This window comes from Streptomyces sp. NPDC012827 (genome assembly GCF_042900905.1).
Lineage (GTDB): Bacteria > Actinomycetota > Actinomycetes > Streptomycetales > Streptomycetaceae > Streptomyces > Streptomyces gulbargensis.
The window spans coordinates 465,448-519,751 of the sequence record NZ_JBIBBY010000004.1 but is presented as its reverse complement, the minus strand read 5'-3'; the positions used below and the strand labels follow the sequence as shown (position 1 = coordinate 519,751).

The following is a 54,304-nucleotide window of genomic DNA, read 5'->3' as shown; positions in this document are numbered from 1 at the left end:
GGGTACGCGCCGGTGCCGGGCCCCGCCCGGACCCGGCCCCCGCCCCGTACCGCTCGCGCGCACGCAGAAGGGGCGCCCCCTCCCGGGGGCGCCCCTTCGCACGTACCGCTGCTCGTCCGGCTCAGTGGCCGGACGCGTGGCTCGCCTCGCCCGACGGGGAGGCCTCGCCGCCGTGCTCCGCGCCGTGCTCGCCGCCCGCCGTCGCCGAGGCGGTCGGGGTGGCCGACGGCGGGGCCGGGACCTCGCTCGGGCCGAAGCCCTTGTAGTAGCCGGTGCCCCGGACGACGAAGGCCTCCAGGGCCACGTCACCGGTCCTGCTGAGCTTGAAGACGACCTTCTGGGCGTCGCCGTCCCTGGCGGCCTCGGTGCCGTTCTCGATCACGGCGGTGGCGTTGCCCTCGCCACCGATCACGACGGAGCCGCCGGCCGGGACGGTGACCGGGCCGGTGCCCTCGGCGGGCTTCAGCTTCACGGTCGCGGTGGTACCGGGCAGCGTGATCGCGTCCAGGGTCTGGGCCTGGCGGCCGTTGTTGAAGACCGTGGCCGAGACGACGGCCGGGCCCTTCACACCGGGCGTCGGCTGGGTGATGACGACCGCGTTCTGGATCTTGACGTCGTCCACCGAGACGGCGGCGTTGTCCGGCCGGACGCCGAGCGTCTGTGCGTCGTTGCCCGCACCACAGGCGGACAGCGCGGCGATCGAGAACACGATGGCGGTGGCGGCGAGGGCGCCGCGTCGAAGGCTGCGGCTCACGGCGGCGGCAACTCCTAGGACGTACGGACGGGCTTAGGACTGTGGAGCTATGGACCGGCTCAGGGTGTGTCAGCGCGCTTAGGTTACCGACCCCTACTCTCCGTCCCGCACCCGACCCGCCCCTTGACGGGACGGGCCCTCCCGCTCCCGGCACCGGGCCACCCGTACGCGCCACCCGTGCCGCCCCGCGGAGCCGTGGCCGACGGTCCGCCGGCCGGTGGCCGGATCACGTCCCATTGACCCGCTGTTCACATAACCGCCTTGATCAATTCGGCGGCGGTCACGGCATTCTCATCGCCGTCCCACGGGAAAAACACCGGCTGGTAGCCGTTGATCAATTCGGGAATCACCGCCAGATGCACCCGTACGGGTGACCGATCCTCGAACGGAGTACGTGAAGAAGGCCACTCCGAAGCGGACAAAACGGGTCATCGTCGCGCCTCCGGCGGCCTCCGCGCCCCTGTAACGTGCGCGTTTCTCTCTGTCCACGCAGCCGCTCCGACCTGCGAATACCCCCTTCCGGAAGCCCGCCGCAGCACGTCCGCCTCGCTGTTGTCAAGCCCCGAGATATGCCCTGACCTGCGAAAACGCCATTCAGAAGAAGCTGTATCCGTGTTACCCTGGATAGCCACGGAAGGGGTACCTGTCACATGACGTTCAAGGTTGGCGACACCGTGGTCTATCCCCATCACGGGGCCGCGCTGATCGAGGCCATCGAAACTCGCCAGATCAAAGGCGTGGACAAGACCTACTTGGTGCTCAAGGTCGCGCAGGGCGACCTGACGGTTCGCGTGCCGGCGGACAACGCGGAGTTCGTCGGAGTGCGCGACGTGGTCGGGCAGGACGGGCTGGACCGGGTCTTCGAGGTGCTGCGCGCACCGTACGCAGAGGAGCCGACGAACTGGTCCCGTCGCTACAAGGCAAATCTCGAGAAGCTCGCCTCCGGCGACGTCATCAAGGTGGCCGAGGTCGTACGAGACCTGTGGCGGCGAGAGCGCGAGCGCGGTCTCTCCGCCGGTGAGAAGCGCATGCTGGCGAAGGCGCGCCAGATCCTGGTGAGCGAGCTGGCCCTCGCGGAGAACACCAACGAGGACAAGGCCGAGGCGCTCCTCGACGAGGTCCTCGCGTCCTGAGACGCGCCGCGGGCGCGTCCCGGTACGTGCTCCGAGCGCGTCCCGGAAGCGTCCCCGTACGCGTTTCGCGAACAAGCGATGCCGCGGTGCCCGTCGGGCGTACTGTGATCCACACAGTGCGCCCGCCGGGCGCTGCGGCATGTTCGCGTCCGCACGGGGGGCGTACGCGAACCGTGAGCGCGACGGTACCCACGCCGGCGCGGTCGCGCCCCGCCGGAGAAACCCGCACCCCCTGAACTGCTTCACGTACGAACCCCTGTGCCCACGCGGCATCGCCTCGACCGTCGTCACGGAAAGGGCCCGGTCAAGGCGGCGCGTCCGGCACGGTGAGGCCATACCCATGTCGGCCGCGGAAACAAACCTGCCGGAGTGCAACCGATGTCAGACGAAGCGCGTCCCCGTCGTACCGCCGTGGTGATCCCGGCCGCCGGGCGGGGCGTACGCCTCGGCCCCGGCGCCCCCAAGGCGCTGCGCGCCCTGAACGGCACCCCCATGCTCATCCACGCCGTCCGCGCGATGGCCGCCTCGCGGGCGGTCTCCCTGGTCGTCGTGGTCGCGCCCCCCGAGGGCGCCGCCGAGGTCAAGAACCTCCTCGACGCCCACGCCCTCCCCGAGAGGACCGACTACCTGGTCGTCCCCGGTGGCGAGACCCGCCAGGAGTCCGTGCGCCTCGGTCTCGACGCGCTGCCCGAGGGCATCTCCACCGTCCTCGTCCACGACGCCGCCCGCCCCCTCGTCCCCGTCGACACCGTGGACGCCGTGATCGAGGCCGTACGGGACGGGGCCGTCGCGGTCGTCCCCGCGCTGCCCGTGGCCGACACCGTCAAGGAGGTCGAGCCGGCCGGGCGGCCCGGCGACCCCGAGCAGGTCGTCGCCACCCCGCCGCGCGCCCGCCTCCGCGCCGTCCAGACCCCGCAGGGCTTCGACCGCGACACGCTGGTGAACGCCCACGCCACCGTCGCCCTCACGGGGGAGGGCGCCACGGACGACGCCGGCATGGTCGAGAAGCTCGGCGCGCCCGTCGTCGTCGTGCCCGGCCACGAGGAGGCGTTCAAGGTGACCCGCCCGCTCGACCTCGTGCTCGCCGAGGCCGTACTCGCCCGCAGGAGGGCCAACGATGGCTTCTGACCAGCTCCCCCTCGTCCCCCGCACCGGCATCGGCACCGATGTCCACGCCTTCGAGGAAGGCCGCGAACTCTGGTGCGCCGGCCTGCTCTGGGAGGACGAGCGGTACGGGCTCGCCGGGCACTCCGACGGCGACGTGGCCGCCCACGCCGCCTGCGACGCCCTCTTCTCCGCCGCCGGCGTCGGCGACCTCGGCGCCCACTTCGGCACCTCCCGCCCCGAGTGGTCCGGTGCCTCCGGCGTCACCCTCCTCGCCGAGGCCGCCCGCATCGTCCGCGCCGAGGGGTACGAGATCGGCAACATCGCCGTCCAGGTCGTCGGCGTCCGTCCGAAGATCGGCAAGCGCCGCGAGGAGGCCCAGAAGGCACTGAGCGACGCCGCCGGCGCACCCGTCTCCGTCTCCGGCACGACCACCGACGGACTCGGCCTGACCGGCCGCGCCGAGGGCCTCGCCGCCCTCGCGACCGCACTGGTGTACCGCGTACGGCCGGACGGGCGGTGAAAAACGTGTCCCGCGACCGGGAATCGGTCGCGGGGCACTGTCGGCCGCCCACTACCCTGGACCCCGTGACTATTCGCCTGTACGACACCAGCGCCCGGCAGATCCGTGACTTCACCCCGCTCACGCCGGGCTGCGTCTCGATCTACCTGTGTGGCGCGACCGTGCAGGCCGCCCCGCACATCGGGCACATCCGCTCCGGCCTGAACTTCGACATCATGCGCCGCTGGTTCGAGTACCGCGGCTACGACGTCACCTTCGTCCGGAACGTCACCGACATCGACGACAAGATCATCGTCAAGGGCGCCGACCAGGGCCGCCCCTGGTGGGCCATCGGCTACGAGAACGAGCGGGCCTTCAACGCGGGCTACGACGCCCTCGGCTGCCTGCCGCCCACCTACGAGCCGCGCGCCACCGGGCACGTCCCCGAGATGATCGAGATGATGCGCGGCCTCATCGAGCGCGGCCACGCCTACGAGGCCGACGGCAGCGTCTACTTCGACGTGCGCTCCTTCCCCGGCTACCTCCAGCTGTCCAACCAGGACCTCGACGACCTGCGGCAGCCCGCCGAGGAGGGCATCACCGGCAAGCGCGACCCCCGCGACTTCGCCATGTGGAAGGCGACCAAGCCCGGCGAGCCCGACTGGGAGACGCCGTGGGGCCGCGGTCGCCCCGGCTGGCACCTGGAGTGCTCGGCCATGGCCCACAAGTACCTGGGCTCCGCCTTCGACATCCACGGCGGCGGCCTCGACCTGATCTTCCCCCACCACGAGAACGAGATCGCCCAGGCCAAGGCCTTCGGCGACGACTTCGCCCGGTACTGGGTGCACAACGCCTGGGTCACCATGAGCGGCGAGAAGATGTCGAAGTCGCTCGGCAACAGCGTGCTCGTCTCCGAGATGGTCAAGAACTGGCGCCCGATCGTCCTGCGCTACTACCTCGGCACCCCGCACTACCGGTCCATGATCGAGTACAGCGAGGACTCCCTGCGCGAGGCCGAGGCCGCCTTCGCCCGCATCGAGGGCTTCGTCCAGCGCGCCACCGAGAAGGCCGGGCGCACCGTCGCCCCCGCCACCGAGGTGCCGCCGGCCTTCGCCGAGGCCATGGACGACGACCTCGGCGTCCCGCACGCCCTCGCGATCATCCACACCACCGTCCGCCAGGGGAACAGCGCCCTGGCCGCCGACGACAAGGACGAGGCCACCGCCCGCCTCGCCGAGGTCCGCGCCATGCTCGGCGTCCTCGGCCTGGACCCGCTCGACCCGCACTGGGCCGACGAGTCCGGCGGCGGCGAGGAACTCCACGGCGTCGTCGACACCCTCGTACGGGTCGTGCTCGAGCAGCGCGAGTCGGCCCGCGAGCGCAAGGACTGGGCCACCGCGGACGCGATCCGTGACCAGCTCAACCGGTCCGGCCTCGCCGTCGAGGACGGACCCGACGGCCCCCGCTGGACGCTGGGCAACCGCTAGACCGCTGATGAATGTGCCGTCCGGGGCCCCGGACGGCACACTTCACTTACAGGCTTCACTTACGCAGTAGAGGAAACAGGTAGTCATGGCCGGGAACAGCCAGCGCAGGAACCGCCGTACGTCCAACAAGAAGGGTGCGACGGTCGGCAGCGGTGGCAAGCGGCGCCGCTCCCTCGAAGGCAAGGGCCCGACGCCCAAGGCCGAGAACCGCAAGGGCCACAAGGCCTACCGCGTCTCCAACGCGATGGCCCGCAACGCGGCCAAGCGCAAGCCCATCGCCCGCCGCGGCGGCAAGGGCCAGTCCGAGATGGTCGTCGGCCGCAACCCGGTCTTCGAGGCGCTGCGCGACGGCGTGCCCGCCACCACGCTCTACGTCCAGCAGTTCATCGACAACGACGAGCGCGTGCGCGAGGCCCTGGCCCTCGCCACCGGCCGCGGCAACATCAACATCATGGAGGCGCCGCGCCCCGAGCTGGACCGGATGACGAACGGCCTGAACCACCAGGGCCTCGTCCTCCAGGTCCCGCCGTACGAGTACGCGCACCCGGAGGACCTGGCCGCGGGCGCCTTCGACGACCACGAGGACCCGCTGATCGTGGCCCTCGACGGCGTCACCGACCCGCGCAACCTCGGCGCCGTCGTCCGCTCCGTCTCCGCCTTCGGCGGCCACGGCGTGGTCGTCCCCGAGCGGCGCGCCGCCGGCATGACCGCCGGCGCCTGGAAGACCTCGGCCGGCACCGCCGCCCGCACCCCGGTCGCCCGCGCCACCAACCTGACCCGCTGCCTGGAGCAGTACCAGAAGGCGGGCCTGACCGTGGTCGGCCTCTCCGCCGACGGCGACACCGAGGTCCACGAGCTGGAGGCGCTCGAAGGCCCCGTCGTCATCGTCGTCGGGTCCGAGGGCAAGGGCCTCTCCCGCCTCGTCGGCGAGACCTGCGACTTCCTCGTTCGCATCCCGATGCCGGGTGGCGCCGAGTCGCTGAACGCCGGTGTCGCCGCCGGTGTCGTGCTCTACGAGGCGGCCCGCCGCCGCATGGGCTGACACCGGCCACGCCGTACCCACCCGGCCCCGGCCATGGCGTGATCTTGACGGGTCTCGGACATTTCCGAGCTGTCAAGGCAGTGTCCTAAACCCAGATCACTCGGTTAGATGAGTGTGGACACCAGAACGCCCCGGCCGGGGTTCGACGATCAGCCCGCGCTGAGCATGGTCAAGGTGGATTCCGATCCCGCCCAGGTGATCGTGAACCACGCCAGCTTCCGTGTGCGGCTCGCGCCGGCCCAGCAGCCGAAGTTCGCCGCGAACCCGCGCGTCGCCGCGCTCGCCCGAGCGGGAGGGGCCCCCGGCGCGGGAGCGCCGCGCCGCCGCCCCGTCGTGTGGACCGGGAAGTCCGCCCCCGGGACGACCGGACTCCTCCAGGCCGTCCGCGAGTCCTCGGCCGCCGCGGGCGCCGTCTCCACCCTGGAGCCGGCCACCACCCAGGCCATCCCGCGCATCGACGACACCATGCCCACCCCCGTGGTGCCCGGCGAGCGCCCGCCCCTGCTGCCCCCGATGCGCCGGGCCGAGGGCGCCTACGACGACATGTACGAGCTGCGGCCCGAGACGCCGGAGCCGTACGGGGACGAGGACGGGCCCGGCGCCCGGCCCCCGCAGCGGCACGGCGCCGACGCCGTCCGGCACGCCTACTACCCGGGCCGCCGGATGAACCTGGGCGTCGTCCTGCTCCCGCTGCGCGTCTTCCTCGGCTTCATCTCCATCTACGCCGGCATGGGCAAGCTCTCCGACCCCGTCTACTTCGACGGCGGCGAGCGCGGCTCCATGGTCAAGTGGCTGAATTCGCTCCACCCGTGGCCCATGGCCGAGCCGCTGCGGGACTTCGCCCTCCAGCACCCCGTCGGCGCCGGCCTCACCGTCGCCTTCCTCCAGGTCGTCGTCGGCGTCCTCACCGTCCTCGGCCTCTGGCAGCGGGTGGCGGCGGTCGGCGGTGCGCTGCTCTCCGCGGCGCTGATCCTCACCGTCAGCTGGAAGACCCTCCCCGTCTACGAGGCGCCCGACTTCATCTTCCTGGCCGCCTGGTCGCCGCTGATCATCGCGGGTGCCCCCGTCTACTCCGTCGACGGCCGCCTCGCCGGTGAGGCCTGGCGCACCCTCGGCCCCCGGGCGGAGATCTGGGACCTGCGCCGCCGCGTCCTGCGCCGCGGCCTCCTCGCCGCCTCCGTCGTCGTGGGCCTGACGCTCCTCGTCGGCTCCGTCCTCGGCGGCGCCGTCCGCTCCACCGAGACGGTCACCGTCCCCGGCCCCAACGACGACCCGATCAACCACCTGCCCGGCCGCCCGCTCCCCACGGAGACCCCGCGCGACACCCCCTCCAGCACGCCTCCGACCCGGCCCACCCCGTCCGCGAGCACCGAGCCGCCCCGGGAGGAGCGCCGCGCGACGGAGGCGGCGGAGGAGGAGACGGCCCGGCCGGCCGAGACCAGCCGCGAGTCCGCCCGGACGGAGGAACGCCGGCCGTCCGCCACCACCGACTCCACCAGCGGCGGCGGCACCGCGAGCCGTACCCCCACCGAGTCCCGCCCGGCGCCCCCGCCGTCCACCAGCGACGCCCCGTCCACGACGGGCGGCACGACCGGTGGCGGCGACGGCGGATCGACCGGCTCGACGGGCGAGGAGACCCCGCCCGAGGACACGAGCACGGGCGGCGGCGCCCGCAACCCGATCGGCGGCCTGCTGGGCTGACGGCCGGGGACCGACACGGAGAAGGGCGGCACCGCGCGGAGACGCGGTGCCGCCCTCTGTGGTGCCTTACGGGGCTCGCGCACGGGCCTCGGGTACGACTCCGGAGGCCCGGTGCGGGCGAGAGGCCTCGGGTACGGGCCGGGGGCCGGGCTCAGGAGCTCTGGGTGGCGAGTTCCCTGGCGGCCTCGGTGAGGTCCTTCGCGGTGTCGATGGCCCTCCAGTACGCCCCCTGGGGCAGCGGGAAGCCGGCGAGGCGCCGCTCGCGCGCCAGACGGGGGAAGGTGGTCCGCTCGTGGTCACCGAGGTCGGGCAGCAGGTCCGTGAAGGCCGCGGAGAAGACGTACACGCCGGCGTTGATGAGGAACGGCGACGGCGGCGCCTCGATGAAGTCGGTGATGTGCCCGAAGGTGTCGGTCTCGACGGCGCCCCACGGGATGCGGGGGCGGGCGAGGGCCAGAGTGGCGGTGGCGTCCCGCTCGGCGTGGAAGGCGGCCATCTCGCGCAGGGAGAAGCGGGTCCAGATGTCGCCGTTGGTGGCGTACCAGGGCTCGTCGGGCGCGGGCAGGTGGCGGGCGGCGTACTTGAGGCCGCCACCGCGGCCCAGGGGCTCGGTCTCGACGACCGTCGTCACCTTCAGGGGCAGTTCGGCGTCCCGGAGCCACTCCTGGAGCACCTCGGCGAGATGACCGCAGGAGACGACCACATCGGTCACGCCTTCGGCGGCCAGCCAGGAAAGCTGATGGCCGATGATCGGGGTCCCGGTACCCGGGATCTCGACCATCGGCTTGGGGCGGTCGTCGGTGTAGGGGCGCAGTCGCGAGCCCTGGCCGCCCGCCAGGACCACGGCCTGCGTCGGAGTGGTGTGCATACGGGGAACGATAGGGCTCCCGTACGCGCGCAGGCGCTCAGTTCGCCGACTCAGCCGGCGCGCATCACGCCGGACGCGTACGAGGTGTCGCAGACCGGGCGGGAGAAGGACTGGGCGCGGGTCGGGCCGTAGTGCTCGACGGCGGCACGGCCGAGGGCGCGGGCGATCGACATGCAGTGCTTGGCGAGCGAGGGCCGGTTCTCCACCGCGCGCTGGAGGTGGGTCAGGGCGACGCCCGGGTCCTTCTCCTGAAGCTCCGCGAGGAGCTGGTCCCGCAAGACGTCCTGCGGGGCACGGGACTTCGCGCGCGAGGAGACCTCGGAGGAGGAGGCCGTCAGCATCTGGGTCGTGGGGTCCTGGCCGGCCCACGGAACGGCGGACACCGCGAGCGTTCCCGAGAGCACCAGGACGACGGGCAGGACGAGGGCGAGAGAGCGGCCGATTCGGCGGGCAGTGTGCGTCACGGAGGCGAGCGTAGCGTTCGGTAGTGACATGGAGACATTTAGTCACTCTCGCGGGGGATCGTTCGACGTGGTTTTTCGAATTCCGTGTTGACGCCGAGAAGCCCTGCGGGCCCCGAATGCCGGGGTTTTCCGGGGTACGCCCGTTTAAACGGACGGCCCCGCATCCGTGTCGGATGCGGGGCCGTCCGGCCGCCCGGTGGGGCGGTCAGTCGCTGAGGCGCTCGCCCGTGGAGGTCGAGAACACGTGCAGCTCGCCGGCGCGCGGCACGACGTGCAGCGTGGAGCCCTTGGCGGGGACGTCACGGCCGCCGACGCGGACCACCAGGTCCTTGTCCTCGCCGTCGACGCGGGTGGAGCCGTAGACGAAGCCGTCGGAGCCGAGCTCCTCGACGACGTTCACGATCACCGCGAGACCGTCCTTGCTGGTCGGGCCCGAGACGTCGAAGTGCTCGGGGCGGACGCCGACCGTCACCGTGGTGTCGCCCTTGGCGGAGGCGGCGGCGATGGCGTCGCGCGAGACGGGGACGACGCTGTTGCCGAACTTCACGCCGCCGTCGGTGATCGGGACCTCGATCAGGTTCATGGCGGGGGAGCCGATGAAGCCGGCGACGAACAGGTTGGCGGGCTTGTCGTACATGTTGCGCGGGGAGTCGACCTGCTGGAGCAGACCGTCCTTCAGCACGGCGACGCGGTCGCCCATGGTGAGGGCCTCGGTCTGGTCGTGGGTGACGTAGACCGTGGTGATGCCGAGGCGGCGCTGCAGGCTCGCGATCTGCGTACGGGTCGAGACGCGGAGCTTGGCGTCGAGGTTCGACAGCGGCTCGTCCATGAGGAAGACCTGCGGCTCCCGCACGATCGCCCGCCCCATCGCCACACGCTGCCGCTGACCACCGGAGAGCGCCTTGGGCTTGCGGTCCAGGTACTGGGTGAGGTCGAGGATCTTCGCGGCCTCCTCCACCTTGGCGCGGATCTCGGCCTTGTTGACGCCGGCGATCTTGAGCGCGAAGCCCATGTTGTCGGCGACGGTCATGTGCGGGTACAGCGCGTAGTTCTGGAACACCATGGCGATGTCCCGGTCCTTCGGCGGCAGGTGGGTGACGTCCCGGTCACCGATGCGGATGGCGCCCGAGTTGACGTCCTCGAGACCGGCGAGCATGCGCAGCGAGGTCGACTTGCCACACCCGGAGGGCCCGACGAGGACGAGGAACTCGCCGTCGGCGATCTCGATGTCGAGCTGGTCGACGGAGGGCTTGTCGGCGCCCGGGTAGACGCGGGTCGCCTTGTCGAAGGTGACAGAAGCCATGGTGATGTATCCCTTCACCGGCAGGAACGTGCCGGACGATCCGAGTAAAGGAAGGATTGAGGTCTAGTCCACCAGGGTGAACTCCAGGCGACGCTACCTGCCCGGACCCGTTCTGTCAGTAGGCGCGAGGTGGTGAGATTTCCGACCGGCGGAGGGACGGGGTTGGTTACACTTCACTCGCTGCCTCCTTAGCTCAGCTGGCCAGAGCACCGCTCTTGTAAAGCGGGGGTCGTCGGTTCGAACCCGACAGGGGGCTCACGGCGAAGGGCCAGCGCAGGGGCATGATTCCCCGGCGCTGGCCCTTCTGCATGATCGCGGCCGTGCCACCTACGTGCCAGAAGGCCCCGTATCGCTGCCCCTGCGGGCCTGGCGGATCATCTCCCCGAGCTTCCCCGCGATGTGCCGGTCACGGTCGCTCGTCATGTGCTGGTAGATCAGCGCGGCCCTGGTCGTGCTGTGCCCCATCCGCGTCATCAGCTCCCGGGTGCTGGCCCCGGCGCTGGAGGCCAGGGTGTTCCCGGTGTGCCGGAGGTCGTGGAAGTGCACGTCCTTGGAGACGCCGGCCTTCGCACGGGCGGCCGTCCAGTCGTCGCGGAAGTTGCTCCGCCGCAGCAGGCCTCCGCGGGGACCCTGGAAGACGTGACCGTCCTGCCCGGCCCCGGCGAAGTGCTCCAGGTGGTGAACGAGCTCCGGGACGAGCTCGGAGGGGAACGCGACCGGCCGGACACCGGCGGCGGACTTCGGCGCCTTGTCGGCCAGCGTGCCGTCCTGCAACTCCAACTGGGCCCGGCGGACCAGGACCACGCACCGTGTCAGGTCGAGGTCCCGCCGGCGCAGCGAGGCCAGCTCGCCGAACCGGAGCGTGGTGAAGGCGGCGAGGAGCACGAGGGCCCGGAAGCGCGGCTGGATGGCGTCGGCCACGGCGTACACCTCGGGCACCGTGAGGACGGGCCGCTCCGGTACGTCGTAGCGGTCGGCGCCCTTGATGCGGCACGGATTGCGGCGGATCAGCTCGTCGTCCACCGCCGTGTTCAGGATCGCCCGCAGCAGCTGGTAGGCCTTGACCACGGTCGGCTCGCCCACACCGGCTTCGAGCAGGGCGGTACGCCAGGCCCGGACGCGGGGCGTGGTGATCGCGGCGAGCGTCCCGGCGCCGAAGGCCGGCTTGATGTGCAGCCGCAGCACGCTCTCGCTGCGCTCACGGGTACGGTCCTCCAGCTTGCGGTGCTTCAGCCAGTCGTCCGCGTACGGCCCGAAGGCGACCTTCCCGGCATCGGGGGCCATGTAGGTGCCCCGCACGATCTCCGCCTCGATGGTGGTCAGCCACACGTCGGCGTCCGTCTTCGTATCGAAGGTGTGCGGCGCGGACTTCATCTCGCCCGACAGCGGATCGCGGTAGCGGGCCTGCCAGCGGCCCGAGGCGAGTTGGCGCACATTGCCGAAGCGGCGCCGGCGGCCGGAGCGGTTCGCCATCAGACGACCGCCCGGAATCGGCGCTCGACGGGCCGCACGGTGTGCGACTCGATGAACGCTTCGACGGCGGGCTCCGGGATACGGACGTGGCGGCCGACCTTCACGAAGGTGATACGCCGCTCCTCGATCAGCCGCCGGGGGAACCGGACCGAGGTGCCGAGCAGTTCGGCGACCTGGTCGACGGTGAGCAGACGTACGGGCATGGTCACCACTCCTCTTCGGCGGACGCTTCGAGCTGAGCGCGGATCTCACGGGCTGTTTCACGGTTGTGCTGGATGTCGCGGCGGATGGTGGCGGCGAGCCAGGACTCACCCGGGGTATGGCCGTGTCCCGCGTAGGCCCAGTGGGCGACGACCAGGACGGTGGATTCCGGGTGTTCGTCGGGGTCGGGCAGGCCGAGGGCGGTGCGCTGCTGGGCGGCGCGGTAGTCGGCGCGGACCTGGCGCAGTGCGCCGAGGGTGGTGGAGTAGCTGCGGGATTTGGTGGAGAAGTGGCCGCGGAAGCCGAGCATGTGGGCCCAGTCCCGTAACCGCCGGCCGGGGTAGGCGGCGTGCAGGTTCATGCAGGTCTCCATCAGGCGCCGGGGATGGTCCGGGATGTCGAGGAGGACGAGCGCTTCCTTGTTGCCCACCGGATGGTCGACGGTGCCCGTCGTTTCGGCGGCCTTGGTGGCGTACTTGGCGACGTAGGCGGCGACGGCCTGTTCGGTGATGTCCTCGCCCTGGCCGAAGGCACCGATGGGCTGAACGTCGAGCTGCGTGCCCCAGGTGAGGACGACGTCCTGGTCGACGCCGTGGGCCGGTGCGGCGGGGACGACGACCCGGACGCGGGCGGCGGCGGCGCGGATGGCGTCGGTGAGGAGGCCGAGGGTGGCCCAGGCCGGGGGCGGGGAGTCGGGCCCTTCGGGGCCGTCGAAGCGGATGACGGCGTGGAAGTGCACGGCCCCGCGCTTCTGGAACTCGGCCACCTTGCCGAAGGAGACGCGGGACTGTTCGCGGGCGGCCTTCTGCGTGAGGCCGGCGCGGGCGGCGATCTCCCGGCGGAGGTAGATCGTGAAGTACCGCCACAGCTCGGAGGCGTGGTTGTTCCACAGCACCGCGCCCGCGTAGTCGTACGTCTCCGGGTCGAGCGGGGCGCCGAGTTCGGGCGCGTCCTCCTGGTGCCGCTTCCCGCAGCGGCAGGGCCGGGCGCCCGGCCGGTTGTGGACCGGGCCGAAGGAGGGAGCGGTGAGGGTGGCGAAGACGCGGGGGTGGTCCCGGATGGTGTCGGGCGTGCCCTTGTCCGGGGCGCCGACGAGTCCGGCGCGGATCAGGTGGTACGTGTCACCGGCGTAGGTCCAGGCGCAGGCCGGACAGCGGGAGGCCCGCCGGTTGCCGCAGGCGACTCGCAGGACTCCGCCGGGTTCGGTGTCGGTCGTGTAGGCGTGCAGCACGGTCTTCGTGGCGGGGTCGAGGAGCTTGGTGCCGCCGGTCAGACGGATGGGAGCGGTGCAGCCCCCCGTGCGGCGGATCTGTTCGGTGAGCCGGTCGAAGCCGGGGGACCCGGCCACCCGGAGCAGATCGCTCAGGGTGGCCGGGTCCAGGCCCGCCGCGGTGGCGGTGTCGGTCAAGACGGTCACTTCCCCGTACGGACGAGGGCGACCGTCACGGTGCGGGTGCCGGTGCCCTTGCAGGCCGGGCAGGTCGCGGCCAGGGTGCGGCGCCGGCCGTCCGGGGTGAGGCTCCCGGTGGTGACGTGGACGACGGGGAAGCCGTCGCAGTCGCGGCACACGCGCTGGGTGAGGGTGTTCTCGGGCATGATGAGTGCTCCCTTTCGGGTCCGTTGGATCTGGAGGGGGTCAGGCGCCCGGGGCGGCGGAAGTTTGGCGACCGAGGCCGCTCCGGGGGCCGCTCAGCGTGTGTTGCGCCTGCCGTGGCCCTTGGCCGCGTACATCGCCGCGTCGGCGGCCGACAGGGCGTCGGTGAGTGTGGGGACCGGCAGTTGTCCGGGGTAGGAGCAGCCGACCGAGGCGGAGACCGGCAGGACATGCCCGTCGTGGGTGACCGGGCTGTCCAGGGCGGACCAGAGGTCGAAGAGGCCGGCGGTCCGCTCGGGGTGCGTGACGATGGCGGCGAACTCGTCCCCGCCGAGGCGGGCGGCGATGCCATGGCGTCCGCACCAGTCGTTCAGCCGCTGGGCGGTTGCGGTCAGGACGACGTCTCCGGCGGCGTGGCCGTGGGTGTCGTTGACGGCCTTGAAGTCGTCCAGGTCGACCAGGAGCACGAGCGCGCCGGGGTGCCTGGCGATGAGGCGTTCGGCCCGGGCGGTCCACCCGGCGCGGGTGTGCAGGCCGGTCAGCGGGTCGCGGCGGGCGGTGGCCAGACGGCGCGAGAGCAGCCCTCCGTGCAGGGCCCACCCGAGGACCGGTAAGCCCGCGGCCGCCATCGTGTACGTGTCCACGTCCCTCACCGGCCCTTCTGCATGTCTCGGACCAGTAGCCGCAGGACGACCGCGATGACCGCGACGGAGACGCCCGTGAGGGCGACCGCGAGGAGCATCGAGACCAGGACGGCGCCGACGACCAGGACCACCGCACCGCCGCCGGCCGCGAGGGCGAGCGCACTGCCGGGGGTGAGCTGGACCGTGGCCCGGGTCGGGACGACCGGGGCGGGGGCGGGAACGGGGGCGGCCGGTTCGACACCGGCGGCGGGCGCGAGCCGGGTGAGGGGAACGGGGTTTCCGGCCGGGAGCGGGTTGACCGGGATCCGGGGCTGAAGCATGGCGGTTCTCCCTACTTGATCGTGTTGTCGATGAGCGGGGCGAGCAGGCTGTCGGCCAGGAGGTAGCCGCCGAGCAGCAGGACGGCGACGAGCCACCAGGGCGGGCGAATGAGCTTGATGCCGAGGCCGCCGACGATGAGCAGGGCGAGCCAGAGCGGAACGTTCATGGCGCGGAACTCCTTCGGGTCAGCGGGGGTTGCAGCGGTGGGTGCGGGCGGCGAGTTCGGCGGCGGCGCGGGTGTTGTAGTCGGCGGAGAAGTCGCAGCGCGGGGCCGTGCACACGGCGGTGTGCTTGGTGCGGCCCCTGCCGTCGCGGTGGGTGCCGACCTGGACCGGGCCGATGCGGGTCACGTCGTAGAAGCGGTTCGGACGCACGGGATGAACCTCCTTTCCATTCAGGCGAGTTGGAGGGTGATGGAGTCTGCGAGAGCGGCCGGGATGCCATGGCGGGTGCGGAGGGTTTCCGCGTCGATCGGCCGACCGGTCCGGGCCCGGTGGGTGTCCGCGAGCTTTTGGGCGTGCGCCAGCAGAGCGGGCGGCACCGGCACCGTCGGCGGGTCGGGGACGGGCTGCGGCGGCGCTTCGGCGGGAGTGGAGTCGGCCGGCGGGAGTTCGGGCGCGGGTTGGGGAGCACGCTCCACGGCGACTTCGGCCGCCGGTTCCGGGCCGGGCTCTTCGCGGGCGACCGGTGTGGTGGACTCCGGCACGGGAGCGGGCGCGGGTTCCGGGGCGGGGCGGGGCGCGTGGGCGAGCAGGGTCCCGCCGAGGAAGGCCAGGGCGGGCCATCCGGCGACGAGGATGCGCAGCCAGTCCGGGACATCGCTCATGTCGAGGAGTCCGGCGGTGGCGACGTTGGCACCCAGTGATGCGATCAGGGCGATGGCGAACCAGAGCCAGGCGTCGCGGTTGCCGCCGTCCTTGCGCATGCGGCGCCAGGCAGCGACCAGGAGCAGGTCGACGGAGACCGGGTAGGCCCAGGCCTTCCAGCCGTCCTGTCCGGCTGCGGCCGCGAGGTCGTGCAGGTGGGCGAAGGACAAGGCCCCTGCGATGACGGCCTGGACCAGGACGGCATCAAGGCGGAGGGTACGGAACACGAGGGTCACCTCCTTTCGGGCATGGGTCGGGTAGGGACCTGGCGTGAGAGGGTCACGCCGCCGAGGTGGGACGGGGGTGTTATGCGGTGGCCGGGCTTGGCTTCGTCAGCGGAACGGGCCCGGTGTCGGCGCCGGCCGAGTCCGCGGCGGCGGGGCGCCAGGCGGCGAGCGCGGTCAGATCCGGAGTGAGATGAGCGTGCGCGGCGCAGATCGCGGCGGCTTCGGTGGCGCTGAGCTGAGGGGTGCGGATGCGGGACCAGCCGCCGGAGGTGTCACCGGCGACCGCGATGCCGGGCCGGTCCGGCGGGATGGCCAGCACCGTGACCACCGCGTCCGGTGCGATGTCCCCGACCCCCATTTCGGCGGTCTGCTTGTCGTTGACCCGGTGCACGGCCCGGCCGGTGAGCTGGGCACGCAGGGCGGTCGCGCCCTTGCCGAGGTCGGAGCCGAAGCGCTGCCCGCAGACCTCCAGGAAGACGCCAGCCGCACGGGCCAACTGCCCGAGACGGATGAGCTGGGTGACCATCCGGTCCCGCCGTTCCTCATCCTTCTTCGTCGCGACCAGGAACAGCTCGGCGACCTCGTCCACCAGGACCACGACAGGCACCGGGCGGACATCCTCCGGCAGGGCCCAGATGTCGGCGACACCGTGCGCGCTGAGGAGATCGAAACGGCCTTCCATCTCCCCGACCAGAGCGTCCAGCAGACCGTCCGCTTCCTCAGGTGTGGTGGCGAGGGCGGAGAGACGGGGCGCGTAGCCGCGATGCTCGACTCCCCGCTTGCAGTCGATGCCGACCAGAGCCACGGGAAGGCGGGCGAGTCCGGCGATCAGGTTCCGCTGGTACATGGACTTGCCGGACTGGTTCGCACCGAGCGTCAGGGCATGGGGCACCTTCAGGTAGTCCCGTACGAACGCCGTACCGTCCTCCCGCAGCGCGACCGGAACCGACAGCGGACCCGACACGACACGGCGCGGCATCCGTACCCGATGCAGGACGTCGTAGCCGGTCATCCGGAGCTCCACGTACCCTGGCTTCGTCTCCACGACGGTGACGGAGTGGACGCCCCAGGCGTGCCGCAGCCTCTCGGAGGCCGCCTTCACGTCAGCGGGCTCCAGACCGGCCGGGAGCCGGAGGGTCACCCGCAGGCCGGTCGCGGTGCCCCGCACTCGGCGAATCTTCGGCGGGACGGGCTGGACATCGGGGCGGCGGGCGATGTTGCGGACCATGAACGCCCTCAGCCGAGAGGGCTGCACCGTCAGCCCGCACACGTCCATCGTCGCGTGGTACGACACCGCGAACCGCACCGCCGTCACCGGCAGACCCACCACCGACCAGAACACCCGAGGCGCACGGGCCCTCGCGTATCCCAGACCGCCGGCGGTTCCGGCGAGCGGGAGACCGACCTCCCATAACGTCGAGATGTCAGCCATGGTCAGGCCCCTACCGGGGTGACCGCGACAGCGCGGAACGAGATGCCGTGACGCGTCTGCCCGTTGAACGTGTTCTCCCAGTCCCGCGCCTTCAGCCCGATGACCGTCACGGGCATACCCGGCGTGAGACCGTCCGGCAGCCCCGTCTCCGGAACCGTCACCTGGTACAGGTTGCCCTCCCCTTCATCCGAGATCAGCAGCCCCACCGTGGACAGCCCGGCACCGGTCTCCCGGTCCATCGCCCGCTCACCGGTCTGCTTGCTCACGAGCTTCGGCACGGGCACGGTCGCCACGAACACCACAGCGGTCGACGTGTCCACCTTGAACGACGGCATGGTCACTCCTTGAGTCAGGCCCGGTGATGCGCACCGGGTCGCAGCTTCACTACGAAAGTAGGCGCAGTAAAACTGTGAGTCAAGAAGTTCTGCGAGTAGTAGTGGCGCTGAATCTCTGCGACGCTGGCTCTACCTGTTGCGCAACGCAATGGGTAAGCGCCAGCCAAGACCTAGGGAGGACCACATGACCAGCGGCTTCGGCCTTGTCGTCCGGTTCCACCTGCGCGACGCAGAAGCGGCGACGGCTTTCGACGCCCTCGTCGAGGAGACGCTGAAGGGCATCCAGGCCCACGAGCCCGGCACCCTCGCGTACGTCGTGCACGCCGTGGAGGACGAACCCAACACCCGCCTGTTCTACGAGCTGTACGCCGACCGTGAGGCGTTCGAGCAGCACGAGCAGCAGCCGCACACCCGACACTTCCTGGCGGAACGGCAGAAGTACGTCACGGACTTCGATGTCACCTTCGTGCAGAGCCAGGGCGCAGCCGGGGCGTGGAAGTGACCCCAGAGGAACGCCGCGTGTTCGGCGCGCGGGTCGCGGACCTTCGCGAGCAGCGCGGCCTCACGCAGAAGCAGTTGGCAGCCGAGATCGGCCGTACCGCGAGTTGGCTGTCCCAGGTGGAACGGGGCATCCAGCCGGTCAACCGTCTCGACGTACTGCGGCTACTGGCGGACGGCCTGGGGGTCTCCGTGCAGGAGCTACGGGCGGACGCCCCGGTGCAGGCCCCGGTGGAAGAACCCGCCGCCGAGCTGCCGAACGATCTCGACCAGGCGCGCCTGGTCATCTCGGGCCACCCTGTTCCGGAAGTTGTCCTCGGCTCGGCCGGCCCCAGCCCCGTCAACGTGGAAGAACTCCAACGCGCGGTCGACCGGGTGTGGGAGCTGACCCACGCCAACGAGTTCGCGGAGCTGAGTTCCATGCTGGGGCCTCTGGTGCCCCGGATCGAGCGTGCCGCCAGAACGGCTCCTCCAGAGGAGCGCGGAAGGCTGTGGGGCCTTCTCAGCCGTACGTACCAGGCCCTTGCCGCAGCGTTCGTCCGGCAGGACGAGGCGGACGCGGCATGGGTGGCGGCGGACCGCGCCATCCGCGCGGCGGAGGACTCGGGCAACCCCTTGGACGTCTTCGCCAGCGTCTTCCGTCTCTCCCAGGCCTTCGTACGGCTCAAGCACCTGGACCAGGCCGAGCACGCCGCGACCACTGCCCTGAACGCGTTGGAACGGCACTACCGCGAAACCGCGGGCGAACCCGAGGCGCTGTCGGTCATCGGAGCCCTGCACCTGGCGCTGGCCCTCATCCACGCGCGAGCGGGAGACCGCACCCGCGCACGACAGGAGATGCACCGAGCCCGAGAAGTAGCGGCACGACTGGGAGAGGACCGCAACGACTTCAACCTGGAGTTCGGCCCGACCAACGTGGAGATCCAGGCCGTCTCGATCGCGGTCGAACTGGGAGACGCCGGCGAGGCCATCGAAGTCGGCACCGAGCTGGACACGTCCTCACTGTCACTGGAGCGCCGGGCCCGCCTAAAGATGGACCTCGGTCGCGCCTACGCGCAGCGACGCCAGGTCGGAGAAGCACTTGGAGCACTGCTGGAGGCGGAGGCACTGTCCCCCGACTTGATCCACACCCATGTCGCCGCCAGGGACACGATCCGGGACCTCCTCCTCTTCGCGGGACGTACGACGCCGCCGGAGTTGAAGGAGCTTGCCGACCGAGCAGACGCACGGCCCTGAGGTGTTACAAGTTTCTCTACCTCATCAAGGCACCCGCCGCGCACAGCGCGGCGCGCGCGGCCCGTCGCCCGGGCCTGCGCTCCTGTCTCCGCCCCGCTCCAGCCCGGCCGCCGGCCGCACGCCTGACAGCTTGGGTTGATGGGTGGCGAACCCCTCTGTGGCTGGGGCGGTCGGTTCCACGGCTTTAGGCAGCCACTTTGGGGCGAGCCTCTAAGATCATGGCCCCAACGTCGTGCCTTACCGGGCAGGTCCACAGACTGCCCGACGCGCCGGAAGCTTACGGGGCCATGATCACTCGCCCCAAAGCAGCTCCAGCCCAAAGCCGCTCCACCGACCTCGTCACAAGATCCTCTGACTGTGCGCCGAGATTTCGATGGTCTGAGGTTGCCCCGCGATGGCACCACGACGTCTGATCTGCTGTGAGGAGACCCACGCAATGTCTGGATGTCCAGCGTTAGCAAGTTGGCGAAAAGCGTCCTCTTGTTCCTGATTCGGCACAAGCTCGTAAACGTCTGCTACAAGAATCTCCAGCGATGCAGCCCACTCGCTGTAGCGAATTGGATCGACCTCTCGCTTGAGATAGTTATGCATGATATGTGGAAACTTTTCTTGCGGCAGAACGCCAGTCGCGAGCAATTCTTCCTGAAATTCTCGCCAAGGGGAATCTTCCCGGCCTTGTCGAGAGTCGAACCACTTGAAAAACTGATATATATTCTTCCCTGGAACCCGCACGCGCAGATCACCATATCTCACGGCGTCAAGGGGTATCAGGTCGTCGTCCGTTACTCCCATGGCGGCAAGCGTGGCGTTACCTTGAGGTGAAACTTTATGAACCCCGCCCACTGGTTGGAACTGAGTGCGATATCGCGATCCCCGGATCAATAGATACTTTCCATCAAGGTAGATTTTGAACAGGTACGACGTCGAGACGCGAATGGAACGCTTGCGGTAACGCAGCGAATACCAGAGGTGCCTGATGTTGCCCCAGTTCTGTGCCACCTCATCAACCACCGGTACGAACAGTCCAACGCTGAGGCCAGCCGTCATGTTGACGATAGTGGAATTGGGGATGAAAAAACTGGCTACCCCCGCCGAAATGGCCAGGAATGCGTAGATAGCAAGCCGCAGCAAAACCTCTCCTAGCGAGGTAGGGGTACGACGGGGTTGCCGAGCAAGTAGCGACTAACCCACATTAGTCTGGAGTTTGATTGCGCCAGTCCTTCAAGGAGCGGGCGTGAAATTGAACGAGCCTCGTACATCGCGACGAGTAGCGCACGTCGAACGTTAACGTCGGATTCGTGCTCATACTCCCGACGCAGGAGTTGCCCATCAGCGATCGTACTTACCTTTCCAAGGTATCGGGCAGCGAACTCGCGAGGAAGACTGGACTTATTCTTATTCGCCAGTATCGCCCAGGCTGCGTCTCGGATTTCGGGCGAGCGGATTCTCTGGCGTGTGGCGGCTTGCAGTATCCGCTGCTCGAGGCTGTCGTACTTATGGCCGGCGGCCTGATGCATCGTGGAGACGTAGGCCCTGGTGACGGCGGGCAGGCGTTCAGGGAAGCACTCAAGGTATTTGATCAGCTCAACCGCCAAGTGGTGACTTTCCTTGAGGTGTCGCAATGCCCATGGAAGAGCGCGATCGTCTCTTAGATTCCCCATTCGGAAGAGTGCGAACTTGACGTCTCGATCGACTTGCTTCCCCTCGGCTGCTTCCAAGAACAGTTTGTATAGCCTTTCGTCTGCACCAACCTCTCCGATCTTTATTCCGTAGTTGATGGCGTCTTTTTCTAGGTCTTCAAGCTGTGAAAGTGCCTGCACCTCGTCATAGATGTTGGTTTTAGTCGTAGACATCGAAAGGCGACGCGATCGAAGGATAGCGTTTATTTCGAGCAGGCTATTCCGAAGGGCCTCTCTCTCGGTATCGAAAATCATCATGTCATCCGAATATCGCAGATACTTGAAATGCGATCTGTGGACGAACTCATCTACGGGGAGAAGGTAGAGATTGGCCAAAATGGCTGAAGAGTCAGGTCCCTGCGGTATCCCCCAAGCGTGGCTCGATGACTGGAACATTCGGAGATAAGTAATCAGGCTTTCCGTTACCCAGGTTGAAGCTCCAGTGGCTTGAATATCGACTGCCAATGTTTCGATGTCAATGTGTTCGTAGAACGAAACGACGTCGGTTCGGGCCAGCTGGAAAGGTGTTTCGTCTAGCATTCGCGCGCCGCGTTTTTGCATCGAAACCCACGAGTTAACTGGTGACCAAAACGACTTGCCGTTGTCACCCCATCGGGCGCTGTAGACGCTATCGTGCAGCTGTGCCTCAACGAGCTCAGCAATGGAGAACGCGAGCGTGTCGTAAACAAGACGATCGTGCACCGTTAGGCGCGCAATTGGACGCACGGCGACGGCGTTTTTAGGGAGATCTAACACCTCGACATAATCAGGTCCGACCTGGCCGCTCCGGAGTGCAGTTACAACGTTTTTGCGAACATCGGGCCAGGAGGCATTAATATCTGCCCAATTGATGATGTCTGGTATTTCTGACCGTCCTCGCCCGTGAAACAGGCGATTCCAAGCTTGATCGAGATACGTCAGGAACGGGCGGCGGTTCATGTTCCTCTTGCGGCTCCCTCCCCCAGGCGGCGTCATCGACGCGCAATCGCATAGCGTATAGAACACAAACGCTGAGTGACAGTCCCAGCCTGTGATGCGACTACCCCGTCAGACGTGCCGGTGCTGAGGGCAGGCGAACGGAGCCTACGAAGAGGGCGCCTGCGATGCGCTGCTGGGCTGTCCAACGCCCCAGAGGCCACCTCTAGTACGCCCGGCCTCCGGAGCTGTTGCCAGCGGGGACGACTAGAAGGTTCGCGCGCGGCGGGCACTGGCCCCCGGACAGAGCCAGGGATGCAGCTGCACTGCAGAGCTGGACATCTCGGGAGCCGACCGCGCGCAGGTGGACGCCATCCCGAGGCACTGGCAGGCACCGGCCAGGACCATGCCACATCCGTGCCAGATCATGCGGGGAACCACGGGGAACGAGGGGCATTGTCGGGCTCTACGGTGTCGATCAGCTCCCGCGGCGTCTGTGCAGGTCAGCCGCAGGGCCGCCATCCCACTCTTGTAAAGCGGGGGTCGTCGGTTCGAACCCGACAGGGGGCTCCAGGTAGGAAACGCGAAGACCCCCGACCGATCTTGGTCGGGGGTCTTTGACATCTACAGGTGACATCAACGGGGGCGGTCGGGCCGTTTCCGTGTGAGGAGTCGGTCCATGTGGCTGATGGCCTCGCGCTGGGTGTCCTGGACGACGTGGGTGTACACGTCCATGGTCAGGCTGATCTGGCTGTGCCCCAGGATCTCCATCACGACTCGGGGCGCGACCCCGGCTGCGGTGAGGAGCGTCGCGCACCCGTGCCGGGCGTCGTGGAGCCGGATGAGTCGGAGGCCGGCGGCCTCGCTGACGCGGACGAAGGAGCGGTGGACGTTGCGGGGCTCGACGGGGCGACCGGTGCGGGTGGCGAAGACGTAGCCCGTGGCCGTCCACTCGGTGCCGGTTGCTTCGTACGTCGCCTTCTGACGTATCCGGTGCCAGCGCAGGGGAGCCAGGCACATGGCGGGGAGCGGGATCGCGCGGGAGCGACGTCCCTTGGTCTCGTCGTTGTAGAGCACTCCGCGGCGGCGCTGCACCTGTTGGCGGACCAGGAGGACGCGGTTCTCCAGGTCGATGTCGTTCCAGCGCAGTCCGACGATCTCGCCCCGGCGGAGCCCCATCGCGATGGCGAGCACGAAGGCGGCGTACAGGGGGTCCCGGCGGGCGGCGGCGAGGAAGTTGAGCGTCTCGTCGAGGGACCACGGGCTGAGGTCGCGTACGGCGGCCCTGGGCGGTTCCACGAGCTTGGCGACGTTCCGGACGATCAGCTCCTCCCGGCAGGCGGCGGAGAGGGCCGTACGCAGCACGCGGTGGGACTCCTTGGCGGTGGCAGCGGTGGTCTTCTTCTCCAGCTGGAGCAGGAAGCGCCGGACGTCCGCGACGCTGAGGGACTCCAGCCGCTTCGTGCCGAGCATGGGGGAAAGGTAGAGCCGCACGTGCGCCTCGTACTTGTCGTACGTGCTGAGCTTGCGGCGCGGCCGGACGACGCTCTCCAGCCAGTACGTCAGCCACTCGGAGAGCTTCGCCGAGCGGGTGGGCACGGGGGTGCCGCTCGCGACTTTGTCGAGGAGCGCCCGGCGCTTGGTGTCGCACTCGGCCCAGGTCTTGCCGTAGGCGAACTTGCGGGCGCGGGTGCCATCCGGCTGGAGGACGTAGACGGCGGCCTGGAAGCGTCCGTCCTTCCGCTGGGTGATGGTGCCGGCGCCATTGGGGTTGCGCTTGCGCTGCGTGGCCATCAGGCGGCCTCCTCAATCTGGCCAGCGATGAAGTCCCGGACGGCGTCGGCGGGGATACGCCGAGACCGGCCGATGGTGATGGAGACCAGGCGGCGGGAGCGGATGAGGTCGTAGACCATGGAACGTCCGAGCTTGAGCCGCTCCATGACCTCGGGCACGGTCAGCAATTCAGCGTTGGTGGTGGTCATGCTGCGGCTCCTTCCGGGGTGAGTTGATCGCGCAGGGCTTCGCGTGCGGTTTCGCGGTTGAGCTGGATGTCCCGTGCGATGGCAGCGGCGAGGACGGCCTCTCCGGGGCTGTGGCCCTGACCGGCGTACTGCCAGGAGGCCAGGACGAGGACGGTGTCCGGCTCCATGTCGTCCAGGCCCCGGGCGGCGCGTTCCTGGGCGGCGCGGTACTCGGCGCGGGTCCGGCGGAGTTCGCCCAGGGTGGTGGAGTACTGCCGGGACTTGGTGGAGAAGTGGCCCCGGAAGCCGAGCATGTGGGCCCAGGCGAGGAGGCGCCGGTCCGGGTAGAGCGGGTCGAGGTCGAAGCAGGCTTCCACCAGGCGCCGGGTGTGGTCGGGGACGCCGAGGAGGACCAGGGCCTCACGGTTCCCGATACGGCGGTCGAGGCTGCCGGTGGTCTCGGCGGCCTTGGTGGAGTACTTGGCGATGTAGGAGGCGACGGCCTGTTCGGTGATGTCGGAGCCGTCCCCGAAGGCTTTGACGGGCCGGATGTCGAGCTGGGTGCCCCAGCGGAGGCGCCGGGCGGGCTGCTCGCCGGCGGCGGGGACGGTGACGGTCGTGTACGCGTGCGCGGCAGCCGCCCGGACCGAGCGGGTCAGCAGGTCGGTGGTGGCCCAGGACGGCGGAGGACTGTCCGGACCATCCGGGCCGTCGAGACGGACGACGGCGTGGAAGTGGACGGCGCCGCGCTTCTGGAACTCGGCCACCTTCCCGTACGAGATTCGGGCGACCTCCTTCAACTCCCGTTGCGAGAGGCCTGCGCACGCGGCGATGTCGCGACGGAGGCGGTTCGTGAACCTCTGCCAGAGCTGCCCCGCGTAGTTGTTGAACAGGACGGCGGCGGCGTAATCGTATGTGTCGGGGTCGAGCGGGGTGCCGAGCGCGGGATCGCCCTCGGCGTGGTGGGTGCCGCAGCGGCAGGGGCGGTTTCCGGGTCGGTTGTGGACGGGGCCGAAGGACGGAGCGGTGAGGGTGAGGAACACGCGGGGGTGGTCACGGACGGCGGTGGGGATGTCGCGGCGGTCGTCTCCGGCGAGACCGGCGCGGATGAGGTGGAAGGTGTCCCCGGCGTAGGTCCAGGCGCAGGCGGGGCAGCGGGAGGCCCGCCGGTTGCCGCAGGCGACCCGGAGCCGTCCGCCGGGTTCGGTGTCGGTGGAGTACCGGTGCAGGGTTTCACCGGTGGTCTTGTCCTGGCTGAGGGTCCAGCCCTGAAGGTGGACGGGGTTGGAGCAGCCGCCGGTGCGCTGGATCTGCTGCTTCCAGCGGTCGAAGCCGGAGGACCCGGCCACCCGGAGCATGTCGCCCAGGGTGGCCGAGTCCAGGCCCGCCGCGATGAGGGCGGAGTCGTTCAAGAGGGTCACTTCCCGGCGCGCACGAGGGTGGTACGGACCGTGTGGCCGAGTCCCCGGCAGGCGGGGCAGGTGGCGGTGAGCGTGCGGCGCCGGCCGTCCGGGGCAGTGGTGCCGGTGGTGACGTGGACGACGGGGAAGCCGTCGCAGTGGGAGCAGACGCGCGTGGTGGGGGAGTGGGGCATCATGAGCTTTCCCTTTCGGGTCCGGTGGATCTGGGAGGGGTTCAGGCGCCCGGGGCGGCGGATGTTTGGCGACAGAGGCCGTCCCGGGGCCGCTCAGCGTGTGTTGCGCCTGCCGTGGCCCTTGGCGGTGTACATCGCCGCGTCGGCGGCCGAGAGGGCGTCGGTGAGGGTCGGGACCGGCAGGTGCACGCGGTGCGCGTGGCCGACCGAGGCCGAGACCGGCAACGTGTGGCCGTGGTGGACGACCGGCTGATCCAGAGCGATCCGCAGGGCGCGAAGGCCGGCGGTGCGGTCCGGGTCGGTGACGATGGCGGCGAACTCGTCTCCCCCGAGGCGGGCGGCGATGCCGTGGCGTCCGCACCAGTCGTTCAGCCGGTGGCCGGTCTCGGCGAGGACCGTGTCTCCGGCGGCGTGTCCGTGGGTGTCGTTGATGGCTTTGAAGTCGTCCAGGTCGACCAGGAGGACGAGGGCCTTCGGGTTCTTGGTGAGCAGGTGTTCGGCGCGGGCGGTCCATCCTGCGCGGGTGTGCAGGCCGGTCAGAGGGTCGCGGCGGGCGGTGGCCAGGCGGCGGAGGAGCACGCCGCCGTGCAGGGCCCAGCCCAGGGCCGGTAAGCCCGCGGCCGCCATCGTGTAGGTGTCCACGGCGGTCACCGGCCCTTCTGCATGTCGCGGACGAGCAGCCGCAGCACGACCGCCACGACGGCGACGGACGCACCGGTGATGGCGACCGCGAGCAGCAGGGAGACGAGAACCGTGCCCACCAGGAGCACGAGCCCGGCGCCACCGGCGACGACGGTGACGAGGCCGGTCGGGGTGAGGCGGACGGCCGGGGCCTGGACGCGGGGCGCGGCCGGGACGGGCCCCGAGCCCTGGTGGTGGCGGAGCATCGGTTCGGCGTCGGTCACGGTGGCCGGCTGGACGAGCGGGGTGACGATGCCGGTCGGCAGTGGGTTGACCGGGATGCGCGGTCGGAACATGACGGGTCTCCCTAGTTGATGGCGGAGTCGATGAGCGGGGCGAGGATGCTGTCGGCGAGGAGGTAGCCGCCGAGGAGGATCACGGCGACCAGCCACCAGGGCGGGCGGATGAGCTTGATGCCGAGGCCGCCGACGACGATCAGGGCGAGCCAGAGCGGGACGTCCATGACGCGGTTCTCCTTCGGGTCAGCGGGCGGTGCAGCGGTGGGTGCGGGCGGCGAGCTGGGCGGCGGAGGAGCTGGAGTAGTCGGCGGACCAGCCGCAGCGGTCGGCGGTGCAGGCGGCGGCGTACTTGGTACGGCCGTTGCGGTCGCGGTAGGTGCCGATCTGCACGGGGCCTATCCGCATCAGGGAGTGGAAGTGGTCACGGGCGGGCATGGTGGTCTCCTTTCAGGCGAGCTGGGCGGCGATGGCGTCGGCCAGCAGGGGCGGGACGCCGAGGCGGGCGCGCAGGGTGTCGGCGTCGATCGGGTGGCCGGTGCGGGTGCGGTGGTCGTCGGCGACCTTCCGGGCGTGCGCGACGAGTGCCGGCGGTGCGGCCACGGGGGCGGGATCCGGCACAGGTGTGGGTTCCGGGCCCGGCTCCGGCTCTGGCCCCGGGGAGGGGAGGGCAGGGGTGGGGTCGGCGTTCTCCGGTTCAGGCTCGGCCGTGTTCTCGCGCTCGATGACCGCTTCCACGGCCGGGGAGTGCTCGGTATGCCTGTCCGGCTCGGCGGCGGACTGGTCGGGCGCCGCATGGCCCGGGGCGTGGACGAGGAGCGTGCCGCCGAGGAAGGCGAGGGCGGGCCATCCGGCGACGAGGATGCGCAGCCAGTCCGGTACGTCGGTGAGGTCGAGGAGCCCGGCGGTGGCGACGTTCGCGCCGAGGGACGCGGCCAGGGCCACGGCGAACCAGGTCCAGGCCGAGCGGGCCGAGGTCCCGGCGGCCCGGAGGCTCCGGAGTCGGTGCCAGGCGGCGACGAGGAGGAGGTCGACGGAGACGGGGTAGGCCCACGCCTTCCATCCCGTCTGTCCGGCGGCCTGAGCGAGGTCGTGCAGATGGGCGAAGGACAGGGCACCGGCGATCACGGCTTGCACGAGGACGGCGTCCGGCCGGAGCGTGGGGCGCATCGCGGTTCCTCCTTTCCGGTTTCAGGCATGGGAGGGGTAGGGACGTGGCGTGAGGAGGTCACGCCGGCCGTGGGGAGGGAGTGGTCAGGCGGTGGCGGGGGCCGTGTCGAGTGCGGGTGTCGCGGGCTTCGCCAGGGGCGGCAGGACGGGCCGGAAGGCGTCCAGCGCGGGAATCTCCGGGGTGCGGTGGGCGTGGGCGTTGCAGAGGTTCACGGCCCGGCGCAGGGTGAGGTGCGGGGCCCGGATGCGGACCCAGCCGCCGGAGGAGTCGCCGACGACGGCGGTGCCGGGTCGGTCGGTGGGGATCTGGATGGCGGCGAGTACGGCGTCCGGTGAGATGTCGCCGAAGGCCATGTTGGCGGACGTTTCGTCGTTGACGCGGTGGGCGGTACGGCCCGTGAGCTGGGCGCGGAGCATGGTGATGCCCTTGCCGAGTTCAGAGCCGAACCGCTGTCCGCAGATCTCCAGGTAGACGCCGGCGGCACGGCCGAGTTGGGCGAGCCGGACGAGGGACGTGATGATCCGGTCCCGACGCTTCTCCTCATCCTTCGAGGCGAAGAAAGCGAGTTCGGCGACCTCATCGACCAGCAGGACGATCGGAGTCGGACGGAGGTCGGTGGGGAGGTCCCAGATGTCGGAGGTGATCTCCGCGTCGGGGATGTCCGCGCTCAGCCTCTGCTCACGGCGGATGAGTTGGTAGACGTCCTCCATGTGCCCGACGAGGGCATCGAGAAGGTCGGCGGCGGTGTCGGGGTTGTCAGCGAGAGCCGTGAACCTCCGGGCCAGTGGGGCGAGTTCGACACCCTGCTTGCAGTCGATGCCGACGAGCGCCACGTCGAGAGCCGCGAGGGCGGCGACGAGGTTGCGTTGGTAGACGGACTTGCCGGACTGGGTGGCGCCGACGTTCAGCGCGTGCGGGGTCTGGCGGTAGTCGCGGTAGTAGACCTCTCCGTCCTCCCGCAGGGCCACCGATACTCGCATCGTCCCGCCACCGGGCAATGCGGGCATCTGCACCCGCTTGAGCACGTCGTAGCCGGTCATCCGCAGTTCGACCACACCCGAGCGAATTTCCCGGGTGGTGACGTTCCGCATGACGAGTGAGTGCCGCAGCCGGTCGGAGGCGGTCGAGAAGTCGAACGCATCCTGCCCCGGGCGGAGTTTCAGCCGAAGCGTCAGACCCGTACGCGTCGGCCGCAGCCGCAGAATTCGCGGGGGCCGAGATTCGGGGAGCGGCTGGCGGGTGAGCCGGGCCAGGGCGAGCCGCCAGCGCGACGGCGGGACGGTCAACCCGCACGCGTCCATGACGGACGAGTACCGGACCAAGACCCGCACGATGGCGAAGCCGATGCCGAAGGTCATCCAGTACCAGGCCGGACGCTGCCACCGCAGCAGCAGCGCGGTCCCAGCGACCAGGACGAGGGTGACCGTTAAGGCGGTCATCGTCAGGCCGCCTTCGCTGCGGTGAGGGATGTGACGGCCACCGCGCGGAAGCTGATCCCGTGGCGCTTCTGGCCGTTGAACTCGTTCTCCCACGGCCGGGCGACGACGCCGGTCAGGGCGACCGGAGTGCCCATGGTCAGCTCACCGGAGATGCCCGTCTCGGGAACGGTCAGGTTCAAGATCTCCGCGTTCCCGTCCATGACAAACATGACGTCGATCGTCATCAGGGTCGCACCGGTTTCGCGGTCGGTGGCGAGCTCTCCGGTCTGCCGGTTCGCGATCTTCGGGGCCGGGGGCTGGGCCACCATCACCATGGCCGTGGAGGTGTCGACGGGGATCTGACGCACAGCGAATCACTCCTCTATAGAGGCTGGTCTCGTTCACTCCTGTATAGGAGTGACATGAAGAAGAGTGCAGCACTCCTGTATATGAGTCAACCCGCCGCGAAGAAGATTTCGCGACGGGCTGCGGGGAGTGGAGCGGACGTCAGTCCGTGGCGGGGATGCGGTACTGGAATACGAACTGGTCAGCGGCCATGAGGGTGTCGCAGACCTCGACCACGAGTCCCTCCTCGGTGACAGCGTTCCGGAGGAGGTGGATCACGGGAGCGCCAGGACTCAGCGCGAGTTCCGATGCCTCCGCCTTCGTGGCCGGCCGGGCCTGGAGCGTCTCGACGAACTCGGCGAAGACGTGGCCGTGGTCTTCGAGTCGGGCGTAGATCCCGCCGGGGCCCGGGTTCTCCTCGAACAGCTCGGGGATGTCCTTGACCACGTCCCACGGCAGGTAGGAGGAGGCGGTCTCGACCGGGGTGCCGTTCCGGAAGTACAGGCGGCGACGAGCGAGAACCTTCGTGCCAGCGTTGAGGTCCAAGCGCTCGGCGACCTCGGCCGGCGCTTCCATGGGGCCGATGTAGAGGACGCTCACCTTCGCCGTGGCGCCGGACTGCTCGGACTCGGCGAGGTAGGCGGCCTTGCCCCCGCGGCGGTGCGAGGCACGGAACCGGTCCGACGAGCGGAGTCGTACGGGTGGCCGGTCCTTCACGATCGAACCCTTGCCGTGCCGGGTCTCGACCAGGCCGCTTGCCCTGACCTCCACCATGGCCTTCCGGATCGTCCCGCCGGCGACGCCGTAACGGTCGACCAGCTCGGACTCGCTCGGCACCATGTCGCCCGGCTTCAGGACGCCCGCGCGGATCTGCTGGACGATCTCATCGGCGATCTGAACGTACCGAGGTACTGCTCGACCACCTCCTACTGGAGTTCCCACGGTCCTCTTCACTCTCCTATGCTCCTATACATGAGTAACAGCGCCCGCGAAGGCCAGTCAACGCCACTGCACTCCGTATCGGTGGCGGGGGCGGTCGTCCGGGAGGACGGGCGCCTCCTCGCGATCCGCCGAGCGGACAACGGGACGTGGGAGCTGCCGGGGGGAGTCCTCGAACTCACGGAGGCCCCGGAGGAGGGCGTCGTCCGCGAGGTCTGGGAAGAGACCGGCATCCGCGTCCAGGTGGACGAGCTGACCGGGGTCTACAAGAACACGACGCGGGGCGTTGTCGCTCTGGTCTTCCGGTGCACACCGGCGGGTGGCGCCGAGCGGACGTCCGACGAGTCGACGGCGGTTGAGTGGCTGACGCAGACGGAGGTTCAGGAGCGCATGGCCGAGGTCTTCGCGATCCGGCTGCTGGACGCCCTGGACGGGGCGGGGCCCCACGTGCGGAGCCATGACGGCAAGCACCTGATCACAGCGCGGTAAGACTTTCTCTACTTCATCAAGGCACCCGCCGCGCACAGCGCGGCGCGCGCGGCCCGTCGCCCGGGCCTGCGCTCCTGTCTCCGCCCCGCTCCAGCCCGGCCGCCGGCCGCACGCCTGACGGCTCGGGTTGATGGGCGACGAACCACGAGGTGGCCAAGGCGGTACGCGAGTGCGGCTCACGACGATGCCTCCGGCGGGGGCGCTCCGGCTCCGGGATGGCGGGGGCGCCGTACGCGGGTGCCGGCCGGTGGGGTGCTGAGGCGGGGAACTCCCATCCCGTCCGCCGTCGACCCAGGACAAGCCGAGCAGACACGGCACCGGGCGTCCAGGTCGTTCGTCCAGTTGGGCGCTCCACCTGGACGCCCGGCACCGCGCCTGCTCCACGGTGTGTGGGTCGACGGCAGACGGGATGGGAGTTGGGGGTAGTGGTGGGTCTAGTCGCGTAGGTCGTGCGTAAGCCTTCCGTGGCGTGATTACTCGCGCCAGAGCAGCTTCAACCCACGACTACCCCTACGACATCCTCAAATTCGCCTACGCGCCTGCCTTTGATGCTCTAGCATTCATCGTCACTACCAACTCTTACACATTGGAGATGGGGATCATGTCGGATGAAGCAAAAAATGAAAAGGCAACGCCTTTCGAGTCGGAAGATATCTCCAGGATTGCGCAGTGTCTCGGTCTGGCACATGTGGGCACAGATGGCGAATTTCTCATCTTTGACACTCTGGAAAAAAATGGAGCCCGGCAGCGAGACGCCGCTGTCCATTTTGATTCCGCCAAGAAGATCCTTGAGTCGATTGATCGAGGAGGGAGGAGAATGGAGGAGGCGGAAGGATGGCTTGATCCGGATAGGGGTTTCGCCGAGTTTGAGGTAAGAATGCAAGGACTTGGAGCGATGCGACCCTCCAGCATCGAAAAATTTGAATTCGACACTCGCCCCTGCCCCCACGAACACACCGCCGAGCCGCCACTCGCTTACGAGGAGAGTCGCCAATACGTTTCTGCCGTAATCCGCGTCACGTCGAGCGATGGCTCGACGTGCATCGAGATTTCTCCGAATACACTCCTTTGCCCCCCCTTGATACCTCTCGGCGCAGAATCAAAAGGGCGGACCCGCACACATGCAACCTTGAAGGTTTTTCTGGCGGGAGCTACGGAGCAGGTGGAACTCGAGCGCAGGTCCCGTGAGCTGGCCAACTCTTTCTTGTTCGAACTCAACGCCCGCCATAGGACTGTCTACTCGTTGCGCCCCAAGGTCGAAGTCCCTTCATACCGACGACGCGGCGTATCTATTAGCCATTCAGTTCGCTTCCCTCGCACACCCGTGCCGGATAACGTTGCCGCGCTCTTCTCCATCCCTAGCGATTTTGCGATGCGCGGCAATTTCACCCTGTTCTACCTGTCCTACTATCAGATCCTTGAGCACTACTTTCCCGCTGTCCACAGGAGGGACTCGGTTAAGAAAGTGCGCCGAATCCTGCGTTCCCTAGATTTCGACGAAGAAAAGGATGCTTCTGTACTGAAGATCCTCAACTCCGTGGAGCGGTCACACGGAGCTAGCGAGGCGGATCAGTTGCGCACCCTTATCGAAGAATGCGTACCCGAAGGAAAGCTCCAGGAATTCTTCGCACTCGACCATGGTGGCCACTTCGACAGGAACGGTCCTATATCTGGAGTCTCGGCAGTCAATCCCAAGAGTGGAGAGCCGTTGGCCTCGCAGGTGGCCAAGCGAATCTACAAACTCCGGAACAGGATCGTCCATGCGAAGGATGACGTCCGCTATGCCGAGTCCAAGGTTCTCCTGCCACTCAGTCACGAGGCGATGAAGCTCTACCCCGACATTGAACTCGTGCGGCTTTTGGCTATCGAGGCAATCGTGGATAATCGGTAATTGCGCCTGTTGCCCAGGGGGTCATATCGGCAGGAAGCTTGGCGATTCCTGGGTTCGCGAAGTATCGGCGTCAACCGCTAACTTCAGGCCTGCAGCAACCGAGGGATTCATGGATGGTCAGCGGCCTATTCGTGGACGACGGATGCGTACCGAGGGACTTACGCGTTCCTGACCAGCGGTAATGCATGGGAGGCACGCGGCCTCCGGAGCCGTTGCCGCGTGCTAGGTGGGTTCGCGCGCGGCCGCGCTGGCAGGGCGCTCTTGGCCGTCGGCGGAGCCTCGCCGTCGGTTGGGTCCCGGGCTTGCACCGGGCCGCCCCCGGGTAGAGCCAGGGATGCAGCTGCACTACCGAGCTGGGCACCTCGGAAGCCGCCCGCGCGCAGGCGGACCCTGTCCCGAGGCACTGACAGGCGCCGGCGAGGACCGTGCCACATCCGTGCCAGATCGTGCGGGGAACCACGGGGAACGAGGGGCGTGTTCGGGCTTTGGAGTGTCGATCAGCTCCCGCAGCTTCTGCGCAGGTCAGGTGCAAGACCGCCCTCCCGCTCTTGCAAAGAGGTTGTGAGCCCACGGCCGGGGGCGCCTACGGCGGGGGTCAGCAGCTCCCGGCTGACACAGTCTGGGCCTGCCGGTCGGCAACTCGACCGACGGACCCGGAACCATGTGCCCCACCGCGCCTCCGTGTGCGCCTCCCCAGCCAGCGAGTTTGGAGAGACGCTGCGAGCGTCCGTGCGGGCTCTTGGGAGGGAGAAGGACGTGACCCAGCCGAGGTGTGGGGCTCCGAAGAAAGGCGGGGGTCGGTGTACGCGACTGGCTGTCGTGGGCAGCGGTCAGTGCCACCAGCATCAGGGAGAGTGGACAGCCCGCGCACAGGCGGACCGGAAGAAGAAGGAAGCCGAAGCGAAGAAGCAGGAGCTTCGGAAGAAGAAGCGGTCCTGGTGGTGACCGACGGCTGACATCCACGGCTGACATCAACAGCGGTGGATGTGGGAGGTCGCCGACGGGCAGTAACGGCAGGTGAGCCCTCGGCCGTTGGCTGCGTCTGGTCGATCCGATCGAACTTGTAAAGCGGGGGTCGTCGGTTCGAACCCGACAGGGGGCTCCAGGGCGAAGACCCCCGGTCGATCACGGCCGGGGGTCTTCGACATCCACGGGCAACAGCAACACGGTTGAGATTTTTGGAGGCCGGGCGCCGGAGGAGCGTTGAGCCCACGTTCAACGGCACAGTCCCCTGATGATGTCGTCGAAGTCGGGGAACTCCTGTGCGGCCTCCGTGATGATCGCCGGTGCCGATGCCCGCCGGTCGGGAGCGTGCTGCTGAGCGATGGCCGCCAGGTCCTCGATGGGCTGAGGCGCCCAGTCAGGTTCGAAACCGTACGGGGTGGCGGCCTCCCAGGGGCCGAGGCCGTCGGCCAGCAGCCACAGGAAGGCGCCGAGGTCGCGGGCCACGACTCCGGCCTCTCCTTCGGAGCCCAGGAAGACGACCGGCTGGTCGACCAGCTCGCGCCCCGGGCGGATCAGCCAGAACGCCGCGTACCCGCCGGTGCCGTCCTGCCCGAAGACGCGGAACGCATCGCCGTTCAGGTCGTCGTTGCCCGTCCACGCGCGGAACCAGTCCGTCGTGTCCTCAGCGCTCAGGAAGGACTCGTACGGTTCGAAGTCCACACGGTCCTCGCCGGCGCGGTCGAGCCGGACCTTCATGGCGGCGGCGAGCGCGACGGGGAACTGGCGGTCGTCCTGCTGGATCATGCGCACAGGGTAGCGATCGGCCTGTGCACCGGCCCCGCCCGGACGCACGGCTGCCCACTGACGGCGGCGGTCGGTCGCAGCAGCCGCGGTCAGGATCGCCGGCCGAACACGGTCCCCGAGTCGGTCTCGGTGAGAAGGCGCACGTGGTGAATGGGCTTCGGCAGGGAAGGCGGCAGGTGGGAGTCCGGCGGAGGACTTCGGGGTCTCGGCTCGCGGCCGGGGCATCGGCTCGTGCCGCGCCCTGGGTGGCGCGGAGATCACCGGAAGGGACATCGACCGTGACGCACACCGACTCGCTCAACGAAACCCTGGCGAATGCCCGTGTCGTCCTCGTGGACTTCGACGGCCCCGTGTGCGATCTGTTCGCGGGACTGCCGGCCGCCGAGGTCGCGCGGGAGCTGGCCGGGCTTCTCGCCGCCCGGGACGGGGGCGCGGGCGCGAGGGCCGCCCGGACGGACGACCCCTTCGAGGTGCTGCGCATCGCGCACGAGGCCGGCGGCGAACTCGGCGAGGAGGTCGAGCGAGCCCTGACGGCCGCCGAGGTGCGCGCGGTCGCCGTCGCGGGGAAGCCGGTGCCCGGGGCCGCGGAGACGCTCGAAGCGGCCCGTGCCACCGGGCGGGGCGTCGCGGTGGTCAGCAACAATTCCGCCGAGTGCGTGCGGATCTTCCTCGGGCTGCACGGGCTGGACCAGTACGTGGCCGAGATCGTCGGCCGCCACTCCGCGCAGCCGCACCTGATGAAGCCCAACCCGTATCCGCTCATCACGGCGGCCGAGCGGATGAACATCGACGTCACCAGCTGCACGCTGATCGGGGACTCGCTCACGGACGTCCGGGCCGCGCACGCCGCCGGGGCCACGGCCATCGGCTACGCGACCACGCCGCCCGCGTACGAGGCGTTCACCGAGGCGCGCGCCGACGCGGTCACGGACAGCATGCAGGACGCCGCGGACGTGCTCGTCGCGGCGTAGCGACAAGGCCCGCGCCGCGACGACCCGGACGAAGCCCCGACCGTTCACCGGTGGGGGCTTCGGCGTTCCGGGTGAGGGGAGTGGGGGACGGGGTGGGGTCGGGTCCGGGAGACTGGAGGGGGTGAGGGGTGTTTCCGGGGAGGGGTGTGGTCGATGGGTCGGCGTTCCGGTGGGCTGATCGGGCTGTGGGCCGAGCAGCAGCGGGTGGCGCAGCGGCAGCGGGAGGGGCAGCAGCAGGCGGTCCTGCGGCAGCGGCGGGAGGCGGAGCGGGCGCTGCGGGCGCAGGAGCGGGACGTGGCGCGGATGCAGCGGGAGCAGCGGGCGGCGTACCGGCGGCACCGGGACGCGGACGCGCTGCGGCGGACGCGGGAGCTGGACGAGCGGGTGGCGGTGCTGGAGGGGTTGCTCGCGGCCGGCTGCCGGGAGCCGGGCTTCTCCGTGGAGTCGCTGCGGCGGCCCGAGGAGGTGGAGCCGTTCGCGCCCGGCCCGCTGGGGGAGCCGGTCGGGATGCCGGACCAGCGGGCGTACCACGGGTTCGGGGCGCGGGACCGGTTCGAGCGGGACTGGTACGCGGCGCAGGCGGCGGAGGCCCGGCGGCTGGAGACGCTGGCGGCGTACCGGCGTGAGTACGACGCCTGGGCGGCGGCCCGGCTCGCCGAGATCCGTACGCACAACGCGGGCATCGCCGGGACGGTGGCGGCGCTGCGCGAGGGGGACGCGGACACGGTGGTCGAGTTCTTCTCCGCCGTGCTCTACGCCTCGACCGCCTGGCCGGAGGGCTTCCCGCACGAGGTGTCCGCCGCGTACGACCGGGCCCGCCGCGAGCTGGTCGTCGACTGGGACCTGCCCGGGTACGAGGTGGTGCCCGAGGCCAGGGGCGTGAAGTACCTGCCCGGTACCGACCAGGACAAGGAGGTGCCCCGGCCGGTGACGCAGCGCCGGGCGCTCTACCGGCGCGTGCTGGCGCAGACCGTGCTGCTCGCGGTGCGGCAGGTGTTCGCGGCCGACCGGTTCGGGGCCGTGGAGAGCGTGGCGCTCAACGGGTACGTGGACGGTGTCGACCCGGCCACCGGGCTGGCCGCCCGGGTGTGCGTGGCGACCGTCGCCGTGGGCCGGCCGGTGTTCGACCGGCTGAACCTGGAGCTGGTCGACGCCGTGGAGTGCCTCACCGGGCCGCTCACGGGGCGGCTGTCGGCCAAGCCGGAGGAGCGGGTGGCGGTGCAGCCGCTGCGGCTGCCCGATCAGGTCGGGTCCGAGGTCGTCTCGCAGGGCGAGGGCGAGGAGCCCGACCTGCTGGCGATGGACCCGATCGCCTTCGAGGGGCTGGTGGCCGCGCTGTTCCGGGCCCGTGGTCTGCAGGCCGTGACCACGCGCCGGTCGAACGACGGCGGCGTGGACGTCGAGGCCCTCGACCCGGACCCGATCAGCGGCGGGTCGATCGTGGTGCAGGTCAAGCGGTACCGCAACACGGTGCCGCCGAGCGCCGTCCGTGACCTGTACGGGACCGTGCAGGGCGCCGGTGCCAACAAGGGCGTCCTCGTCACCACCTCGAAGTTCGGGCCCGGCTCGTACGCCTTCGCCAACGGCAAGCCGCTGACGCTGATCTCGGGCACGGAGCTGGTCGAGCTGCTCCACCGGCACGGGCTGCGAGGCCGGCTCGGGCCCGGTGCGCCGGCGGCCCCGGCGGCGGCGGTGTCCTCCCCGACCGAGGCCTCCGACGACTTCAACCTGCTCGGCATGGACTGGACGGGCGGGGTGGCGCTGGACGTCTGCGCCCTGGTCTGCGAGGGCGCCCGGGTCCTCGACGACGACTGGTTCGTCTTCTTCAACAACCCGGCCACGCCTGACGGTTCGGTCGCCATGGTCGCCGCCGCCCCGGGCGACCGGGCGGCGATCCGCGTCGGCTTCGACGCCCTGCCCGCGCGGGCCGACCGGCTGGTCCTCGTCGCGGCGGTCGACCCGGAGGTGAACCCGGACGCGGACCTCGGCGGCTTCACCGACGCGGGCATCCGGCTGCGGGACGACTCCGGTACGGAACTGGACCGGCTCGTCGTCTCCGACGGGCGGCAGGGCGAGACCGCGCTGGTCCTCGGTTCCTTCCGGCGGCGCGCGAGCGGCGACTGGGACTTCGTCCTGGGCGGGAAGGGGTACCGGGGCGGTCTCGCCGAGCTGGTGGGTGACTTCGGCATCGAGGTGGAGTAGGGGGTGTCACCGGCTCGCGGGCCCCGCGAGCCGGTGACACCCGCGGGCGACGCCCCGTCAGCGTCCGCTCAAGCGGTTGGCCAGGCTCGCCACCCGGTCCGTCGTCGCCGCGTGCGTCGTCGTCTCCCGGCGGTCGGCGGCCCGGTAGGCGGCGTACAGGGTGTGCACGCCCAGCCAGCGCAGGGGCTCAGGTTCCCACTTGCGGACCCGGTGGCCGACCCACGGCAGGGCCGTCAGGTCCGTCGGGCCGGACTGGCCCGAGTCCTGTTGGATCAGGTCGCGCAGGGTGCGGGCGGCGAGGTTGGCGGTCGCGACGCCCGAGCCGACGTAACCCCCCGCCCAGCCCAGGCCGGTGGAACGGTCGAGGGTCACGGTGGCGCACCAGTCGCGGGGCACGCCGAGGACGCCGGACCAGGCGTGGGCGATGCCGAGGCCCGCGAGCTGCGGGAAGAGGCGGACCAGGATGTCGCGGAGGTCCTCGACGGTCCGGGCCTGCGTGCGGCCGTCGTTGTCGGTCTTCGAGCCGAAGCGGTACGGGACGCCCCGGCCGCCCAGCGCGATGCGGCCGTCGGCGGTGCGCTGCGCGTACATGTAGGCATGGGCCATGTCGCCGAGGGTCTCGCGGCCGTCCCAGCCGATGGACTCCCACTGCGCGTCGGTGAGCGGCTCGGTGGCGATCATCGAGGAGTTCATCGGCAGCCAGGTGCGGCGCTGGCCGGAGAGGGAGGCGGTGAACCCCTCGGTGCAGCGCAGCACGTAGGGGGCGCGGACGGTTCCGTACGGGGTGACGGCGTGCTTCGGCCTGATCTCGGTGACCGGGGTCGACTCGTGGATCGTGACGCCGAGCGCCTCGACGGCGGCGGCGAGTCCCTGGACCAGTTTGACGGGGTGGATCCGCGCGCCGTGCGGGGTCCAGGACGAGCCGACGGCCCCCGCGACGCGGATGCGCCGGGCCGTCTCCCGCGCCCCGTACAGCTCGCGGTCCGTCTCCCCGAAGGCGGCCTCGGTGGCGTGGAAGGCCTTGAGCCGGGCCAGCTGGGCCGGGGTCAGGGCGACTTCGAGCACGCCGCCGCGGTGCTGGTCGGCGTCTATCTTCTCGGTGTCGAGGACGTCGAGGACCTCGGTGACGGTGGCGTTCATGGCCTGCTGGAGGCGGACGGCGGCCTCGTGCCCGTGGAGTTCGGCGTACCGGTCGCGGCCCGCGATGCCGTTGTAGAGCCAGCCGCCGTTGCGGCCGGAGGCCCCGTAACCGCAGAACGACGCCTCCAGGACGGTGATGTTGAGGAAGGGGACGGCCTTCTTGAGGTAGTAGGCGGTCCACAGGCCGGTGTAGCCGCCGCCGACGACGCACACGTCGGCGGTGGTGTCGCCGGGGAGGGGTTCGCGGGGCGCGGGGGCGCCTTCCTGCGCGTACCAGAACGATATGCCGCCGTTGACCGTGCTCATGTGTGTCCCTGCTTCCGGATGCGTGGCGGGAGGCTACCGCCGGGAGCGGGCCCCTGGATACGGGGACCTGTCCGGAAGGCACCCCTTAGCCTGGGCCGGTGATCCAGGTGCCGGAGGAGTTCGCGCGGGCGCAGGCGGCGTACAACGGGGCGACGGGACGGGCGTTCGTCGCCGCGCTGCCGGGGCGGGCGGAGGAGTCCCTGGGCCGCTGGGGCCTGCGGGTCACCGGGCCGCCGATGCACGGCGCGGCGTCCCTGGTGCTGCCGGTGGTGCGCGGCGGTGACCCGGCCGTCCTCAAGTTCCCGCTCCTGGACGAGGAGACCGAGGGGGAACCGGCGGCGCTGCGTGCCTGGGCCGGCGGGGGCGCGGTACGGCTCCTCGGCCACGACCCGGCGACGGGGACGATGCTCCTGGAACGCCTCGACGCCGGCCGGCCGCTGTCCCGGCTCCCCGACCGGCGGCGGGCGGTGGAGATCCTCGCCGATCTGCTCGCCCGGCTGACCGCCGCCCCCGCGCCGCCCGGACTGCGGCCCCTCGGCGGCGTCGCGGCCCGGATGGTGGCCGGCGCACCCGCCGCGGCGGTACGGCTCCGGTACGCCGGGGAAGCGGCCCTGCTGCGCGACTGGGCGGCGGCCGTACGGGACGTGGCGGACGAGCCGGGGGACCGGCTGCTCCACTGGGACCTGCACGAGGGCAACGTCCTGGCCGCCGCGCGCGAACCGTGGCTGGCGATCGACCCCAAGCCGCTCGCCGGCGACCCCGGCTTCGACCTGCTGCCCGCCCTTCGGGGCCGTACGGGAGCGGGGGAGCGGGCGGAGGTCCTGTGGCGGTTCGACCTCCTCACCGCCCGCCTGGGCCTCGACCGGGGCCGGGCGGCCGCCTGGACGCTGGGCCGGGTGCTCCAGAACGCGCTGTGGGACATCGAGGACGGCGCGCGCGTCCTGGACGCCGGGCAGGTGGCGCTCGCCGTGACCCTGTCGGCCAGGAGGGCGTGAGCCGGGTCTTCGGCCGGGAGGGCGTGAGCCGGGCCGCCGCCAGGAGGGCGCGAGCCGGGTCTCCCGCCGGGTGGGCGTGGCCCGGTGCCTCTGGTCAGGACGGCGTCCCCCGGGGCAGGCTGGGGCCATGATCCGTACCGCCGTTCCCGCCGACGTCCCCGTCATCCACCGCATGATCCGCGACCTCGCGGAGTACGAGAAGGCCCTCCACGAGGCCCGCGCCACCCCCGAGCAGCTCCACGACGCCCTCTTCGGCGACCGCCCCGCCGCCTACGCGCACATCGCGGAGACGGACACGGGCGAGGTCGCGGGCTTCGCGCTCTGGTTCCTCAACTTTTCGACCTGGCGCGGTGTCCACGGGATCTACCTGGAGGACCTGTACGTCCGTCCGGAGCTGCGCGGCGGCGGCCACGGCAAGGCGCTCCTGGCCGAGCTGGCCCGGATCTGCGTCGAGCGGGGCTACGAACGCCTGGAGTGGTCGGTCCTGAACTGGAACAGGCCGTCGATCGACTTCTACGAGTCCCTCGGCGCGCGCCCGCAGGACGAGTGGACGGTGTACCGCCTGACGGACGCGGCGCTGACGAAGCTGGGTTCGGTGTAGGAAGGGGGGATGGACATGGACATTCAGCAGCGCTCGGACATCCGGCAGCGGTTCGAGCGGATCACGGACTTCATCGAGGCGCGGCTCACGCCGCTGTTCGACCCCGAGAACGGCAAGGACCACGGCTTCGGCATGGACGACACCTCCCGGGCCCTGCGCGCGCTGCGCTACACGGTGCAGGCCGCTTCCGCGGTGAACGGTCTGGTGGAGAAGCGGGAGACGGCGCCGGAGCTGCGCCAGGTGGTGGACCAGGCGCTGGAGCACAACTGGGACGTGCTGCGCTCCGCCGCCCGGATGTGGGAGGACCACCCCGACTTCCTGAAGGAGTTCAAGGGCCACTCCTGGGACGTGCTCGGGGTCTGAGCCTCTCCCCGGCGCCGTACTCCCGGGTCCGGCGGGGTCTCAGGGGACGAGGACCACCTTGCCCATCGTGCCCCGGGTCTCCAGGGCACGATGGGCCCGCGCCGCCTCGGCGAGCGGGAAGGTCTGGACGGCGGGGCGGAGCGTGCCGTCGGCCGCGGCCTCGAGCGCGGCGCGTTCGAGGGTGCGGACGTCCCCGCCGGCCTTCCGGAGCATCACCGGTCCGAGGACAGATTCCGAGGTGATGCCGCGGTCCGCGAGTTCCGCGGGGGTGAAGGTGAGGGCCTCGCCGTCGTGCAGGCCCGCGCTCGACCAGCCGAAGACGAGGTGGCGGCCGCCCCTGCCGAGGAGATCGACGGCGGCGCGGCCGGTGTCACCGCCGACCGAGTCGAAGACGACGGTCGCGGTGCGCCCGCCCAGCTGGGCCCGGACCTTGTCGGCCCAGTCCGGTTCCGTGTAGTCGACGGCGAGGTCGGCGCCGTTGGCGCGGACGCGGGCGACCTTGTGGGGGCCGCCGGCGAGGCCGATGACGGTGGCGCCGGCGTTCTTGGCGTACTGGACGAGCAGGGTGCCGATGCCGCCGGCCGCCGCCGGGATGATCGCGACGGAGTCCGGGCCGAGTTCCGCGAACTGGAGGATGCCGAGGGTGGTGCGGCCGGTGCCGATCATCGCGACGGCCTCCGCCTCCCCCAGGTGGTCGGGGAGCGCGTGGAGGCGGGCGGCGTCGGTGACGGCGAGCTCCGCGTAACCGCCGGGGGCCATGCCGAGGTGGGCGACGACCCGCCGGCCGAGCCAGGACGGGTCGGTGCCCTCCCCGAGGGCGTCGACGGTGCCGGCGACCTCCCGGCCGGGGACGGTGGGGAGTTCGGCGGGGGCGGGGAACGGGCCCGTCATGCCCTCGCGCAGCGCCGTGTCGAGGAGGTGCACACCGGCCGCGGCGACCCGGACACGGACCTGGCCGGGGCCGGGCACGGGGTCGGGGACCTCCTCGTACGTGAGGTTCTCGGCGGGGCCGAAGGCGTGAAGGCGGATGGCGTGCATGACGTTCCCCTGTCGTCGGGCGGGCGTGTGCGTGCGCGGACGCGGGCGTGGGCCGGGCGCGGTTCCCGGCGTACGGGGCCGGGGCACCGGCCGGCCCACGGGCCGGTCGCGCGGGAACAGCCTCCGACCTCAACCGCGCTCGAGGTCAAGCGGCTTCTGGAGGCGGCCCGCCCGCAGGGCCAGCGACACCGCCTCCACCGCGCTGGTGAACGACACCTCCGACAGCACGCCCGGCGCCGCCACCTGGTCGCCCACCAGGTACACGCCGTCCCCCCGGTCGATCGCCGGCCGGTCGCGCCAGGTCGTACCGGGCCGGTCGACCGCTCCCGTACGGCCCTGGGAGACGGCTTCCCTGCGCCACACCGTCCGGTCGCGCCAGCCGGGGAAGCCCAGGTCGAGGAGGCGTTCGGCGTGGGCGACGCCGTCCGCCTTCGACGCGCCGGGGCCGATGGGGAGCTGGGCCTGGACGAGCTGCTGTCCGGCGGGGGCGAGGGAGGGGTCCTGGGCGGTGAACCGTTCGACCCAGCCCGGCGCGTCCAGGTCGGAGACGGCGAACGCGTCGCCCCTGCGGGTGCGCAGACCGAGGTCGACCAGGACCGTACGGCCGCTGTCCCAGGTCAGTGAGGGGTCGCCGAGGAGCCGGGCGGCGGCCGGCAGCGCGGTGGCGACGACGACGGGCCCGCCGCCGGTGGGCAGGGTGTCGATCCGCGACGAGGTCTCGATCCGTACGCCCGTCTCCCGGGCGCGGGCGGCCATCCGGTCGATGAGCCGCTGCCAGCCGCCCCGGACGTAGTGGGCCTCGGGCGGCAGGGCGGCGGCCCGGTGGAGGCGCTCCTGGACGAAGCGGGCGGAGAGCGAGCCGGGGTCGTGGTGGAAGAGGGCGACCGCGCTGTACGCGGCGGCCTCGCGGGCGGCGCGCTCCCCGGCGAGGCCGGTGGCCCAGGTGCGGAAGTCGGTGTCGACGGGCGCCCGCCCCGCGCCGTGCCGGGCCAGGCGGAGCAGGCCGAGCGGCGGGGTGCGGCGCAGGGCGCCGGCGCGGTGGAAGCGGAGCCGGAGGGCCTCGGCGGGCGGCAGCGGGGCGAGCGGTCCGAGGAGGCCGCGCTGCTTGAACCAGGTCCAGTGCGGGCCGCCGTTGTAGAGGGCGTGCGGGCCTTCGTTGGTGCGGTACGGGCCGTCGGCGGTACGGGCCCGGCCGCCGAGGGTCCGGTGCGCCTCGTACAGGGTCACCCTGGCGCCGGCCTCGGCGGCGGTGATGGCCGCGGTGAGCCCGGCGAAGCCGCCGCCGACGATCGTGAGCGTGCGCATGTCTCGTCTCCTTCGTCCGGATGTGCTGACACAGGTGGGACGGCCGGCGGGGGGCCTTCCGTGACATCCGGGCGGGGCGTTGTCAGTGGCGTGCGTCACCATGGCGGCATGGTGACGAGGAGGCGGAGGACGGCGGCGCGGGCCCGGCGGCCGGAGGTGCGGCTGCCGGACCTGGCGCCGTACGGGGGGAGGCTGGAGCCGGACGGGGACTACGACGGCCTGGCGCTGGACGGGCTCGATCTGGCGGGTCAGGCGGGGGAGGGCGCGCGGTTCCTGGACTGCGCGCTGCGCGGGTGCGGGCTCGACGGCACCCGTCTGGCGGGGGCGCGGTTCCTGGACACGGTGCTGAGCGGGGTACGGGGGGTGGGCACCGACCTCGCCGGGGCGCAGCTGCGGGACGTGGAGGTGGCGGAGGCCCGTCTCGGCGGGGCCCAGCTGCACGGATCGGTGTGGGAGCGGGTGGTGGTGCGGGGCGGCAAGGCCGAGTACCTGAACCTGCGGGGGGCGCGGCTGCGGGACGTCGTCTTCGAGGGCTGCGTGCTGAGTGAACCGGACTTCGGGGGCGCCCGGCTGGAGCGGGTGGAGTTCGCCGACTGCGACCTGCTCGGGGCCGACTTCTCGGGGGCCCGTCTCACGGACGTGGATCTGCGCGGGGTGCGGCGCCTGGAGATCGCGCGCGGGGTGGAGTCCCTGGCGGGCGCGGTCGTCTCGTCCGCCCAGCTCCTGGACCTGGCACCGGTCCTCGCGGCGCACCTGGGGGTGCGCGTGGAGGACTGAGCCCGCCCCGGCGGGGGCGTACCGGTCAGGGCAGGCGGGGGAAGCGGGCCTGGAGGTCCCAGACGGCCGGGTTGTCGGCCAGGCCCTCGTGCATGTCGGTCAGGTCGGCGATCAGGTCGTGGAGGAAGTCCCGTGCCTCGCGGCGCAGTTCGGCGTGGTTGAAGGTGAGCGGCGGCTCGTCGCCGGGCATCCAGTCGGCCTCGACGTCGACCCAGCCGAAGCGCCGCTCGAAGATCATGCGGTCGCTGGACTCGGTGAAGTCGAGCTCCGCGTACTGGGGCCGCGCGGCCCGGCTGCCGCGCGGGTCCTGGTCGAGCCGCTCGACGATGTCGCACAGCGCCCACGCGAAGTCGAGGACCGGCACCCATCCCCAGGCTGTGGACACCTCGCGGTCCGCCTCGGTGTCCGCGAGGTACACGTCACCGCAGAAGAGGTCGTGGCGCAGGGCGTGGACGTCCGCGCGCCGGTAGTCGGTCTGCGGCGGGTCGGGGAAGCGCCGGGAGAGGGAGTAGCCGATGTCGAGCACGGTCCGATGGTGTCACGGCACGGGGCCGGTCCCGCACGCCGCTTCTTCCGGCCCGGCCCCCCGGGCCCTCGCCCCCGGTCCCCTCATCCCCGCCCGTGCACCGCCCGTGCCACCCGCGGCCCCAGCCAGCGCTTGAGGCGGCGCAGGGGCTCCAGGCTCTCGGCGGCGCGGTCGAGGCGGTAGTAGAGCTGCGGGGGCACGTAGGGGAGCAGGGGGGAGTGGCGCTGGCCGAGGAGGGCGAACATCCGGCCGGGCTCCAGGCGCATGTAGCGCGGGAGGTTCTCGTACCACTGGGCGCTGAGGCGGGCCGCGCTCTGGGCCGGGACGAGGGCGGAGCGGCGTTCCTTCCCGTACGCGGCGAGCGCGGTCTCCCGGTCGGGGTGGGCGCGCAGGGCGGCGGCGAGGGCGAGGGCGTCCTCCAGGGCGAGCGTGGTGCCCGCGCCGATGGAGTAGTGGGTGGTGTGGGCGGCGTCGCCGAGGAGGACGAGGTTGCCGCGGTGCCAGACCCGGTTGGTGAGGGTGCGGAAGGTGAGCCACCGGGCGGCGTCGTCGGCCTGGGCGCGGCCGATGAGCGGGTGGCCGTCGAGGAGGTCGTGGAAGACCTTCTCCAGCAGGGCGAGGCTGTCGGCCTCGCCGAGGGTGTCGAGGCCGAGGCCGCTCCAGGTCTCGGGGGAGCACTCGACGACGCAGGTGGACCGCTCGCCGCTGAAGCCGTAGGCGTAGCACCAGATCCAGCCGTGGTCGGTCTCCTTGAACGCGAAGCTGAAGGAGTCGAAGACCTTGGTGGTGCCGAGCCAGATGTAGCGGTTGCGGCCGGCGGTGAAGGTGCTGCCGAAGTGGTCGGCGTGGGCCTCGCGCAGGGCGCTGTGCACGCCGTCGGCGGCGACGACCAGGTCGGCGTCGGCCAGTTCGGGGGCCTCCGGGCCGGCGACGGGGTGCTCGAACTCCACGCGGACGCCGAGCTCGCGCGCCCGGTCGGCGAGCAGGCCGAGCACGGCGCGGCGGCCGACGCCGAAGCCGGCGTCGCCGCGGTGCACGGTCCGTTCGTCGCGGACGATCGCCAGGCCGTCGGTCCAGGTGACGGAGGCGGCGGCGACCGCCTCGGCCGACTCGGGGTCCCCGGCCCGCAGCTTGTCGAGGAGCCCGGCCCAGTAGGTGACGCCCCAGCCGTACGTGGAACCCTCCGGGTTCCGCTCGTACACGGTGATGTCGTGGCCGGGGTCCTGGCGCTTCATCAGGACCGAGAAGTAGAGCCCGGCGGGCCCGCCACCGACGACGGCGATCTTCACGTGCACTCCCACGAGGACGACCTGACGCATCCGCGCACCACGCGCGCATGACGCTGTGCGCACGGAAAGCGACGCACGGTCACAGTGTGTCAGGGGAGGAGCCGTTGTTCCTTCGCCACGGCGACGGCACCGGCGCGCGTGTCGACGCCGAGCTTGGCGTAGATGCGGCCCAGGTGGGTCTTCACGGTCGCCTCACTGATGAACAGGGCCCGCGCGATCTCCCGGTTGCCGAGGCCGTGCGCGAGCTGGGCGAGGATGTCGCGCTCCCGGTCGGTGAGGCTCGGCCCGGCGGCGCCCCGCATCCGGTCCATGACGCGGCTGGCGACCGGCGGCGAGAGGGCGGTACGGCCCTGGGCGGCGGCGTGGATCGCGGCGAACAGCTCCTCGGGCCGTTCGGCCTTCAGCAGGTAGCCGGTGGCGCCGGCCTCGATGGCGCGCGTGATGTCGGCGTCCGTGTCGTACGTGGTGAGGACGAGGACGTGGACGCCGGTGGGCGCGATGCGTCGCGTCGCCTCCACCCCGTCGATGCCCGCCCCGAGCTGGAGGTCCATCAGGACGACGTCCGGCATGAGCTTCGCCGCCATGGCGACGGCCTCCTCGCCGCTGCCGGCCTCGCCGACGACCTCGATGTCGGGGGTGCTGCCGAGCAGGGCGAGCAGCCCGGCGCGGACGACGACGTGGTCGTCGCAGAGCAGGATGCGTACGGTCATGAACCGGTCTCCGTCGACGTCGGTACGAGGGGGATGGAGGCGGAGAGCACGGTGCCCTCGCCGGGGGCGGACTCCACGGTCAGGGTGCCGCCGAGCTGCTGGGCCCGTACCCGCATCGCGGGCAGGCCGTGGCCCCGCACCCCGTCCTCCGGCCGGTGCGCGGCGGGGTCGAAGCCGCTGCCGTCGTCGGCGACGTCGAGGACGACCTGGTCGTCCAGGTAGGTCAGGGTCAGCGCGGCGGACCGGGCGGCGGCGTGCTCGCGGATGTTGGCGAGGGCGCCCTGCGCGATCCGCAGCAGCGCCGACTGCACCCGGTCGGGCAGCGGCACCGCGCCGCCGTCGACGCGGAAGTCGGCCGACTCGCGGGCGGCGAGTTGGCGCAGGGCCTCCTCCAGGCCGCCGCCCTCGGCGAGGTCGGCGGGGGCGAGGTCATGGACGAAGCGGCGGGCCTCGGCGAGGTTGCGTTCGGCGATGGACTCGGCGGTACGGACGTGGCGCCGGGCGGTGGCCGGGTCGCTGTCCCAGGTGCGGTCGGCGGCCTGGAGCAGCATCTGCTGGCTCGACAGGCCCTGCGCGAGTGTGTCGTGGATCTCCATGGAGAGCCGCTGGCGCTCGGCGAGGGTGCCCTCGCGGCGTTCGGTGGCGGCCAGTTCCCGCCGGGTGCGGATCAGGTCCTCGATGAGGGCCCGCTGCCGGGCGGCCTGCCGCTCGGCGTGCACGAAGACGGCGGTGGCGATGGCGGCCACGGCCGGCGGGGCGACGATCAGGTTCGGGTCCCAGCCGCCGTGCGAGAGCTGCACCTGCGCGAAGACCACGAAGGCGGTGAGGACGGCGACCAGACCGAGGGCGGCGCGCGGCGGAAGCGTCCGCAGACCGGTGTAGAAGAGCGGCACCGCGCACCAGGCGAAGCTGGGCGCCAGGACCACCAGGACCACCCAGACGGTGACGACCGTGCACAGCCAGGCGATCCGGCGCGGGGTGGCCAGGGTGCCGAGCACCGGGCCGAGCACGTACAGGGAGGCGAGGGCCCCGGTCAGGGCGATGATCCACGGACTGCGGTCCTCCCACTCGTGCCGCAGGAGGAAGCGGACGAGGGAGGCGCCGAGGAGCAGGAAGAACGCGAGGTGCATGACCCGGGCGAGCCAGCGGGCGTCCGGGTCGTGGGGTGCTCGCCGGGCGTCCGGGAGGGTCCGCGTCAACCGTCCCGCCTCCTCTGCTTCCGGGGCCGGCCTGGGAATACGTGTCCATGCTGGCCCAGGAGGACCAGGCCGGCATCAGCCGATCGGCTGACCCCGGTGTCGTCCAGTGTGCGTGAGGAGGGCAGCCGGACCGTGGACCGGACGGCGCCGTTTCCCGGCGGAGGATCGATGCGGAGCGAACGAACGGCGAGGCGCCCCCGGCAGCACCGCCGGGCGGCACCCGCCGCGCCGCCCGCTCGCCGATCCCGTCCCCCCCGTGCCGCGTACGACCGTCCGGCCACCCGCCCCGCACGATCCAGGAGACCCCCATGAAGAAGATCCTCTTCGGTGCCACCGCCGCCGCCCTCGCCGCCGCCGGAACGTTCGGCGCGGTCTCCGCGAACGCCACCGCACCGGCCGCCGCCCCCGCCGCCGCGGTCCGCGCCGACGCCGGCAACGACCACCTCCAGCAGTCCACCCACCTGACGATCGACGCCGCCACCAAGGCCGCCCGGGCCGCCCTCGACGCCGCCGAGAAGGAGAACCAGCGGATCTCCGTCGCCGTCGTCGACCGCAACGGCAACACGATCGTCACCCTCCGCGGCGACGGCGCCGGCCCGCAGTCCTACGAGTCCGCCGAGCGCAAGGCCTTCACCGCCGTCTCCTGGAACGCCCCCACCTCCGTCCTCGCCGGCCGCCTCGCCCAGACCCCCAACCTGAAGGACATCCCCGGCACCCTCTTCCTCGGCGGCGGCGCCCCCGTCACGGCCAAGGGCGCCCCCATCGCGGGCATCGGCGTCGCCGGCGCCCCCTCCGGCGACCTCGACGAGAAGTTCGCCCAGGCCGGCGTCGCGGCCCTCACCCGCTGACACCCTCCGCGGCACCCCTCGTGCCGGTGACGGCGCCCGGACCCCCCGCCGGGCGCCGTCACCTGTCCCTCCCCGCTTCCCCCTCACGACCCGTCACCTAGGATCGCCACGTGAGACGACGCGGCGGGACCCGAGGCACGACCGCGGCCCTGGCCGCCGCCGTCTCCGCGCTCGCCCTGCTCGCGGGCGGCTGCACCGGAGGGGTGGACGGCACCCCCGGGGCGGCCGGGCTGCGCGACCCGTACTTCCCCAGGCTCGGCAACGGCGGGTACGACGTACGCCACTACGCGCTGAACCTCGCCTACGACCCGGCCACCGGCCGTCTCGACGGCACCGCCGAGATCACCGCCCGCGCCACCCAGGACCTCAGCGCCTTCAACCTCGACCTGGCCGGCCTCACGGTCGACCGGACGACCGTCGACGGCGCGCCCGCCGCCTTCCACCGGGCAGGTGACGAACTGACGCTCCGCCCCCGCGAGGAACTGCGCGAGGGAGCGGAGTTCACCGCCACCGTCACCTACTCCGGCGTACCCGAACCGGTCACCGACCCGGACGGCTCCGAGGAGGGCTGGCTGCGGACCGCCGACGGGGCGGTCGCCGTCGGCCAGCCGGCCGGCTCCATGAGCTGGTTCCCCGGCAACCACCACCCCTCCGACAAGGCCGCGTACGACATCACGCTCACCGTCCCGTCCGGTCTGCGCGCCCTCTCCAACGGGGTCATGACCTCCGAGAAGCGCACCGCCGACGGCCGCACCACCACCGTGTGGCACGCGGCCGAACCGATGGCGAGCTACCTGGCCACCGTCATGCTGGGACGGTACGAGACGGGCACTGCGACCGCCCTCGGCTCGGTCCCCGTGGTCACCGCCACCGAGCCCTCGGCCGCCGCCGACAGTGCGGAGCTGCGCGCCGAACTGCCCGGGATCCTCGCCGAGCAGGTGAAGCGTTTCGGCCCGTACCCCTTCTCCGCCGCCGGCGCGGTCATCACCTCCGACGACACCCTCGCCTACGCCCTGGAGACCCAGACCCGGCCCGTCTTCCCCGCCTCGGCCTTCGACCGGGCGACCCTCGTCCACGAGCTGGCCCACCAGTGGTTCGGCAACTCGGTGACGCCCGCGACCTGGCGGGACCTGTGGCTGAGCGAGGGCTTCGCCACGTACGCCGAGTGGCTGGACGCGGAGGAGTCGGAGGGCGTCCCGGTCGACACCAGCTTCGCGCGCGCCTTCGCGGAGGAGGACAACTGGGCCTTCCCGCCGGCCGCCCCGCCCACCGCCGCGAACCTCTTCGACCCGCCCGTGTACCAGCGCGGCGCGATGGTCCTGCACAAGTTGCGCGAGGCCGTCGGCGACGCGGCCTTCGAGAAGATCCTGCGCGGCTGGCCGGCGAAGTACCGGCACGCCAACGCGAGCACGGACGACTTCACGGCCTACGCGGAGGGCGTGGCCGGCACCGGCCTGGACGAGCTGTGGGACGTCTGGCTGCGCGGGGACGGGAAGCCGGCACGTCCCTGACGGGACGGCGGAGGGACGACGGTGGGGGAGAACGCGGGAACGGACGTGCGGCGGCGGGTCTCCGCCTACGCGGTCGCCGTCGAGGACGGACGGCTGCTGCTGACCCGGCTGTCGGAGGCCTCCCCGGTCTTCGCGCCGGGCCTCTGGCACCTGCCCGGCGGCGGCGTCGACGCCGGCGAACAGCCGGAGGAGGCGTTGGCGCGCGAGCTGTACGAGGAGACCGGCCGCCGGCCCGCCCGCGCCCGGCTCGCCGCCGCCCGTACGTACGCCGCCGAACGGGGCGGTGTCTCCTGGCACCTGGTGGCCCTGTTCTACGTGGTCGACCTCGCGCCCGGCCCGCTCCTGGTCACCGAGGCGGACGGCAGCACGGCGGAGGTCGCCTGGCGGCCCCTCGCGGACCTCGCGCCCGGTGCGCTGTCCCCGGCCGCCGCCGACGCGCTCGCCCTCGGACTCACCGGCCCCCGCTGACCGGCGGTCGGGCGAGGTCCTCGCGCACGGCGACGCACGGGCGGTCGTGTGCCAGGTCGGGGCGGTGGTCCGCGCGGTGAGTTCCGTGCGGAGCGGGCCGGGCAGGGCGTGGGCCCCGGTGCGGGGGAGCGCTGCGACGATCACCCGGCACGGCGGAGCCCCGGCCGGGAATCCGGCCGGGGCTCGATGTGCCGTACCGCCGCCGTGTTCCGACGGGTGCCGCCGGGGGTTCGTCAGCGGAGACCGCCGTGCGGCGGCGTCCGCGTCGCGGCGGCGCGGGCCGTCGTCAGAGGTTGACGCCGAAGTCGCGGGCGATGCCCTCCAGGCCGGAGGCGTAGCCCTGGCCGACCGCGCGGAACTTCCACTCGGTGCCGTGGCGGTACAGCTCGCCGAAGACCATGGCGGTCTCGGTGGCGGCGTCCTCGGAGAGGTCGTAGCGGGCGATCTCGGCGCCGCCGGCCTGGTTCACGATGCGGATGTACGCGTTGCGGACCTGGCCGAAGTTCTGGGAGCGGGACACCGCGTCGTAGATCGACACCGGGAAGACGATCTTGTCGACGGTCGGGGGGAGGCCCGCCAGGTTGACGTTGATCTGCTCGTCGTCGCCGCCGCCCTCGCCGGTGCGGTTGTCACCGGTGTGGACGATGGTCTGGTCCGGGGTGGACTTGTTGTTGAAGAAGACGAAGTGGGCGTCGGAGGCGACGCGGCCCGCGGCGTCGACACCGATCGCGGAGGCGTCGAGGTCGAAGTCGGTGCCGGTGGTGGTGCGGACGTCCCAGCCGAGGCCCACGGTGACGGCGGTGAGGCCGGGGGCCTCCTTGGTCAGGGAGACGTTGCCGCCCTTGGACAGGCTTACAGCCATGGGATGGCCCTTTCCTCGTGATGCTCGTGATGCTCGGGTCGAAGCGCGGTGCTCATCCGGAGAAACGCGCGCGGCCGCCCCGCGGTTCCCGGCCGGACGGGCCGGTGGCGGAAATCAGGGTGACGCCCCGGGTCCCCTCCGGGGAACATGGGGGCATGTCCGGTCCCTACCCGATCCGCGGCTCCGTCTCGCTGCCCGAGGCCGAGCTCCAGTGGCGTTTCTCGCGCTCGTCGGGGCCCGGCGGCCAGCACGTCAACACCAGCGACTCGCAGGTCGAGCTGCGCTTCGACCTGGCCGCGACGGAGGCCCTGCCCGAGGTGTGGAAGGCGCGCGCCCTGGAACGGCTGGCCTCCCGCCTCGTCGGCGGCGTCGTCACCGTCCGCGCCTCGGAGCACCGCTCCCAGTGGCGCAACCGCGAGACGGCGGCGGTGCGCCTGGCCGCGCTGCTCGCCGAGGCGACGGCCCCGCCCCCGAAGCCCCGCCGCCCGACGAAGATCCCGCGCGGCATCAACGAGCGCCGGCTGCGGGAGAAGAAACAGCGCTCCGAGACGAAACGGGCCCGCCGGGGCGGCGGCGACTGGAGCTGAGGCCCCCGGCTCACCCCAGGTGGCGGTACTTCCCCCGGAAGTACGTCAGCGGCGCGGCCTCCGCCGACGGCAGACCCACCGCCAGGACCCGGCCGATCACCAGCGTGTGGTCCCCCGCCACGACCCGGTTCTCGGTGCGGCACTCCAGGGTGGCCAGCGCCCCTCCCATCAGCGGCGCGCCGCTCACCTCGCCCCGCGTGTACGGCAGGTCGGCGAAGAGGAGCCGGTCCGAGACCCGGCCCTTCATGGCGAAGCGCCCCGCGACGTGCCGCTGGCTCTCCGCGAGCACGGACACCGCCCACACCGGGACCTCGGCGAGCAGGTCGTCCATGCGGGAACCGTTGCGCAGGCTGACCATGACCAGCGGCGGATCGAGGGACACGGACAGGAAGGCGGTCGCGGTCATGCCGACGTCCTCGCCGCGCGGGCCGTCGTCGGGGTCGTGCGCCGTCACCAGGACCACGCCCGCCGCGAGGCGGGACATCGCCGCCCGGAACTCGTCGTTGCTCACCCCCTCAGCATGAGGGACGGCCAGGCCGGACACGGAGGGAGAGGCGGGGGTCTTCTGCAGCACACCCGCACGCTAGTCCCGGCCCGCCGCGCCCCGCATCGGGCGGGGGGACCAGCGGCCCACCCCCTCCGGTCCTAGGACCGCGGTCCCCGCCCGCGCGCGCCGCGACCTGCGGCGACCCGCCCCGAGCTGCTGTGACTTGAGTCACAGAAGGCAGTATTTGTTGACCCTGTGTACCGGGTGCGCAGCTCGCTGTGATTCAGTGGCGGTGACAGTGCACACGATGCCGATGAGAACCCTGGAGTTGCTGTCGAGGTCTCGGGGAGAGCGAGCGATGGAGACCGAGTCGGAGCCCTACGTCCGTCTCTCGACCCTGCGGCAGCTGCACCAGGTCGTGGCGGACCTCAACACCGCCCGCAGTCTGGCGGACACCGTGCAGACCGTCGCCGACGGAGTCGTCGCCGGTCTCAACTACGAGCTTGCCTGCGTCAACCTCGTCCGGCCCGACGGTGACCTCGTCGTCGCGGCCTTCGCCGGCAGCTCCGCCGCCGAGGCCCTGATCACCGGCCGGGTCGGATCCCGCGCCGCCTGGGACCGGCGCCTGTCCATGGGCGTCGCCTGGGGCGACCTCCGGTTCATCCCGCACACCGAGGGCTGGGTCCTCCTCGACGACGACGTCCCCCAGTGGCACACCGAGGGCCCCGCGCCCCGCTTCGAGGACGAGTGGCACCCGCACGACCGGCTCTACGCCCCCATGTACGCCCCCGGAGTCCGCTCCGGCCAGGGCGGCGGACCGGCGGGCCCCGGCCGGGAACTCCTCGGCGTCATATCCGTCGACCGCCCGCGCAACGGCCGGCATCCCGGGCCCTGGGGCCAGGAAGCCCTCCAGATGTACGCCTCCCAGTCGGCCATCGCGATCAGCAACGCGCGCCTGCGCTCCAACATGCAGCGGGCCCTCGTCCGGCTCGAGCGCGAGCAGCAGGCGCTGCGCGCCAGCGAGGAGTCCTTCCGGCAGGCCTTCGAGTACGCCCCCTCCGGCATGGCCATCGCCGAGATGGGCGGCGACCAGCACGGAAGGCTGCTGCGGACCAACGACGCCCTGTGCCGGCTCCTCGGCCGCCCCGCCTCCGTCATGCGGCGCTACTCCTTCGCCGACCTCGTCCACCCCGAGGACATAGGGACACTGCTGCGCACCTCCGCCGAAGGCGGCCGGGCCGAGCTGCGGCTGGCGCGGCGCGACGGCACGTACGTGTGGGTCTCCCTGCGGAACTCCGTGGTCGCCGACACCGCCGACGGGCCCCGTTTCCTCCTCACCCACGTCGAGGACATCGAGGAACGCAAACGCCACGAGCTCCAGCTCGCCCACCGCGCCTCGCACGACGCCCTCACCGGGCTGCCCAACAGCGCCGAACTCCGCTCCCGGCTCTCCGCCCGCCTCTGCGAGCGCCCGGCGCACGCCGTGGGACACGAGGCGGGGACGTACGGGTACGGGACGGGCCCCGGCCCCGAGCTCGGCCCCGGCCCGGACGCCGCCCACGAGTCGCCGTACGAGTACGACCACGAGCACGAGCACGGCTTCGGCTTCGAGCCCGCCGGGATGCCGGGCGCCTACGACCACCACGTCCACCTCGCCGCCCCCTCCGCGGGCGAGACCGACGACGGCACGAAGGGGCTCGCGGTCCTCTTCTGCGACCTCGACGGCTTCAAGTCGATCAACGACCGGTTCGGGCACCACACCGGCGACGCCGTCCTCATCGAGGTCGCCCGCCGGCTCACCACCGGCGTCCGCGACGGTGACACGGTCGCCCGGCTCGGCGGTGACGAGTTCGTCGTCCTCGCCGA

At 71.3% G+C, this 54,304-nt stretch carries 60 protein-coding genes and 2 tRNA genes (1 of these 62 cut by a window edge); 23 read left to right on the top strand and 39 right to left on the bottom strand.

What is annotated here, in order from left to right:
• Window positions 1-121 precede the first annotated feature (121 nt).
• Window positions 122-754: a DUF461 domain-containing protein gene (locus tag ACFY60_RS11900; RefSeq protein ID WP_388610317.1), complete on the bottom strand. Its 633-nt coding sequence runs from the start codon at window positions 752-754 to the stop codon at window positions 122-124.
• A gap of 650 nt (window positions 755-1,404) precedes the next feature.
• Here ACFY60_RS11900 and ACFY60_RS11895 point away from each other — a divergent pair.
• The 6 genes from ACFY60_RS11895 to ACFY60_RS11870 all read left to right on the top strand — a co-directional run bounded on the left by ACFY60_RS11895 (window position 1,405) and on the right by ACFY60_RS11870 (window position 7,723).
• Window positions 1,405-1,887, top strand: coding sequence for a CarD family transcriptional regulator (locus ACFY60_RS11895; RefSeq protein ID WP_003953493.1), 483 nt, complete (start codon window positions 1,405-1,407; stop codon window positions 1,885-1,887).
• Between the two features lie 378 nt (window positions 1,888-2,265).
• Complete coding sequence (gene ispD, locus ACFY60_RS11890) at window positions 2,266-3,015, top strand: 2-C-methyl-D-erythritol 4-phosphate cytidylyltransferase (protein ID WP_388610319.1); 750 nt, start codon at window positions 2,266-2,268, stop codon at window positions 3,013-3,015.
• Window positions 3,005-3,514 carry a 2-C-methyl-D-erythritol 2,4-cyclodiphosphate synthase gene (gene ispF, locus ACFY60_RS11885; protein WP_388610320.1) on the top strand — a complete coding sequence of 170 codons (510 nt, stop codon included), beginning with the start codon at window positions 3,005-3,007 and terminating at the stop codon, window positions 3,512-3,514. Before ispD ends, ispF begins: the two co-directional genes overlap by 11 nt.
• Before the next feature lie 65 nt (window positions 3,515-3,579).
• The gene (cysS, locus tag ACFY60_RS11880; protein ID WP_388610322.1) at window positions 3,580-4,980 is read left to right on the top strand and encodes a cysteine--tRNA ligase; all 1,401 of its coding nucleotides are present in this window, start codon (window positions 3,580-3,582) and stop codon (window positions 4,978-4,980) included.
• An 85-nt stretch (window positions 4,981-5,065) separates the two neighbouring features.
• Window positions 5,066-6,022, top strand: a complete 957-nt coding sequence (gene rlmB / locus ACFY60_RS11875) for a 23S rRNA (guanosine(2251)-2'-O)-methyltransferase RlmB (protein WP_388610324.1) — start codon at window positions 5,066-5,068, stop codon at window positions 6,020-6,022.
• A 108-nt stretch (window positions 6,023-6,130) separates the two neighbouring features.
• Entirely contained in the window at window positions 6,131-7,723 is a 1,593-nt protein-coding gene (locus tag ACFY60_RS11870) for a DoxX family protein (RefSeq protein WP_388610327.1), read from the top strand.
• A gap of 151 nt (window positions 7,724-7,874) precedes the next feature.
• Here ACFY60_RS11870 and ACFY60_RS11865 read toward each other — a convergent pair whose 3' ends face one another.
• From ACFY60_RS11865 to ACFY60_RS11855, 3 genes are all read right to left on the bottom strand, one after another.
• The gene (locus ACFY60_RS11865; protein WP_388610329.1) at window positions 7,875-8,591 is read right to left on the bottom strand and encodes an NDP-sugar synthase; all 717 of its coding nucleotides are present in this window, start codon (window positions 8,589-8,591) and stop codon (window positions 7,875-7,877) included.
• Window positions 8,592-8,641: 50 nt separating this feature from the next.
• Window positions 8,642-9,055 carry a hypothetical protein gene (locus ACFY60_RS11860; RefSeq protein WP_309050141.1) on the bottom strand — a complete coding sequence of 138 codons (414 nt, stop codon included), beginning with the start codon at window positions 9,053-9,055 and terminating at the stop codon, window positions 8,642-8,644.
• 205 nt (window positions 9,056-9,260) lie between these two features.
• A complete protein-coding gene (locus tag ACFY60_RS11855) occupies window positions 9,261-10,358 on the bottom strand; it encodes an ABC transporter ATP-binding protein (protein WP_388610330.1) in 1,098 nt (365 codons plus the stop codon).
• Window positions 10,359-10,540: 182 nt separating this feature from the next.
• Between ACFY60_RS11855 and ACFY60_RS11850 the strand changes: the two genes are divergently transcribed.
• A tRNA-Thr gene (locus ACFY60_RS11850) sits at window positions 10,541-10,614 on the top strand.
• A 71-nt stretch (window positions 10,615-10,685) separates the two neighbouring features.
• On the opposite strand, the gene ACFY60_RS11845 is transcribed toward ACFY60_RS11850, so the two are convergent.
• The 11 genes from ACFY60_RS11845 to ACFY60_RS11795 all read right to left on the bottom strand — a co-directional run bounded on the left by ACFY60_RS11845 (window position 10,686) and on the right by ACFY60_RS11795 (window position 17,451).
• Window positions 10,686-11,831: a tyrosine-type recombinase/integrase gene (locus ACFY60_RS11845; RefSeq protein WP_388610332.1), complete on the bottom strand. Its 1,146-nt coding sequence runs from the start codon at window positions 11,829-11,831 to the stop codon at window positions 10,686-10,688.
• Window positions 11,831-12,034, bottom strand: a complete 204-nt coding sequence (locus ACFY60_RS11840; protein WP_309057986.1) for a helix-turn-helix domain-containing protein — start codon at window positions 12,032-12,034, stop codon at window positions 11,831-11,833. Before ACFY60_RS11840 ends, ACFY60_RS11845 begins: the two co-directional genes overlap by 1 nt.
• A gap of 2 nt (window positions 12,035-12,036) precedes the next feature.
• Window positions 12,037-13,440 carry a replication initiator protein RepSA gene (gene repSA / locus ACFY60_RS11835; protein WP_388610334.1) on the bottom strand — a complete coding sequence of 468 codons (1,404 nt, stop codon included), beginning with the start codon at window positions 13,438-13,440 and terminating at the stop codon, window positions 12,037-12,039.
• Window positions 13,441-13,445: 5 nt separating this feature from the next.
• Entirely contained in the window at window positions 13,446-13,628 is a 183-nt protein-coding gene (locus ACFY60_RS11830) for a hypothetical protein (RefSeq protein ID WP_309057675.1), read from the bottom strand.
• A 93-nt stretch (window positions 13,629-13,721) separates the two neighbouring features.
• Window positions 13,722-14,270, bottom strand: coding sequence for a GGDEF domain-containing protein (locus tag ACFY60_RS11825; protein ID WP_388610336.1), 549 nt, complete (start codon window positions 14,268-14,270; stop codon window positions 13,722-13,724).
• 5 nt (window positions 14,271-14,275) lie between these two features.
• A complete protein-coding gene (locus tag ACFY60_RS11820; protein WP_388610337.1) occupies window positions 14,276-14,590 on the bottom strand; it encodes a SpdD-like protein in 315 nt (104 codons plus the stop codon).
• Window positions 14,591-14,601: 11 nt separating this feature from the next.
• Window positions 14,602-14,757, bottom strand: coding sequence for a hypothetical protein (locus tag ACFY60_RS11815; protein WP_388610339.1), 156 nt, complete (start codon window positions 14,755-14,757; stop codon window positions 14,602-14,604).
• Between the two features lie 19 nt (window positions 14,758-14,776).
• Window positions 14,777-14,965 (bottom strand): mobile element transfer protein, encoded by a 189-nt coding sequence (locus ACFY60_RS11810; RefSeq protein WP_109185026.1) that lies wholly within the window; start codon window positions 14,963-14,965, stop codon window positions 14,777-14,779.
• A gap of 20 nt (window positions 14,966-14,985) precedes the next feature.
• Complete coding sequence (locus tag ACFY60_RS11805) at window positions 14,986-15,684, bottom strand: DUF2637 domain-containing protein (protein ID WP_388610341.1); 699 nt, start codon at window positions 15,682-15,684, stop codon at window positions 14,986-14,988.
• A gap of 79 nt (window positions 15,685-15,763) precedes the next feature.
• Window positions 15,764-17,116: an FtsK/SpoIIIE domain-containing protein gene (locus tag ACFY60_RS11800; protein ID WP_309056208.1), complete on the bottom strand. Its 1,353-nt coding sequence runs from the start codon at window positions 17,114-17,116 to the stop codon at window positions 15,764-15,766.
• 2 nt (window positions 17,117-17,118) lie between these two features.
• Window positions 17,119-17,451, bottom strand: coding sequence for a hypothetical protein (locus ACFY60_RS11795; protein WP_388610343.1), 333 nt, complete (start codon window positions 17,449-17,451; stop codon window positions 17,119-17,121).
• Between the two features lie 184 nt (window positions 17,452-17,635).
• Between ACFY60_RS11795 and ACFY60_RS11790 the strand changes: the two genes are divergently transcribed.
• Together ACFY60_RS11790 and ACFY60_RS11785 are read left to right on the top strand one after the other, a co-directional pair.
• Window positions 17,636-17,953, top strand: coding sequence for a putative quinol monooxygenase (locus ACFY60_RS11790; protein WP_388610344.1), 318 nt, complete (start codon window positions 17,636-17,638; stop codon window positions 17,951-17,953).
• On the top strand, window positions 17,944-19,185 hold the full coding sequence (locus ACFY60_RS11785; RefSeq protein WP_388610345.1) for a helix-turn-helix domain-containing protein: 1,242 nt from the start codon (window positions 17,944-17,946) through the stop codon (window positions 19,183-19,185). The genes ACFY60_RS11790 and ACFY60_RS11785 overlap by 10 nt, the downstream gene beginning before the upstream one ends.
• 339 nt (window positions 19,186-19,524) lie before the next feature.
• On the opposite strand, the gene ACFY60_RS11780 is transcribed toward ACFY60_RS11785, so the two are convergent.
• Both ACFY60_RS11780 and ACFY60_RS11775 read right to left on the bottom strand, forming a co-directional pair.
• On the bottom strand, window positions 19,525-20,316 hold the full coding sequence (locus tag ACFY60_RS11780; RefSeq protein ID WP_388610348.1) for a hypothetical protein: 792 nt from the start codon (window positions 20,314-20,316) through the stop codon (window positions 19,525-19,527).
• 8 nt (window positions 20,317-20,324) lie between these two features.
• Window positions 20,325-21,803, bottom strand: coding sequence for an RNA-directed DNA polymerase (locus tag ACFY60_RS11775; protein WP_388610350.1), 1,479 nt, complete (start codon window positions 21,801-21,803; stop codon window positions 20,325-20,327).
• Window positions 21,804-22,279: 476 nt separating this feature from the next.
• Between ACFY60_RS11775 and ACFY60_RS11770 the strand changes: the two genes are divergently transcribed.
• Window positions 22,280-22,352, top strand: a tRNA-Thr gene (locus ACFY60_RS11770).
• Between the two features lie 63 nt (window positions 22,353-22,415).
• On the opposite strand, the gene ACFY60_RS11765 is transcribed toward ACFY60_RS11770, so the two are convergent.
• From ACFY60_RS11765 to ACFY60_RS11710, 12 genes are all read right to left on the bottom strand, one after another.
• Window positions 22,416-23,573, bottom strand: a complete 1,158-nt coding sequence (locus ACFY60_RS11765) for a tyrosine-type recombinase/integrase (protein WP_388610352.1) — start codon at window positions 23,571-23,573, stop codon at window positions 22,416-22,418.
• The gene (locus tag ACFY60_RS11760) at window positions 23,573-23,761 is read right to left on the bottom strand and encodes a helix-turn-helix domain-containing protein (RefSeq protein ID WP_388610354.1); all 189 of its coding nucleotides are present in this window, start codon (window positions 23,759-23,761) and stop codon (window positions 23,573-23,575) included. The genes ACFY60_RS11765 and ACFY60_RS11760 overlap by 1 nt, the downstream gene beginning before the upstream one ends.
• On the bottom strand, window positions 23,758-25,152 hold the full coding sequence (repSA, locus tag ACFY60_RS11755) for a replication initiator protein RepSA (protein ID WP_388610356.1): 1,395 nt from the start codon (window positions 25,150-25,152) through the stop codon (window positions 23,758-23,760). Before repSA (ACFY60_RS11755) ends, ACFY60_RS11760 begins: the two co-directional genes overlap by 4 nt.
• Window positions 25,153-25,157: 5 nt before the next feature.
• Window positions 25,158-25,337: a hypothetical protein gene (locus ACFY60_RS11750; RefSeq protein WP_388610358.1), complete on the bottom strand. Its 180-nt coding sequence runs from the start codon at window positions 25,335-25,337 to the stop codon at window positions 25,158-25,160.
• A 90-nt stretch (window positions 25,338-25,427) separates the two neighbouring features.
• Window positions 25,428-25,976 carry a GGDEF domain-containing protein gene (locus ACFY60_RS11745; protein WP_388611017.1) on the bottom strand — a complete coding sequence of 183 codons (549 nt, stop codon included), beginning with the start codon at window positions 25,974-25,976 and terminating at the stop codon, window positions 25,428-25,430.
• Window positions 25,977-25,981: 5 nt separating this feature from the next.
• A complete protein-coding gene (locus ACFY60_RS11740) occupies window positions 25,982-26,311 on the bottom strand; it encodes a SpdD-like protein (RefSeq protein WP_388610360.1) in 330 nt (109 codons plus the stop codon).
• A gap of 11 nt (window positions 26,312-26,322) precedes the next feature.
• On the bottom strand, window positions 26,323-26,478 hold the full coding sequence (locus ACFY60_RS11735; RefSeq protein ID WP_388610361.1) for a hypothetical protein: 156 nt from the start codon (window positions 26,476-26,478) through the stop codon (window positions 26,323-26,325).
• 19 nt (window positions 26,479-26,497) lie between these two features.
• Entirely contained in the window at window positions 26,498-26,689 is a 192-nt protein-coding gene (locus tag ACFY60_RS11730) for a mobile element transfer protein (protein ID WP_388610363.1), read from the bottom strand.
• Between the two features lie 12 nt (window positions 26,690-26,701).
• Window positions 26,702-27,421 (bottom strand): DUF2637 domain-containing protein, encoded by a 720-nt coding sequence (locus tag ACFY60_RS11725; RefSeq protein WP_388610365.1) that lies wholly within the window; start codon window positions 27,419-27,421, stop codon window positions 26,702-26,704.
• An 84-nt stretch (window positions 27,422-27,505) separates the two neighbouring features.
• Window positions 27,506-28,861: an FtsK/SpoIIIE domain-containing protein gene (locus ACFY60_RS11720; protein WP_388610367.1), complete on the bottom strand. Its 1,356-nt coding sequence runs from the start codon at window positions 28,859-28,861 to the stop codon at window positions 27,506-27,508.
• A gap of 2 nt (window positions 28,862-28,863) precedes the next feature.
• A complete protein-coding gene (locus ACFY60_RS11715; protein WP_388610368.1) occupies window positions 28,864-29,208 on the bottom strand; it encodes a hypothetical protein in 345 nt (114 codons plus the stop codon).
• A gap of 139 nt (window positions 29,209-29,347) precedes the next feature.
• A complete protein-coding gene (locus tag ACFY60_RS11710) occupies window positions 29,348-30,127 on the bottom strand; it encodes a GntR family transcriptional regulator (RefSeq protein WP_388610370.1) in 780 nt (259 codons plus the stop codon).
• Window positions 30,128-30,145: 18 nt separating this feature from the next.
• On the opposite strand from ACFY60_RS11710, the gene ACFY60_RS11705 reads away from it, so the two are divergent.
• Both ACFY60_RS11705 and ACFY60_RS11700 read left to right on the top strand, forming a co-directional pair.
• On the top strand, window positions 30,146-30,613 hold the full coding sequence (locus ACFY60_RS11705; protein WP_388610371.1) for an NUDIX hydrolase: 468 nt from the start codon (window positions 30,146-30,148) through the stop codon (window positions 30,611-30,613).
• 469 nt (window positions 30,614-31,082) lie between these two features.
• Window positions 31,083-32,504, top strand: coding sequence for a hypothetical protein (locus ACFY60_RS11700; protein WP_388610373.1), 1,422 nt, complete (start codon window positions 31,083-31,085; stop codon window positions 32,502-32,504).
• 1,215 nt (window positions 32,505-33,719) lie between these two features.
• Here the strand turns inward: ACFY60_RS11700 and ACFY60_RS11695 are convergent.
• Window positions 33,720-34,253 carry an SMI1/KNR4 family protein gene (locus ACFY60_RS11695; protein WP_388610374.1) on the bottom strand — a complete coding sequence of 178 codons (534 nt, stop codon included), beginning with the start codon at window positions 34,251-34,253 and terminating at the stop codon, window positions 33,720-33,722.
• 278 nt (window positions 34,254-34,531) lie between these two features.
• Here ACFY60_RS11695 and ACFY60_RS11690 point away from each other — a divergent pair, with 278 nt between their 5' ends.
• Both ACFY60_RS11690 and ACFY60_RS11685 read left to right on the top strand, forming a co-directional pair.
• Window positions 34,532-35,224, top strand: a complete 693-nt coding sequence (locus tag ACFY60_RS11690) for an HAD family hydrolase (protein WP_388610376.1) — start codon at window positions 34,532-34,534, stop codon at window positions 35,222-35,224.
• A gap of 153 nt (window positions 35,225-35,377) precedes the next feature.
• The gene (locus tag ACFY60_RS11685) at window positions 35,378-37,426 is read left to right on the top strand and encodes a restriction endonuclease (protein WP_388610377.1); all 2,049 of its coding nucleotides are present in this window, start codon (window positions 35,378-35,380) and stop codon (window positions 37,424-37,426) included.
• A 57-nt stretch (window positions 37,427-37,483) separates the two neighbouring features.
• Here ACFY60_RS11685 and ACFY60_RS11680 read toward each other — a convergent pair whose 3' ends face one another.
• Window positions 37,484-38,872: an NAD(P)/FAD-dependent oxidoreductase gene (locus ACFY60_RS11680; RefSeq protein ID WP_388610379.1), complete on the bottom strand. Its 1,389-nt coding sequence runs from the start codon at window positions 38,870-38,872 to the stop codon at window positions 37,484-37,486.
• Between the two features lie 98 nt (window positions 38,873-38,970).
• On the opposite strand from ACFY60_RS11680, the gene ACFY60_RS11675 reads away from it, so the two are divergent.
• The 3 genes from ACFY60_RS11675 to ACFY60_RS11665 all read left to right on the top strand — a co-directional run bounded on the left by ACFY60_RS11675 (window position 38,971) and on the right by ACFY60_RS11665 (window position 40,831).
• Window positions 38,971-39,867 (top strand): aminoglycoside phosphotransferase family protein, encoded by an 897-nt coding sequence (locus tag ACFY60_RS11675; protein ID WP_388610380.1) that lies wholly within the window; start codon window positions 38,971-38,973, stop codon window positions 39,865-39,867.
• Between the two features lie 127 nt (window positions 39,868-39,994).
• Complete coding sequence (locus ACFY60_RS11670) at window positions 39,995-40,468, top strand: GNAT family N-acetyltransferase (RefSeq protein WP_388610382.1); 474 nt, start codon at window positions 39,995-39,997, stop codon at window positions 40,466-40,468.
• Between the two features lie 9 nt (window positions 40,469-40,477).
• Window positions 40,478-40,831: a hypothetical protein gene (locus tag ACFY60_RS11665; protein WP_388610383.1), complete on the top strand. Its 354-nt coding sequence runs from the start codon at window positions 40,478-40,480 to the stop codon at window positions 40,829-40,831.
• Window positions 40,832-40,870: 39 nt separating this feature from the next.
• On the opposite strand, the gene ACFY60_RS11660 is transcribed toward ACFY60_RS11665, so the two are convergent.
• Together ACFY60_RS11660 and ACFY60_RS11655 are read right to left on the bottom strand one after the other, a co-directional pair.
• A complete protein-coding gene (locus tag ACFY60_RS11660) occupies window positions 40,871-41,869 on the bottom strand; it encodes a zinc-binding dehydrogenase (protein ID WP_388610385.1) in 999 nt (332 codons plus the stop codon).
• A gap of 129 nt (window positions 41,870-41,998) precedes the next feature.
• On the bottom strand, window positions 41,999-43,174 hold the full coding sequence (locus ACFY60_RS11655) for an NAD(P)-binding protein (RefSeq protein ID WP_388610386.1): 1,176 nt from the start codon (window positions 43,172-43,174) through the stop codon (window positions 41,999-42,001).
• A gap of 108 nt (window positions 43,175-43,282) precedes the next feature.
• Between ACFY60_RS11655 and ACFY60_RS11650 the strand changes: the two genes are divergently transcribed.
• A complete protein-coding gene (locus tag ACFY60_RS11650) occupies window positions 43,283-43,951 on the top strand; it encodes a pentapeptide repeat-containing protein (protein WP_388610388.1) in 669 nt (222 codons plus the stop codon).
• Window positions 43,952-43,976: 25 nt separating this feature from the next.
• Here the strand turns inward: ACFY60_RS11650 and ACFY60_RS11645 are convergent, their stop codons facing one another.
• From ACFY60_RS11645 to ACFY60_RS11630, 4 genes are all read right to left on the bottom strand, one after another.
• Window positions 43,977-44,477, bottom strand: coding sequence for a hypothetical protein (locus tag ACFY60_RS11645; RefSeq protein WP_309051963.1), 501 nt, complete (start codon window positions 44,475-44,477; stop codon window positions 43,977-43,979).
• An 83-nt stretch (window positions 44,478-44,560) separates the two neighbouring features.
• The gene (locus tag ACFY60_RS11640; RefSeq protein WP_388610390.1) at window positions 44,561-45,796 is read right to left on the bottom strand and encodes an FAD-dependent monooxygenase; all 1,236 of its coding nucleotides are present in this window, start codon (window positions 45,794-45,796) and stop codon (window positions 44,561-44,563) included.
• A gap of 59 nt (window positions 45,797-45,855) precedes the next feature.
• Window positions 45,856-46,476 carry a response regulator gene (locus ACFY60_RS11635; RefSeq protein WP_388610391.1) on the bottom strand — a complete coding sequence of 207 codons (621 nt, stop codon included), beginning with the start codon at window positions 46,474-46,476 and terminating at the stop codon, window positions 45,856-45,858.
• Complete coding sequence (locus ACFY60_RS11630; protein WP_388611018.1) at window positions 46,473-47,606, bottom strand: sensor histidine kinase; 1,134 nt, start codon at window positions 47,604-47,606, stop codon at window positions 46,473-46,475. Before ACFY60_RS11630 ends, ACFY60_RS11635 begins: the two co-directional genes overlap by 4 nt.
• 377 nt (window positions 47,607-47,983) lie before the next feature.
• On the opposite strand from ACFY60_RS11630, the gene ACFY60_RS11625 reads away from it, so the two are divergent.
• From ACFY60_RS11625 to ACFY60_RS11615, 3 genes are all read left to right on the top strand, one after another.
• Window positions 47,984-48,523, top strand: a complete 540-nt coding sequence (locus tag ACFY60_RS11625) for a heme-binding protein (protein WP_388610392.1) — start codon at window positions 47,984-47,986, stop codon at window positions 48,521-48,523.
• Window positions 48,524-48,633: 110 nt separating this feature from the next.
• Entirely contained in the window at window positions 48,634-50,034 is a 1,401-nt protein-coding gene (locus ACFY60_RS11620; RefSeq protein WP_388610394.1) for a M1 family metallopeptidase, read from the top strand.
• Between the two features lie 21 nt (window positions 50,035-50,055).
• Entirely contained in the window at window positions 50,056-50,502 is a 447-nt protein-coding gene (locus ACFY60_RS11615; RefSeq protein WP_388610396.1) for an NUDIX hydrolase, read from the top strand.
• 286 nt (window positions 50,503-50,788) lie between these two features.
• Here ACFY60_RS11615 and ACFY60_RS11610 read toward each other — a convergent pair whose 3' ends face one another.
• Window positions 50,789-51,364 carry a TerD family protein gene (locus ACFY60_RS11610; protein ID WP_309057418.1) on the bottom strand — a complete coding sequence of 192 codons (576 nt, stop codon included), beginning with the start codon at window positions 51,362-51,364 and terminating at the stop codon, window positions 50,789-50,791.
• Window positions 51,365-51,519: 155 nt separating this feature from the next.
• On the opposite strand from ACFY60_RS11610, the gene arfB reads away from it, so the two are divergent.
• A complete protein-coding gene (arfB, locus tag ACFY60_RS11605; protein WP_388610398.1) occupies window positions 51,520-51,951 on the top strand; it encodes an alternative ribosome rescue aminoacyl-tRNA hydrolase ArfB in 432 nt (143 codons plus the stop codon).
• 10 nt (window positions 51,952-51,961) lie between these two features.
• Here arfB and ACFY60_RS11600 read toward each other — a convergent pair whose 3' ends face one another.
• On the bottom strand, window positions 51,962-52,525 hold the full coding sequence (locus ACFY60_RS11600) for a flavin reductase family protein (protein WP_388610400.1): 564 nt from the start codon (window positions 52,523-52,525) through the stop codon (window positions 51,962-51,964).
• Window positions 52,526-52,796: 271 nt separating this feature from the next.
• Here ACFY60_RS11600 and cdgB point away from each other — a divergent pair, with 271 nt between their 5' ends.
• Window positions 52,797-54,304 carry the 5' portion of a diguanylate cyclase CdgB gene (cdgB, locus tag ACFY60_RS11595; protein WP_388610401.1) on the top strand. The gene runs 220 nt beyond the window's last position, so 1,508 of the gene's 1,728 nt are visible here — the first part of the coding sequence; it begins with the start codon at window positions 52,797-52,799; its stop codon lies beyond the right edge, outside the window.

Coding starts and splice junctions, on each gene's coding strand:
- ACFY60_RS11895 (WP_003953493.1), top strand. CDS start 1,405: ATGACGTTCAAGGTTGGCGACACCGTGGTCTATCCCCATCACGGGGCC.
- ispD (WP_388610319.1), top strand. CDS start 2,266: ATGTCAGACGAAGCGCGTCCCCGTCGTACCGCCGTGGTGATCCCGGCC.
- ispF (WP_388610320.1), top strand. CDS start 3,005: ATGGCTTCTGACCAGCTCCCCCTCGTCCCCCGCACCGGCATCGGCACC.
- rlmB (WP_388610324.1), top strand. CDS start 5,066: ATGGCCGGGAACAGCCAGCGCAGGAACCGCCGTACGTCCAACAAGAAG.
- ACFY60_RS11870 (WP_388610327.1), top strand. CDS start 6,131: ATGAGTGTGGACACCAGAACGCCCCGGCCGGGGTTCGACGATCAGCCC.
- ACFY60_RS11865 (WP_388610329.1), bottom strand. CDS start 8,591: ATGCACACCACTCCGACGCAGGCCGTGGTCCTGGCGGGCGGCCAGGGC.
- ACFY60_RS11855 (WP_388610330.1), bottom strand. CDS start 10,358: ATGGCTTCTGTCACCTTCGACAAGGCGACCCGCGTCTACCCGGGCGCC.
- ACFY60_RS11845 (WP_388610332.1), bottom strand. CDS start 11,831: ATGGCGAACCGCTCCGGCCGCCGGCGCCGCTTCGGCAATGTGCGCCAA.
- ACFY60_RS11840 (WP_309057986.1), bottom strand. CDS start 12,034: ATGCCCGTACGTCTGCTCACCGTCGACCAGGTCGCCGAACTGCTCGGC.
- ACFY60_RS11830 (WP_309057675.1), bottom strand. CDS start 13,628: ATGCCCGAGAACACCCTCACCCAGCGCGTGTGCCGCGACTGCGACGGC.
- ACFY60_RS11820 (WP_388610337.1), bottom strand. CDS start 14,590: ATGCTTCAGCCCCGGATCCCGGTCAACCCGCTCCCGGCCGGAAACCCC.
- ACFY60_RS11815 (WP_388610339.1), bottom strand. CDS start 14,757: ATGAACGTTCCGCTCTGGCTCGCCCTGCTCATCGTCGGCGGCCTCGGC.
- ACFY60_RS11800 (WP_309056208.1), bottom strand. CDS start 17,116: ATGGCTGACATCTCGACGTTATGGGAGGTCGGTCTCCCGCTCGCCGGA.
- ACFY60_RS11795 (WP_388610343.1), bottom strand. CDS start 17,451: ATGCCGTCGTTCAAGGTGGACACGTCGACCGCTGTGGTGTTCGTGGCG.
- ACFY60_RS11790 (WP_388610344.1), top strand. CDS start 17,636: ATGACCAGCGGCTTCGGCCTTGTCGTCCGGTTCCACCTGCGCGACGCA.
- ACFY60_RS11775 (WP_388610350.1), bottom strand. CDS start 21,803: ATGAACCGCCGCCCGTTCCTGACGTATCTCGATCAAGCTTGGAATCGC.
- ACFY60_RS11765 (WP_388610352.1), bottom strand. CDS start 23,573: ATGGCCACGCAGCGCAAGCGCAACCCCAATGGCGCCGGCACCATCACC.
- ACFY60_RS11760 (WP_388610354.1), bottom strand. CDS start 23,761: ATGACCACCACCAACGCTGAATTGCTGACCGTGCCCGAGGTCATGGAG.
- ACFY60_RS11750 (WP_388610358.1), bottom strand. CDS start 25,337: ATGATGCCCCACTCCCCCACCACGCGCGTCTGCTCCCACTGCGACGGC.
- ACFY60_RS11740 (WP_388610360.1), bottom strand. CDS start 26,311: ATGTTCCGACCGCGCATCCCGGTCAACCCACTGCCGACCGGCATCGTC.
- ACFY60_RS11735 (WP_388610361.1), bottom strand. CDS start 26,478: ATGGACGTCCCGCTCTGGCTCGCCCTGATCGTCGTCGGCGGCCTCGGC.
- ACFY60_RS11730 (WP_388610363.1), bottom strand. CDS start 26,689: ATGCCCGCCCGTGACCACTTCCACTCCCTGATGCGGATAGGCCCCGTG.
- ACFY60_RS11725 (WP_388610365.1), bottom strand. CDS start 27,421: ATGCGCCCCACGCTCCGGCCGGACGCCGTCCTCGTGCAAGCCGTGATC.
- ACFY60_RS11720 (WP_388610367.1), bottom strand. CDS start 28,861: ATGACCGCCTTAACGGTCACCCTCGTCCTGGTCGCTGGGACCGCGCTG.
- ACFY60_RS11705 (WP_388610371.1), top strand. CDS start 30,146: ATGCTCCTATACATGAGTAACAGCGCCCGCGAAGGCCAGTCAACGCCA.
- ACFY60_RS11695 (WP_388610374.1), bottom strand. CDS start 34,253: ATGATCCAGCAGGACGACCGCCAGTTCCCCGTCGCGCTCGCCGCCGCC.
- ACFY60_RS11685 (WP_388610377.1), top strand. CDS start 35,378: ATGGGTCGGCGTTCCGGTGGGCTGATCGGGCTGTGGGCCGAGCAGCAG.
- ACFY60_RS11680 (WP_388610379.1), bottom strand. CDS start 38,872: ATGAGCACGGTCAACGGCGGCATATCGTTCTGGTACGCGCAGGAAGGC.
- ACFY60_RS11670 (WP_388610382.1), top strand. CDS start 39,995: ATGATCCGTACCGCCGTTCCCGCCGACGTCCCCGTCATCCACCGCATG.
- ACFY60_RS11665 (WP_388610383.1), top strand. CDS start 40,478: ATGGACATGGACATTCAGCAGCGCTCGGACATCCGGCAGCGGTTCGAG.
- ACFY60_RS11660 (WP_388610385.1), bottom strand. CDS start 41,869: ATGCACGCCATCCGCCTTCACGCCTTCGGCCCCGCCGAGAACCTCACG.
- ACFY60_RS11655 (WP_388610386.1), bottom strand. CDS start 43,174: ATGCGCACGCTCACGATCGTCGGCGGCGGCTTCGCCGGGCTCACCGCG.
- ACFY60_RS11650 (WP_388610388.1), top strand. CDS start 43,283: ATGGTGACGAGGAGGCGGAGGACGGCGGCGCGGGCCCGGCGGCCGGAG.
- ACFY60_RS11640 (WP_388610390.1), bottom strand. CDS start 45,796: ATGCGTCAGGTCGTCCTCGTGGGAGTGCACGTGAAGATCGCCGTCGTC.
- ACFY60_RS11635 (WP_388610391.1), bottom strand. CDS start 46,476: ATGACCGTACGCATCCTGCTCTGCGACGACCACGTCGTCGTCCGCGCC.
- ACFY60_RS11630 (WP_388611018.1), bottom strand. CDS start 47,606: ATGCACCTCGCGTTCTTCCTGCTCCTCGGCGCCTCCCTCGTCCGCTTC.
- ACFY60_RS11625 (WP_388610392.1), top strand. CDS start 47,984: ATGAAGAAGATCCTCTTCGGTGCCACCGCCGCCGCCCTCGCCGCCGCC.
- ACFY60_RS11610 (WP_309057418.1), bottom strand. CDS start 51,364: ATGGCTGTAAGCCTGTCCAAGGGCGGCAACGTCTCCCTGACCAAGGAG.
- arfB (WP_388610398.1), top strand. CDS start 51,520: ATGTCCGGTCCCTACCCGATCCGCGGCTCCGTCTCGCTGCCCGAGGCC.